The sequence below is a fragment of the Streptomyces sp. NPDC028308 genome (assembly GCF_055565855.1).
This window is the reverse complement of sequence record NZ_JBVHTO010000002.1, coordinates 610085-665108: the sequence shown is the minus strand read 5'-3', so window position 1 is coordinate 665108 and position 55024 is coordinate 610085. Positions and strand designations below refer to the sequence as shown.

Annotated in this window: 56 protein-coding genes and 1 pseudogene (2 of these 57 cut by a window edge); 37 read left to right on the top strand and 20 right to left on the bottom strand. The window is 73.0% G+C overall.

Features of this window, described 5'->3' with window-relative positions:
• From ACZ4VA_RS07425 to ACZ4VA_RS07415, 3 genes are all read left to right on the top strand, one after another.
• Positions 1-902, top strand: the 3' portion of a protein-coding gene (locus ACZ4VA_RS07425) for an alpha/beta fold hydrolase (protein ID WP_355782806.1). It extends 4 nt beyond the left edge of the window; 902 of the gene's 906 nt are visible here — the last part of the coding sequence; its start codon lies beyond the left edge, outside the window; its stop codon occupies positions 900-902.
• A gap of 128 nt (positions 903-1030) precedes the next feature.
• On the top strand, positions 1031-1417 hold the full coding sequence (locus ACZ4VA_RS07420; protein ID WP_355782803.1) for an ANTAR domain-containing protein: 387 nt from the start codon (positions 1031-1033) through the stop codon (positions 1415-1417).
• A 164-nt stretch (positions 1418-1581) separates the two neighbouring features.
• Entirely contained in the window at positions 1582-1755 is a 174-nt protein-coding gene (locus tag ACZ4VA_RS07415; protein ID WP_355782801.1) for a CsbD family protein, read from the top strand.
• Positions 1756-1916: 161 nt separating this feature from the next.
• Here the strand turns inward: ACZ4VA_RS07415 and ACZ4VA_RS07410 are convergent, their stop codons facing one another.
• A complete protein-coding gene (locus ACZ4VA_RS07410; protein ID WP_452922081.1) occupies positions 1917-2312 on the bottom strand; it encodes an SsgA family sporulation/cell division regulator in 396 nt (131 codons plus the stop codon).
• Between the two features lie 293 nt (positions 2313-2605).
• Between ACZ4VA_RS07410 and ACZ4VA_RS07405 the strand changes: the two genes are divergently transcribed.
• On the top strand, positions 2606-3037 hold the full coding sequence (locus ACZ4VA_RS07405) for a hypothetical protein (protein WP_355782795.1): 432 nt from the start codon (positions 2606-2608) through the stop codon (positions 3035-3037).
• A 206-nt stretch (positions 3038-3243) separates the two neighbouring features.
• Here ACZ4VA_RS07405 and ACZ4VA_RS07400 read toward each other — a convergent pair whose 3' ends face one another.
• The 6 genes from ACZ4VA_RS07400 to ACZ4VA_RS07375 all read right to left on the bottom strand — a co-directional run bounded on the left by ACZ4VA_RS07400 (position 3244) and on the right by ACZ4VA_RS07375 (position 7092).
• Positions 3244-3678, bottom strand: coding sequence for an ATP-binding protein (locus ACZ4VA_RS07400; protein WP_355794841.1), 435 nt, complete (start codon positions 3676-3678; stop codon positions 3244-3246).
• A gap of 106 nt (positions 3679-3784) precedes the next feature.
• On the bottom strand, positions 3785-4045 hold the full coding sequence (locus ACZ4VA_RS07395; protein ID WP_355794839.1) for a WhiB family transcriptional regulator: 261 nt from the start codon (positions 4043-4045) through the stop codon (positions 3785-3787).
• Positions 4046-4162: 117 nt separating this feature from the next.
• Positions 4163-4846 carry a hypothetical protein gene (locus ACZ4VA_RS07390; protein WP_356239812.1) on the bottom strand — a complete coding sequence of 228 codons (684 nt, stop codon included), beginning with the start codon at positions 4844-4846 and terminating at the stop codon, positions 4163-4165.
• Positions 4843-6450 (bottom strand): serine/threonine-protein kinase, encoded by a 1608-nt coding sequence (locus ACZ4VA_RS07385; protein WP_468080247.1) that lies wholly within the window; start codon positions 6448-6450, stop codon positions 4843-4845. The genes ACZ4VA_RS07390 and ACZ4VA_RS07385 overlap by 4 nt, the downstream gene beginning before the upstream one ends.
• 202 nt (positions 6451-6652) lie before the next feature.
• The gene (locus tag ACZ4VA_RS07380; RefSeq protein WP_355792121.1) at positions 6653-6925 is read right to left on the bottom strand and encodes a DUF4190 domain-containing protein; all 273 of its coding nucleotides are present in this window, start codon (positions 6923-6925) and stop codon (positions 6653-6655) included.
• A 2-nt stretch (positions 6926-6927) separates the two neighbouring features.
• On the bottom strand, positions 6928-7092 hold the full coding sequence (locus ACZ4VA_RS07375; RefSeq protein WP_355792118.1) for a hypothetical protein: 165 nt from the start codon (positions 7090-7092) through the stop codon (positions 6928-6930).
• 289 nt (positions 7093-7381) lie between these two features.
• On the opposite strand from ACZ4VA_RS07375, the gene ACZ4VA_RS07370 reads away from it, so the two are divergent.
• The 5 genes from ACZ4VA_RS07370 to ACZ4VA_RS07350 all read left to right on the top strand — a co-directional run bounded on the left by ACZ4VA_RS07370 (position 7382) and on the right by ACZ4VA_RS07350 (position 12487).
• Positions 7382-8716 (top strand): ATP-grasp domain-containing protein, encoded by a 1335-nt coding sequence (locus ACZ4VA_RS07370; protein WP_356168073.1) that lies wholly within the window; start codon positions 7382-7384, stop codon positions 8714-8716.
• A 49-nt stretch (positions 8717-8765) separates the two neighbouring features.
• The gene (locus ACZ4VA_RS07365; RefSeq protein WP_468080244.1) at positions 8766-10799 is read left to right on the top strand and encodes a CocE/NonD family hydrolase; all 2034 of its coding nucleotides are present in this window, start codon (positions 8766-8768) and stop codon (positions 10797-10799) included.
• Positions 10800-10903: 104 nt separating this feature from the next.
• Positions 10904-11068 carry a hypothetical protein gene (locus tag ACZ4VA_RS07360; RefSeq protein ID WP_355784083.1) on the top strand — a complete coding sequence of 55 codons (165 nt, stop codon included), beginning with the start codon at positions 10904-10906 and terminating at the stop codon, positions 11066-11068.
• A gap of 3 nt (positions 11069-11071) precedes the next feature.
• Entirely contained in the window at positions 11072-11530 is a 459-nt protein-coding gene (locus ACZ4VA_RS07355; RefSeq protein WP_355784085.1) for a DUF3662 domain-containing protein, read from the top strand.
• A gap of 141 nt (positions 11531-11671) precedes the next feature.
• Positions 11672-12487, top strand: coding sequence for an RNA polymerase sigma factor (locus tag ACZ4VA_RS07350; RefSeq protein ID WP_468080241.1), 816 nt, complete (start codon positions 11672-11674; stop codon positions 12485-12487).
• 66 nt (positions 12488-12553) lie between these two features.
• Here ACZ4VA_RS07350 and ACZ4VA_RS07345 read toward each other — a convergent pair whose 3' ends face one another.
• The gene (locus ACZ4VA_RS07345) at positions 12554-12799 is read right to left on the bottom strand and encodes an acyl carrier protein (RefSeq protein ID WP_355784097.1); all 246 of its coding nucleotides are present in this window, start codon (positions 12797-12799) and stop codon (positions 12554-12556) included.
• A gap of 616 nt (positions 12800-13415) precedes the next feature.
• Between ACZ4VA_RS07345 and ACZ4VA_RS07340 the strand changes: the two genes are divergently transcribed.
• Both ACZ4VA_RS07340 and ACZ4VA_RS07335 read left to right on the top strand, forming a co-directional pair.
• Positions 13416-13640, top strand: a complete 225-nt coding sequence (locus tag ACZ4VA_RS07340; RefSeq protein WP_356168060.1) for a hypothetical protein — start codon at positions 13416-13418, stop codon at positions 13638-13640.
• Positions 13641-13728: 88 nt separating this feature from the next.
• The gene (locus tag ACZ4VA_RS07335; protein WP_355784103.1) at positions 13729-14352 is read left to right on the top strand and encodes a class I SAM-dependent methyltransferase; all 624 of its coding nucleotides are present in this window, start codon (positions 13729-13731) and stop codon (positions 14350-14352) included.
• 20 nt (positions 14353-14372) lie between these two features.
• On the opposite strand, the gene ACZ4VA_RS07330 is transcribed toward ACZ4VA_RS07335, so the two are convergent.
• Both ACZ4VA_RS07330 and ligA read right to left on the bottom strand, forming a co-directional pair.
• On the bottom strand, positions 14373-15047 hold the full coding sequence (locus ACZ4VA_RS07330) for a LysE family translocator (protein ID WP_468080238.1): 675 nt from the start codon (positions 15045-15047) through the stop codon (positions 14373-14375).
• 448 nt (positions 15048-15495) lie between these two features.
• Positions 15496-17580: an NAD-dependent DNA ligase LigA gene (gene ligA, locus ACZ4VA_RS07325; RefSeq protein WP_468080236.1), complete on the bottom strand. Its 2085-nt coding sequence runs from the start codon at positions 17578-17580 to the stop codon at positions 15496-15498.
• Positions 17581-17784: 204 nt separating this feature from the next.
• On the opposite strand from ligA, the gene ACZ4VA_RS07320 reads away from it, so the two are divergent.
• Both ACZ4VA_RS07320 and ACZ4VA_RS07315 read left to right on the top strand, forming a co-directional pair.
• The gene (locus ACZ4VA_RS07320; protein ID WP_356168048.1) at positions 17785-18693 is read left to right on the top strand and encodes a PRC and DUF2382 domain-containing protein; all 909 of its coding nucleotides are present in this window, start codon (positions 17785-17787) and stop codon (positions 18691-18693) included.
• Positions 18694-18969: 276 nt separating this feature from the next.
• Entirely contained in the window at positions 18970-19170 is a 201-nt protein-coding gene (locus ACZ4VA_RS07315; protein ID WP_468080234.1) for a hypothetical protein, read from the top strand.
• Between the two features lie 37 nt (positions 19171-19207).
• On the opposite strand, the pseudogene ACZ4VA_RS07310 reads toward ACZ4VA_RS07315, so the two are convergent.
• Positions 19208-19491: pseudogene (locus tag ACZ4VA_RS07310) on the bottom strand (regulator); the annotation flags it as partial.
• Positions 19492-19619: 128 nt separating this feature from the next.
• Between ACZ4VA_RS07310 and ACZ4VA_RS07305 the strand changes: the two are divergent.
• From ACZ4VA_RS07305 to ACZ4VA_RS07290, 4 genes are all read left to right on the top strand, one after another.
• On the top strand, positions 19620-20516 hold the full coding sequence (locus ACZ4VA_RS07305; protein ID WP_356168042.1) for a universal stress protein: 897 nt from the start codon (positions 19620-19622) through the stop codon (positions 20514-20516).
• Positions 20517-20744: 228 nt separating this feature from the next.
• On the top strand, positions 20745-21626 hold the full coding sequence (locus tag ACZ4VA_RS07300; RefSeq protein ID WP_468080232.1) for a universal stress protein: 882 nt from the start codon (positions 20745-20747) through the stop codon (positions 21624-21626).
• A 243-nt stretch (positions 21627-21869) separates the two neighbouring features.
• Positions 21870-24254: a phosphoketolase family protein gene (locus ACZ4VA_RS07295; protein WP_356168196.1), complete on the top strand. Its 2385-nt coding sequence runs from the start codon at positions 21870-21872 to the stop codon at positions 24252-24254.
• Positions 24255-24298: 44 nt separating this feature from the next.
• Positions 24299-26743, top strand: coding sequence for a glycoside hydrolase family 65 protein (locus tag ACZ4VA_RS07290; RefSeq protein WP_468080230.1), 2445 nt, complete (start codon positions 24299-24301; stop codon positions 26741-26743).
• A 4-nt stretch (positions 26744-26747) separates the two neighbouring features.
• Here the strand turns inward: ACZ4VA_RS07290 and ACZ4VA_RS07285 are convergent, their stop codons facing one another.
• Positions 26748-27584, bottom strand: coding sequence for a universal stress protein (locus ACZ4VA_RS07285; RefSeq protein WP_356168033.1), 837 nt, complete (start codon positions 27582-27584; stop codon positions 26748-26750).
• A 228-nt stretch (positions 27585-27812) separates the two neighbouring features.
• Here ACZ4VA_RS07285 and ACZ4VA_RS07280 point away from each other — a divergent pair, with 228 nt between their 5' ends.
• Both ACZ4VA_RS07280 and ACZ4VA_RS07275 read left to right on the top strand, forming a co-directional pair.
• Positions 27813-28160: a VOC family protein gene (locus tag ACZ4VA_RS07280; RefSeq protein ID WP_356168031.1), complete on the top strand. Its 348-nt coding sequence runs from the start codon at positions 27813-27815 to the stop codon at positions 28158-28160.
• A gap of 79 nt (positions 28161-28239) precedes the next feature.
• A complete protein-coding gene (locus ACZ4VA_RS07275; protein ID WP_468080228.1) occupies positions 28240-29058 on the top strand; it encodes a methyltransferase domain-containing protein in 819 nt (272 codons plus the stop codon).
• A 27-nt stretch (positions 29059-29085) separates the two neighbouring features.
• Here the strand turns inward: ACZ4VA_RS07275 and ACZ4VA_RS07270 are convergent, their stop codons facing one another.
• Both ACZ4VA_RS07270 and ACZ4VA_RS07265 read right to left on the bottom strand, forming a co-directional pair.
• On the bottom strand, positions 29086-29370 hold the full coding sequence (locus ACZ4VA_RS07270) for a hypothetical protein (protein ID WP_356168026.1): 285 nt from the start codon (positions 29368-29370) through the stop codon (positions 29086-29088).
• Between the two features lie 209 nt (positions 29371-29579).
• Positions 29580-30143 (bottom strand): hemerythrin domain-containing protein, encoded by a 564-nt coding sequence (locus ACZ4VA_RS07265; RefSeq protein WP_356168023.1) that lies wholly within the window; start codon positions 30141-30143, stop codon positions 29580-29582.
• A 229-nt stretch (positions 30144-30372) separates the two neighbouring features.
• Between ACZ4VA_RS07265 and ACZ4VA_RS07260 the strand changes: the two genes are divergently transcribed.
• Complete coding sequence (locus ACZ4VA_RS07260) at positions 30373-30921, top strand: hypothetical protein (RefSeq protein WP_355795339.1); 549 nt, start codon at positions 30373-30375, stop codon at positions 30919-30921.
• A 276-nt stretch (positions 30922-31197) separates the two neighbouring features.
• Here ACZ4VA_RS07260 and ACZ4VA_RS07255 read toward each other — a convergent pair whose 3' ends face one another.
• On the bottom strand, positions 31198-32121 hold the full coding sequence (locus tag ACZ4VA_RS07255; protein WP_356239840.1) for a carbohydrate kinase family protein: 924 nt from the start codon (positions 32119-32121) through the stop codon (positions 31198-31200).
• A gap of 152 nt (positions 32122-32273) precedes the next feature.
• On the opposite strand from ACZ4VA_RS07255, the gene ACZ4VA_RS07250 reads away from it, so the two are divergent.
• Positions 32274-33809 (top strand): AMP-binding protein, encoded by a 1536-nt coding sequence (locus ACZ4VA_RS07250; RefSeq protein ID WP_356239843.1) that lies wholly within the window; start codon positions 32274-32276, stop codon positions 33807-33809.
• A 324-nt stretch (positions 33810-34133) separates the two neighbouring features.
• Complete coding sequence (locus ACZ4VA_RS07245; RefSeq protein WP_356239845.1) at positions 34134-35432, top strand: phytase; 1299 nt, start codon at positions 34134-34136, stop codon at positions 35430-35432.
• Between the two features lie 178 nt (positions 35433-35610).
• Here ACZ4VA_RS07245 and ACZ4VA_RS07240 read toward each other — a convergent pair whose 3' ends face one another.
• The gene (locus ACZ4VA_RS07240) at positions 35611-36396 is read right to left on the bottom strand and encodes an ABC transporter ATP-binding protein (RefSeq protein ID WP_388905298.1); all 786 of its coding nucleotides are present in this window, start codon (positions 36394-36396) and stop codon (positions 35611-35613) included.
• A 293-nt stretch (positions 36397-36689) separates the two neighbouring features.
• Here ACZ4VA_RS07240 and ACZ4VA_RS07235 point away from each other — a divergent pair, with 293 nt between their 5' ends.
• Positions 36690-37559: an alpha/beta fold hydrolase gene (locus ACZ4VA_RS07235; protein WP_355793649.1), complete on the top strand. Its 870-nt coding sequence runs from the start codon at positions 36690-36692 to the stop codon at positions 37557-37559.
• Positions 37560-37619: 60 nt separating this feature from the next.
• Complete coding sequence (locus ACZ4VA_RS07230) at positions 37620-39854, top strand: MMPL family transporter (RefSeq protein ID WP_468080224.1); 2235 nt, start codon at positions 37620-37622, stop codon at positions 39852-39854.
• Between the two features lie 103 nt (positions 39855-39957).
• On the opposite strand, the gene ACZ4VA_RS07225 is transcribed toward ACZ4VA_RS07230, so the two are convergent.
• The gene (locus tag ACZ4VA_RS07225; protein WP_356168008.1) at positions 39958-40128 is read right to left on the bottom strand and encodes a hydrophobic protein; all 171 of its coding nucleotides are present in this window, start codon (positions 40126-40128) and stop codon (positions 39958-39960) included.
• 249 nt (positions 40129-40377) lie between these two features.
• On the opposite strand from ACZ4VA_RS07225, the gene ACZ4VA_RS07220 reads away from it, so the two are divergent.
• The 12 genes from ACZ4VA_RS07220 to ACZ4VA_RS07165 all read left to right on the top strand — a co-directional run bounded on the left by ACZ4VA_RS07220 (position 40378) and on the right by ACZ4VA_RS07165 (position 51968).
• A complete protein-coding gene (locus ACZ4VA_RS07220) occupies positions 40378-41589 on the top strand; it encodes a cysteine desulfurase-like protein (protein ID WP_468080222.1) in 1212 nt (403 codons plus the stop codon).
• 78 nt (positions 41590-41667) lie between these two features.
• Entirely contained in the window at positions 41668-42531 is an 864-nt protein-coding gene (locus ACZ4VA_RS07215) for a YihY/virulence factor BrkB family protein (RefSeq protein ID WP_468080342.1), read from the top strand.
• Between the two features lie 118 nt (positions 42532-42649).
• Positions 42650-43177 (top strand): GNAT family N-acetyltransferase, encoded by a 528-nt coding sequence (locus ACZ4VA_RS07210; RefSeq protein WP_468080220.1) that lies wholly within the window; start codon positions 42650-42652, stop codon positions 43175-43177.
• 63 nt (positions 43178-43240) lie between these two features.
• On the top strand, positions 43241-44746 hold the full coding sequence (locus ACZ4VA_RS07205) for an ABC transporter substrate-binding protein (RefSeq protein ID WP_356167999.1): 1506 nt from the start codon (positions 43241-43243) through the stop codon (positions 44744-44746).
• Positions 44747-45076: 330 nt separating this feature from the next.
• A complete protein-coding gene (locus tag ACZ4VA_RS07200) occupies positions 45077-46579 on the top strand; it encodes an ABC transporter permease subunit (protein ID WP_468080340.1) in 1503 nt (500 codons plus the stop codon).
• Between the two features lie 177 nt (positions 46580-46756).
• Positions 46757-46927, top strand: coding sequence for a hypothetical protein (locus ACZ4VA_RS07195; protein ID WP_356167993.1), 171 nt, complete (start codon positions 46757-46759; stop codon positions 46925-46927).
• A gap of 354 nt (positions 46928-47281) precedes the next feature.
• A complete protein-coding gene (locus tag ACZ4VA_RS07190; RefSeq protein WP_468080217.1) occupies positions 47282-48865 on the top strand; it encodes a PP2C family protein-serine/threonine phosphatase in 1584 nt (527 codons plus the stop codon).
• The gene (locus ACZ4VA_RS07185) at positions 48862-49980 is read left to right on the top strand and encodes a cobalamin B12-binding domain-containing protein (protein WP_356167987.1); all 1119 of its coding nucleotides are present in this window, start codon (positions 48862-48864) and stop codon (positions 49978-49980) included. Before ACZ4VA_RS07190 ends, ACZ4VA_RS07185 begins: the two co-directional genes overlap by 4 nt.
• Positions 49977-50372 (top strand): STAS domain-containing protein, encoded by a 396-nt coding sequence (locus ACZ4VA_RS07180; protein ID WP_356239856.1) that lies wholly within the window; start codon positions 49977-49979, stop codon positions 50370-50372. Before ACZ4VA_RS07185 ends, ACZ4VA_RS07180 begins: the two co-directional genes overlap by 4 nt.
• A 174-nt stretch (positions 50373-50546) precedes the next feature.
• Complete coding sequence (locus tag ACZ4VA_RS07175) at positions 50547-50912, top strand: PRC-barrel domain containing protein (protein ID WP_468080214.1); 366 nt, start codon at positions 50547-50549, stop codon at positions 50910-50912.
• A gap of 130 nt (positions 50913-51042) precedes the next feature.
• The gene (locus tag ACZ4VA_RS07170) at positions 51043-51414 is read left to right on the top strand and encodes an STAS domain-containing protein (protein ID WP_355794210.1); all 372 of its coding nucleotides are present in this window, start codon (positions 51043-51045) and stop codon (positions 51412-51414) included.
• Positions 51411-51968 (top strand): ATP-binding protein, encoded by a 558-nt coding sequence (locus tag ACZ4VA_RS07165; protein ID WP_468080211.1) that lies wholly within the window; start codon positions 51411-51413, stop codon positions 51966-51968. Before ACZ4VA_RS07170 ends, ACZ4VA_RS07165 begins: the two co-directional genes overlap by 4 nt.
• Positions 51969-51992: 24 nt before the next feature.
• On the opposite strand, the gene ACZ4VA_RS07160 is transcribed toward ACZ4VA_RS07165, so the two are convergent.
• Entirely contained in the window at positions 51993-52580 is a 588-nt protein-coding gene (locus tag ACZ4VA_RS07160) for a DUF6328 family protein (RefSeq protein ID WP_356239861.1), read from the bottom strand.
• Positions 52581-52887: 307 nt separating this feature from the next.
• On the opposite strand from ACZ4VA_RS07160, the gene ACZ4VA_RS07155 reads away from it, so the two are divergent.
• Positions 52888-53346 carry an ATP-binding protein gene (locus ACZ4VA_RS07155; protein WP_355793775.1) on the top strand — a complete coding sequence of 153 codons (459 nt, stop codon included), beginning with the start codon at positions 52888-52890 and terminating at the stop codon, positions 53344-53346.
• Between the two features lie 47 nt (positions 53347-53393).
• On the opposite strand, the gene ACZ4VA_RS07150 is transcribed toward ACZ4VA_RS07155, so the two are convergent.
• Positions 53394-54041 carry an ANTAR domain-containing protein gene (locus tag ACZ4VA_RS07150; protein WP_468080209.1) on the bottom strand — a complete coding sequence of 216 codons (648 nt, stop codon included), beginning with the start codon at positions 54039-54041 and terminating at the stop codon, positions 53394-53396.
• A 685-nt stretch (positions 54042-54726) separates the two neighbouring features.
• Positions 54727-55024, bottom strand: the end of a protein-coding gene (locus ACZ4VA_RS07145) for a BlaI/MecI/CopY family transcriptional regulator (protein WP_468080207.1). It continues 470 nt past the right edge of the window; only the last 298 of its 768 coding nucleotides appear in the window; the start codon falls outside the window, past its right edge — the gene reads right to left on this strand; the stop codon is at positions 54727-54729.

Below are 55024 nucleotides of genomic sequence, written 5' to 3'. Positions count from 1 at the left end.
TCGAAGGCTTCGAGACCCACACCGTCCGCACGGCGGAGGCGTCCGTCTTCGTGCGCCGGGGTGGGAACGGTCCGCCGGTCCTGCTGCTGCACGGCCATCCCAGGACCTCGGCGACCTGGCACCGGGTCGCTCCCCGGCTGGTCGAGCGGGGGTTCACCGTCGTCTGCCCGGACCTGCGGGGCTACGGGCGCTCCCGGGGGCCCGCCCCGACTCCCGACCACACCGGGTACTCCAAGCGGGCGGTCGCAGAGGACCTGTCGGCCGTCATGCGCGAGCTCGGCCACACCCGGTTCGCGCTGGCCGGGCACGACCGGGGAGGCGCCGTCGCGCTGCGGCTCGCCCTCGACCACCCCGACGCGGTGTCCCGCGTGGCGCTGCTCGACTGCCTGCCGATCACGGAGCACCTCTCCCGCGCCGACACAGAATTCGCCACGCAGTGGTGGCACTGGTTCTTCTTCGCCCAGCCGGACATCCCCGAGCGGGTCATCAACGCCGACCCCGACGGCTGGTACCGGGGCGACCCCGAGAGCATGGGCCGGGAGAACTACGAGGAGTGGCGCGCGGCCACCCGGAATCCGGACGTGGTGCGCGCGATGCTGGAGGACTACCGGGCCGGCCTCACCGTCGACCGGCGTCACGAGGAGGCCGACCGCGCCGCCGGGGTACGCATCCGGTGCCCCGCGCTGGTGCTCTGGTCGCTCCGCGACGACCTGGAGGACCTCTACGGGGATCCGCTGAAGATCTGGCGGGACTGGGCGCCCGACGTGCGGGGCCACGGGATCGACTCCGGGCACCATGTCGCGGAGGAGGCCCCGGACGAACTCGCCGCGGCACTGGCCGGATTCTTCGACGGCGTCCGCGCGGACGACGCGGCGGGCCAAGGCGACGGCCGGCCGGCGTGAGCGGCGGACCTGGCCGCACGGATGGCGGTCGGCACGGCGGGCCCCCGCCCGTGACGCCCCGCGGCTCGGGCACCCGGTTCCCGAACTGCGCTCGCACGTGCATACGAGGCAGACTGGACAGTGATCTTATGACGCCGGACTCCCGGACCCCGGAGGCGACGTTGATGTCGGACACGCGGACAGGGCGGCTCGTTCCCGACGGCCGGGAGTGGGACGCGGCCAGGCTCGTACGGCTGGAGGACGAGAACGCTCAGCTCAGGCAGGCGGTCTCCTCGCACGCCGTGATCGACCAGGCGATCGGTGTGGTCCTGGCCTTGGGGGAGTTGACCCCCGAGGAGGGCTGGGAGGTGCTGCGGCGGACGTCCCAGCGCACGAACGTGAAACTGCGGCGCGTGGCGGAGGCGGTCGTCGAGTGGGCCCGCACGGGAGAGCTGCCCGAGGCCGTCAAGACAGAACTGGAGCGCGAGATCCAGCTGAGCAAGGCGCGGACGCGGGCGGTGGACCGCCTGTCCTGAGGGGCGCGCGTGGGGAGTGCCCCCGGTGCCTGAAACAGGCCCTGCCGCGCCCCCGCTCACCTGTCGAGCCCGGAGCGTCGCCGTTCCGCACCGAAGGGGTCGTTTCAGACATTCGGTCGTAAAATAGACGGCGCATTGCTGAAGCGGTAAGGATGTGAGCGCCAGTGGCCAAGAACCAGAAGGCGAAGGCCAAGACCGAGCAGGTCAAGGGCAAGGCGAAGGAAGCCGCCGGACGCGCCGTGGGCAACGAGCGCATGACCGCCAAGGGAGCGACCGAACAGTCCAAGGGCGATGCCCGGCAGGCCAAGGAGAAGGCGAAGGACGCGCTACGTCACTGACATCGACACCAGCGCCGCAACCGGGCCCGCGCACCCCTGTGCGGCGGACCCGGCTGCGTGACGGGCGTGCGGCGGACCCGGTGTCCGGGCCGTTCCGGCTGAGGCTCCGTGCCGCGGTCCCGCCCGGTGTCCGCGCCTGTTCCCTCCGGCGCGCGCGATGGTCAGCCCCCGGCGATGACCTCGGCCAGGAAACCGTCGACGCACACATTCTCCTGCCCGGGCTGGACGACCTCGTAGGTCTCGTCCAGGAACGACATGACGGCCGGGGCCCAGGCCAGGATCACGGCGCGGTGCCGCCCCCCGTCGGTGTGCGGCTCGCCGAGGAACTCCATCCGCAGCTCCCGCCACAGCCCCGTGGACTGCGGCTCCATCCGTACGTCCCCTTCACCGACCGGGCGCTCCATCCCGTCGGCCAGCATCTGGCGGTCGAGTCTCCACCGGGCCAGGACGCGGCCGTCGTGGCTGAACACGATGGTGACGGCGAACGGATCGTCGGCCTCGTACGTCATGTGGGCCAGCACGGAGAAGCGGCCGGTGCCGCCCGCTTCGAGCTGCATGACGAGCGTCCTGTGCACGATCGGGATCAAGAGGAGCCTCCGGAGGGAACGGACCTAGAGACCCCTAGTACCCCGGCTGCGCGCATGATGCTCACGCAAATGGGGGATTCACACGGAAGTGACGGGACCGCCGTTCTCCGGCCGCGACGGCAAGGGCCCGGCACGGCAGCCGGGCGGGTCCCGGGCCACCCGCACGCCGTACCGGCGGACCTCTCGAGCGGCGCCCGGCGCGCGGGCCCACCATTCTGGATGCAGATGCGATCACGCCGCCTACATCGGGGAAGTCGAGTGCCATGAGCGAATCAGAGCTTCCGCCGGAAGGCCGGCCCGTGGACCTGTACCTCGACCTGCTCCGCCTCCGCATGACCCCCTCGGACTACGCGCTGCTGCTGCGCATGGTCGAACCGGTGCTGGAGGCGATCCAGGAACAGCGGGCCGGACCGATCGAACTGAGCCTGGAGGGCGCCGAGGGCGAGCACGTCTCGCAGGAGGTACGCGACGAGGCCTCCCTCGTCGTCGCGGTCGCCGTCACGGGCCGTCTGGACAACCAGATCGTCGAGATCGAGACGGAGGAGGCCGGCCCCGTCCGGGTCGTCACCGACTCGGGCACCGCGGCCGACCCGGCCAAGTGCCAGGAGATCGCCGAGTTCATCGGCGAGCGCCACCGTCAGGACGAGGAACTGCGCGGTATCGCGGAGGTGAGCGGTCTGCCCACGGATGTCTGAGCCCGGCCCGAGGTCCGGGCCGAGCCCCGACGCCCACCCGTTCCCGACGCCCGCCGGTTCCCCGGCGGGCCGCGACGGGTCGACCGGACGCCCGATCGCGCGACGGCTGACCGGACGCCGGCTTGTCGACCGCGCCCGGCGCCGCGCGCGCCGGGACCCTCCCGGGTCCGCACCGGCCGACGCCGTTCCCGGCGTCCACCGCGGTGTCACCAGGGCAGGAACACGTGCACGTCCTTGCCGTCGGGCCGTTCCACCACGCTGACCTGGTCACTCAGCGCCTGGATCAAATGCCAGCCCACTCCTCCGCCGCCTCCGTCGGGGCTGAACGACCGCGGTGTCGGCCGGACCGTGCTCGTGTCGTGCATGAGCACGTGCACGCCGTCGAAGGTGCGGCGCAGCTCCAGCCGGAAGGGGCCGGGAGCGTACTGCACCGCGTTGGCGGCCAGTTCCGTCACCACCAGCAGGACGTCGTCCAGGTGTTCGGCCGCCCGGGGCGGGGACACCCGCGCGAGAGCACGCAGGTAGTCCTCCGCGACGAGGCGGGCGTCGGTCACGTTGCACAGCTCACCGGCGAACGTGCTGGTGAGACTCGCTGTGTTGTCGGGAGCCAGGTCGTTGTCCCAGTGCGGCTCGGTCGTCATCTCGCCTTCCCGGTTTCGTGCGGACCGGGCACGTACGGTGCTCCGGTCTCCCCCGTCTGCCTTCTGTGGCCGGGCATGGATTCAGGCGTTGCCCGCGCCGTGCCGCCTACGCCGCCGATTCGCCGCCGCGGCGACTGGGCATCCGGCGCTTGAGCGCGCGGCGTTCGTTCTCGCTGGTGCCACCCCAGACGCCCAGGGTCTGCCCCGTGTCCAGTGCCCACTGCAGACAGGCCTCGCGGACCGGACAGCTCCTGCACACCGCCTTTGCCTCCCGGATCTGCAGAAGCGCGGGCCCGGTGCTGCCGACGGGGAAGAAGAGGTCGGGGTCGACGCTCCGGCATGCCGCAGCGTCCCGCCAGCTCTCCATGACAGTCTCCTTCGATCGAGTCGTTCCGGTCGGTGGGACTTCGTTCGTTGTCCGGGTCACCTTCAGACGCAGGAGTGAAACAGCCAACTGGGATCTGATGTGCTGAGCCGGACGCCGTCAAGGGCAGCGGTATGTGAGATGTGTCGCAATCGTGCGGTGTTCGGGCGAGAGCAGCCGCAGCTCCGCCCGGCCCGTGTAGCGGCCCGAACCGCGAAAGGTCCACAGCAGGTGCAGGCGCGCCGTCTTCTGCCCGCTCGTCACGGTCTCGCGCAGGACCGGGGAGGAGGTGCCGTCGCTGCGTATCCAGCGGTACGTCAGCGTGCCGGGTCTCCCGTCGGTGGTGACAGTGGCGACGATGTCGGCCGTGCCGTCGCAGCCGGGGGAGGGGTCGGCGGCGGTGACGGTGACGTCGCGGACGGCGACGGGCGGGGCGGACCGGTCCCAGGCCAGGAAGGCGAGGACGCCCAGCAGCACCAGCACGGGCAGCGCGTGTCTGCGCCAGGTGCGACGGGGCCGCCCGGGCGCCGCCGACGGGGCGGGGAGGGTGACGTGCGCCCGGCGTACGGTGTCGGCGGTCACGCCGGGTCCGAAGCGCAGCAGGGTGCCATCGACGCGGTCGGGGCGGGTGCCGGGGTCGAGGCGGGTGGCCTCGGTGCCGGACGGCGGCTCCACCAGGGTGTCTCCGCCGGCCGGGACCTCGTCGTGGTCCGGGCGTTGGATCCAGTGGCTGGCCAGGGCGGTGGCGCTGTAGTCGTCGTCCCGGTCGGCGCGGTCGCCGGGGACACCGGTGCGGTCGTTCACCGGATGTCACACGCCCGCGTCAGCAGCTGCTGCCACGCGGTGCCGGACGCCGCGGCGGGGTCGGTCGTGGCCTGCGCCGCCCAGTAGCAGCCCGTCCCCTGGAACGTGTGGTCGACGGACAGGGTGTACGTGGTCGAGCCGCTGCGTTCGTATGTCTGCGCCGCGCCGTCCTGGGTGCCTGACTGGCCGCGGGTGTCCCCGGTGAAGAAGGCGACGGTCAGGCCGACCGGTCCCGTTCCGTCGGTGGTGACGGTGACCGTCGCCGTACCCGTCGACGGCCCGGTCTGCCGGAAGCCGGTGAGCGTGACGTCCTTGACCGCGACGGGAGCGACGGTCGGCGTCGTGCTCGGGTCCGCGGCGGTCGCCGTCGGTGTCGCGGTGCCCGCGGGCACGGACGCGGAGGCCGAGGGCGGCGCGGTGGTCTCGGCGTCCGCTCCGGACGGCGAGGGCGGGGAAGTGCCGTCCGGTGCGGACGCGGTCGGCGAGCCGGACGGCGCGGGACCGGTGGGTCCGGCGGTCACGTCCGGCTGCGTGCTCGTGGTGGCGAGAGCCTGGGCGGCCTGCTGCGCGGTGTCCGGTGCGTCCGGCCCGGTGCCGTAGGCCAGCAGGAGGCCCACGACGAGCGCGACGGCCGAGGCGAGCAGGGCTCCTCGGCCGGGCAGCCAGGAACGCAGGCCGCGGGGGTCCTGGGCGAGGACCGTGCGGGCGGTGTCCGTGGTGCCGTGCGCGGTGCGGGGCGCGGAGGGGAGCAGCAGCAGCGAGAGGGCCACGAGCGCCGCGAGCCGGCCGCGTCCGCGCTCCTCCCAGTCGGCCCCGTAGGCGCCGTGCGCGGCGGCCTCCAGCTCCGCCACGAAGCCCTCGGCGTCCGAGGGCCGTTCACCGGGGGACTTCGCCAGACCGCGCAGGACGAGCGGGCGCAGCGCCTCGGGGACCTCCTCGGCGGGGATCTCCCCGTCCACGTGCTTGAGGGCGAGTTCGGCCATGTTGTCGCCGCTGTAGGGCTTGCGGCCGGTCAGGCACTCGAAGAACGTGGCGGTGGCCGCGTAGACGTCGGCGGCGGGGGAGGCGGGAGCGCCGGTCCACTGCTCCGGGGCCATGTACGAGGGCGTGCCCGCGATGCCGGCCGTGGTGCCGTCGGTGGCCGCGATGCCGAAGTCGACCAGTTTGGAGGTGCCTTCGGCGGTGACGAGGACGTTCTCCGGTTTGTAGTCGCGGTGCACCACGCCGAGGCGATGGGCGTCGGCGAGGCCGAGCAGCGACCCCTTGAGCAGGGTGAGCGCCGCCTCCGGGACGAGCGGCGCCTCCTGGGTGAGCAGCCTGCGCAGGGAGAGGCCGTCGACGAGTTCCATCACGATGGCCGCGCCGTCCGGGCCCTCGACGTACTCGTACAGGCCGGCCACGTGCGGGCTTTCGAGGCCGCCCAGCAGTCGGGCCTCGGCGCGGAACTCGGCGACGAAACCGGGACGCGTGCGCAGGGACTCGCTGAGGTACTTCACCGCGACGGGTAGCCCGGTCTCCTCGTGGACGGCGAGGGCGACCCGCCCGCTCGCTCCGGAGCCGAGCTCACGCGCTTCCGTGTAGCCCGGCACTGCCCAAGTGTTCATGCCCCATCCCCCCGAGACGCGGTGCGCGCGGGGCGCCCGCGGGCCCACGCGCTTCCAGTCGTGTGCTCGAAGACACGTTTTCGGCCAGTTCGGTTGCACCCTACGCCGTGGCGCACGGCGGAACGGCCCGCCGCGGTGCGCGACGGGCCGTTCCGACCTGATGTCCGAAATGCCCGAGAACGGGGCGGATTTCGGGAGGGAGTCAGCCGATGATGCTCCACGACGTGGTGCCGTTCGCCGCCATCAGCACGGCGAGCAGCACGATGTCCGCGATGCCGAGCGCGAGTCCGAGCCGCGCCCGGAAGCGGCGCGGGGTGTCACGGCGCAGCGCCATCACGGCCAGCACGATGGCGATCGGGCCGAGGACGAAGTTCAGGACGAGGAGCCCGACCAGGCCGAGCACGAAGGAGGCGACGGCCATTCCCTCGGTGTCCCGCCTGCCGGTCTCGCGCCGTGGGGGTGCGGTCAGCTTCATGGTCACGCCTTTCGGATTCGGCCGCGCCGACGGCGCTCACGGACGGCGAACACCGCGAGCCACGTGGCGATGGCCACACCGGCCACCAGGGTCACGGGCCACGGCAGGTACGCGGCCGATCCGACCACGACGGCCAGGACGACGAGGGCCACGACAAGGAAGAGCACGTCTACCTCCGTTCGTGTGCGGGCACGGGCGTCAGCGCTGATCGCCTCGGTAGCAACATGCGGTTACGGGTTTCCCGTGGCCCCGCCGCCACACCTGGGCGTGTCGGCGCTCACGTGCCGACCGTCGCCCACCCGTCGCAGACCGGCCGTCGGGAGACCCGTGTTCGCGATCGCGTTCAACCGGCGTTTGCGCAGATGGAGGTTGGCGCCGTCGTCGAGGGGTACTCCGACGATCTTCCGGGAGCGATCACTTCCGGACAGAGCCGCGAAACGAACAGGAAGGTGACCGGTGTCTGACGAGAACACCAAGAACGTCTTCGTGATCGGCCTTGACGAGGCCAACCTCCCGACGCTGAACGCCGTACCGGGTGCCAAGTCGCTGAACCTGCACCCCTTGTTGTCGGTCGAGGAACTCCAGGACGGCGAGGTGTCGGTGCCGGAGATCCTCGACAAGGCGCAGGCCGTGCTGGACGCCTTCGACGGGTCCGTCGACGCGATCGTGGGCTACTGGGACTTCCCGGTCAGCACCCTCATACCGATCCTCGCCGAGCGCTACGGGACCCGCAGCACCAGCCTGGAGTCGGTCGTCAAGTGCGAGCACAAGTACTGGAGCCGGCTGGAGCAGCAGAAGGTCACCGACCGGCATCCCCGATTCGGCAGGGTCGATCTGGACACCGACGACCCCAAGCCCCCCGAAGGCGTGCGCTTCCCGATGTGGGTCAAGCCCGCCCTCTCGTATTCCTCCGAACTCGCTTTCGGCGTCAAGGACATGGACGAGTTCCGGGACGCCGTCGCGCAGATCCGCGAGGGCATCTCCAGGATCGGCCGCCCCTTCGAGTACATCCTCGGCCAGGTCGAGCTGCCGCCCGAGATGGACGGCGTCGGCGGCGAGGTGTGTCTGGCCGAGGAGGCCATGACGGGCATCCAGGTCGCCGTCGAGGGCTACGTCCACAAGGGCGAGGTGACCGTCTACGGCGCGCTGGACTCCATCCAGTACCCGGACTCCCCGTGCTTCCTGCGCCACCAGTACCCCTCGACGCTGCCGCCGCCGGTGATCCGGGAACTCCACGACGTCACCGAGCGCGTCATGCGCCAGATCGGCTTCGAGTCGGCCACGTTCAGCGTGGAGTACTTCTACGACCCGAAGACCCAGGAGATCAACCTCCTGGAGATCAACCCCCGGCACTCCCAGTCGCACGCCGAGCTGTTCCAGTTCGTCGACGGAGTGCCCAACCACCACTGCATGTTCAGCCTCGCCCTCGGCGAGGACCCGCGGATGCCCCACGGCGAGGGCTCCTACGCGACCGCCGCGAAGTGGTACCACCGGTGGTTCACCGACGGCGTCGTGACCCGCGTGCCCTCCGCCGAGGACATCGAGCGCATCGAGCGGGAGACCGCGGGCGTCCGCCTGGACGTGGTGCCGAAGCAGGGACAGCGCCTCTCGGAGCTGACTCAACAGGACAGCTACAGCTACGAGTTGGCGCACATCTTCACCGGCGGCAGCAGCGAGGAGAACCTGCGCGAGAAGTACGACCACTGCGTGGCCGCCCTCGGCCTGGCCTTCGACGACGTTCCGCAGCGGGGCGACGGGAGCACGTCCGGCGGCCCGGCGGGCGACCGCTGACCGCCGCAGCCCCAGAACGGCCCCAGCAAGGAAAGGAGCGCGGCGCCTCATGCGTTACGTGAGCGAACTGCCGTACGCGACGAAGGAAGAAGAACACGTCGTCATCCCCATGTCCGACGGCGTCAGGCTGTCGGCGCGGATCTGGCGCCCCACCGCCTCGGACCGGGAGCCGGTGCCCGCGGTGCTGGAGTACATCCCCTACCGCAAGCGTGATCTGACCTCCGTACGCGACTCCGTCCACCACCCGTACATCGCCGGCCACGGCTACGCCTGCGTCCGCGTCGACGTACGCGGCACCGGTGAGTCCGAGGGCGTGCTCAAGGACGAGTACCTGGAACGCGAACAGGCCGACGCCGAGGAGGTCCTCGCCTGGCTGGCCGAGCAGCCCTGGTGCGACGGCGCCACCGGGATGATGGGCCTATCCTGGGGCGCCTTCGCCGCGCTCCAGGTGGCTGCCCGCCGCCCGCCGAGCCTGCGCGCCATCGTCATCGCCTCGTTCACCGACGACCGGCACCACGACGACATGCACTACATGGGCGGGGCCATGCTCTCGGACAACCTCGCCGAGGCGGGCACCATGTTCGCCTACGCCACCTGCCCGCCCGACCCCGCCGTGGTCGGCGACCGCTGGCGCGACATGTGGCGCGAACGCCTTGAGAACACCGACCCGTGGGTGCTGGAGTGGCTGCGCCACCAGCGCCGCGACGACTACTGGCGCCATGCCTCGGTCTCCGAGAACTACGAGGACGTGCGCTGCCCCGTCCTCGCCTCCAGCGGCTGGGCCGACGGCTACTCCAACGCCGTGACCCGGCTGCTCGGCAACCTGGACGTGCCCCGCAAGGGGCTGATCGGACCCTGGTCGCACAAGTTCCCCCACCTCGGCGAGCCGGGCCCCGCCATCGGCTACCTCCAGGAGGTCGTGCGCTGGTGGGACCACTGGCTCAAGGGCGTCGACAACGGCGTCATGGACGGACCCATGCTCCGGACCTGGATGCAGGACAGCGTGCCCCCGTCCACGTCGTACGAGGAGCGCCCTGGCCGCTGGGTCGCCGAACCCACCTGGCCGTCCCCGCACATCCACCCCGTGACGTACCCGCTGACCCGGCACCGGATCGAACCCCCGGGCCCGGACGGGGCGGGCGACGCCGGTGAGGCGATGACGGTGCGCTCACCCCTGTCGGTCGGCCAGTTCGCGGGCAAGTGGGCCTCCTACAACGCACCGCCGGACCTGCCCTACGACCAGCGCGAGGAGGACGGCGGCTCCCTCGTCTTCGAGACCGAGCCACTGACCGAACGGCTGGAGATCCTCGGCTCGCCGACCGTGGACCTCGACCTCTCCGCCGACCGGCCCGTCGCCATGGTGGCCGCCCGGCTGTCCGACGTGAGCCCGGACGGCGCGGCGACCCGGGTGACGTACGGCCTGCTCAACCTCACCCGGCGCGAGGACACCGAGAACCCCGAACCGCTGGAGCCGGGGCGCCGCTACCGGGCCACCGTCCAGCTCAACGGAGTGGCACAGGCGTTCCCGCCCGGCCACCGCGTCCGGCTCTCCCTGTCCACGTCGTACTGGCCGCTCGCCTGGCCGCCCCCGGAGCCCGCGCTGCTCAGCGTCCACGAGCGCTCCAGCACCCTCACGCTGCCCGTCCGGCCGACGGAGGAGCCCGACGAGATCTCCGCGGCGCCGTTCGGCGAACCCGAGGGGACACCGCCGCTCGGCGTGACCAGCCTGGCGCCCCCCGAGTCCCGCTGGGAGGTCAAGCGCGACCTGGTCGACTACCGCTCGGAACTGGAGATCGTGAAGGACCAGGGACTCGTCCGCTTCGACGAGATCGGCCTGGAGGCCGGACGCCGTGCCTACGAGCGCTACACGGCCGTCGCCGACGACTTCACCTCGGCGAGCGGCGAGTCGGCCTGGACCATGCGGTTCCGGCGCGGCGACTGGGACGTGCGGGTGGTGACGCGGACCCGGCTCAGCTGCGACGAGCGGGACTTCTTCGTGGACGCCACCCTCGACGGCTACGAGGGCGAGCGCCGGGTCTTCTCCCGCACCTGGAACGAGACCGTGCCGCGCGACCTGCTGTAGGTCCGGCACCGGAGGCGTCGACCTCCGCTGTCCGGGAACCCGCGGGTGAGAAGCACGACGAAAACCGGCCGAACCGATCGAACCGACCCCAGGAGTCTTCAGTCATGACTGTCCCCGAGGAGAACCGAGGCAAGACCCACACGACCGACCAGGTGCCGGCCGGCGCCGCACAGCCGCAGGAGCAGGGCGGCACCGGGCGGACGCTGCGCGAGGCGCTGGAGGAGGCGCAGGTCAGCCCGGACGACTTCGCGGAGCGGGAGGAGAAGTAGAGCGTGAGCACACTCACCGGTCTGGAACGAGCGCTGGAGCGCTTCGGAGGAACGCTGCTCGCGCACATCCGCCACAAGGAACCGGTCGAGCTGCTCGGCGCCCTGCACCGCGAATGCGACGACAACGCCGTCGTGTGCAGTGAGAGCCGCGTGGTCGTGCCGAACGCCTACGACGTCGAACTCGCCGAGTTCGCCGTGGAGGAACTCGAACGCAACGGCGACCGGGTCGACCAGTTGCTCACCGACAGCCTGGCCCGCCACGGCGAGCGCAAGGGCTACGAATGGGCCGGCCCGCTCGCGGTGCATGTCACCAAGTCCCGCCACCTGCCCAACGGGCGCTACCGGGTGGCGAGCCGTGTCATGCACCACGTGCGCGCCGACGCCTTCCAGGCGCACGCGGCGCCGGCGGACCCGCCCCTGACGGCACCCGGCCGCGGCCTGGTGCCGGAACCGGGGATGTGAGCCGCGGGCCGGACGCGGCCCGGCATTCAGCCGCCGCGTCCGGCCCGCCCCCTTCTCCCTTCCTCCGACCCCTCGGATCTTCTTTCTCCGACTCCTCCGACTCCGAGGTGTCCAAAACGCCTCCCCGCGTGCGTCGGTCCAGTGGACCGCGCGTTCCTGGTGGCCGAGCCGACGATGGGCAAGCGGATCGTGCGCGCCAAACGCAAGATCGCGGCGGCCGGCATCGCGTACCGGGTGCCCAGGGCGGAGGAGCTGCCCGAGCGGCTGGAGGCGGTCCTGCGCGTCGCCTACCTGATCTTCAACGAGGGGTACAGCGCGAGCGCCGGCACGGTCCTGGTCCGCGGTGAGCTGTGCGCCGAGGCGATCCGGCTCCAGCGGCTCCTGGCGGAACTGCTCCCGGAGGAGGCCGAGGTGTGGGGGCTGCTGGCGCTGATGCTGCTGCACGACGCCCGGAGCGCGTCCCGGGTGAGCGACGGCGGTGACTGGGTGGCCCTCACCGAGCAGGACCCCGCGACATGGGACCGGGACCGGACGGCGGAGGGAGTCGGGGCACTGACCCGCGCGCTGCGGCTCGGAGCGCCGGGCCCCTACCAGCTCCAGGCGGCCGTCACGGCCCTGCACATGAAGGGCGTCGAGGAGGGCGCCACCGACTGGCCCCGGATGGCTCACCTCTACGGTGTGCTCGCCGGCCTCGACCCCTCGCCGGTCGTCGCGCTGAACCGTGCCGCCGCCGTCGGTTTCGCCGAGGGGCCCGAACGGGGGCTGGCGCTGCTCGGGCCGCTGCTCCGGCACCCCGCGCTGTCCGGTTACCCGCCGCTGCACGCGACCCACGCCGACCTGCTCGGGCGGAGCGGCGACCCGGCCGGCGCCGCCGAGGCGTACCGGCGGGCGATCGCGCTCAGCTCCAACGACGTCGAACGCGCCGAACTCCGGCGCAGGCTCGGCCGGTCGGCCTGAGGCGGTCGCCCGCCCGGCGGGCGCGGGGCCCGGTCTCCCGTCGTGCTCGCGATCCGCTGTGCCGTGTCAGCCGGATGCGGCCGGTCCGGCGTCCTCGGTGCCGGACAGCTCGGCCAGGAACCGGTGGCACTGGGCGGCCCGCTCGGAGTCCTGCTCCATGACGGAGCGGAAGAACTCCGCGATCTCCTTCTTGCCGGCGTTCTCCGCGTCGCGCACGTACTGGCCGTAGTCGTGCCCCGCCTTGAGCGAGTGGTACTGCACGGAGATGAGGTCGAACGTCACATCGCTGAACCCGGTCTCTCCCGTAGCCATGGTCATCTCCCAGTGGAGGTGGGAACTGGTGGACGCGATCCGGGTTTCTCGGTCCCGGCGGGCGAAACGAAGAGTGTCGGCCGTCTCCGCCCCTGCGGACCGCGTCCGGGAAACCGTCCGGCGCGTCCACCCGTCCGCCGCGGCTACTCGCCGCGATGGCGCCAGAACCACACGACGCCGATCACGAGGGCGACGAGGAAGGCGACCGGCAGGATCAGGCCGGGTACCCGGGCGGCGCTCACCGGCCGGCCGCGGTGCTGGACGTGCCGTGTGCGTGAGGGGTGTCGGGCACGGCGGACCTCGGTCCGGTGGATCGGCCGCCCCGCCGACCGGGACGCCGGGGCGTGTCCGGCCCGTACTCCCGGCGGGCGCCGTGCGACACGTGGTGCACGCTCGACGGCGGGCGCAGATGCGGGGTCATGGCCGGCCTCCGGGTAATCGCAGGTACGTACGGCGTCCGCCGGACCGTCGCCCGGCGGACGAGGCCGGCTGGATGGTGAGCCCCGAAAACGGCCTTGTAAACCTCCTCGGCCGGGACATTGCCCGGATGTATGAAGGTCTGCCGAATTGGTTGACCGGGGCGTGGCGGCCGGGAGGGCGACTCGTTCACCCCGTCATGACCGAAGCCTCGTCGCCGCACCGCCACGCCCGCCTCCTGGGCGCCTACTGGCTCGACTCGCCCGTCCTGCTGCACGACCACTGCGTCTGCTGCGAGAGCCCGGCGCACCCGGTGGGCCGAAGCCGCTGGGCCCGGGGTGTCGGCGGGCGCGGTCTCGGGCTGGGCGTCTTCGTGGCCGTCCTCGTGATCGCCGCCGCCCTCACCGCCGTGGCCCCCCTGTAGAGCCGTCCCCGCGTGCCGTGCTCCCCTTCGAACGGGCATGCACGGGCCTGTTCGCGGTGCCATCCTGGGAGAGGACACGGAGGCTGCCATGGGGTGCTATGCCGACCGAGTGCTGCCGCGGATCATCGACGTGGCGTGCGGGGTCAAGACGGCCGGGCCGCTGCGCCGCCGTGCCTGCGAGGGCCTGACCGGCGAGGTCCTGGAGATCGGTTTCGGCACGGGCCACAACGTGCCCTACTACCCGCCGACGGTCACCGGTGTCACCGCGATCGAGCCGTCCGACCTCGGCTGGCGTCTCGCCGGGAAGCGGGTGCGCGCGTCGAGCATCCCGGTACGCCGTGCGGGTCTGGACGGCCAGTCCCTCCCCTTCGTGGACGACAGTTTCGACGCCGCCCTGTCCACCTGGACCCTGTGCACCATCCCCGACGCCGAGGCAGCCCTGCGGGAGGTGCGGCGGGTCCTCCGGCCCGGAGGGACCCTGCACTTCCTGGAGCACGGTCTCGCGCCGGAGGAGGATCCGGGCGTACGGCGCTGGCAGCATCGTCTGGAGCCGGTCAACAAGCGGCTCTTCGGCGGCTGCCACCTCACGCGCCCGACCGCCGACCTGGTCACGGCGGCAGGGTTCACGATCACGGACATGGACGTCTTCTACGAGAAGGGCGCCCCGAAGCCCATGGGTGCCGACTCGCTCGGCGTGGCCCTCTCCCCGTAGGGCCGGGCGTCTCGCGAGGCTCACTCGGCGGCCGCGACCCCGATGCCGATGGCGATGAAGAGCCAGCCGGTCGTCATGTCCCAGCGGTCGCGGAAGGCGGGCCGGTTCAGCAGCGTCCGCAGCCGGGCCGCGGCGCTCACCAGGACCAGCCAGTAGAGGACGCCGATCGCGACGTCCAGGAGGCCGAGCAGGAGGATCTGCCCGGTCATCGAGCCCCGGCCGTCGACGAACTGCGGCACGATGCTCAGGAAGAACAGCGCCGCCTTCGGGTTGAGCACGTTGGTGAGGAAGCCCTGCGTGAAACCCTCGCGCCGGCTCGGCACGGGCCGCTTCTCCAGCGGACGGGAGGCGTCCTGGGCGGGATCGATGCCGTCCTGACCCCGGGCGGTCCGTTCCCGGCGCTCGGCTGAGGCGCGGCGGGCGGAGACGACCGCCCGCGCGCCCAGGTAGACGAGGTAGGCGGCGCCGGCCAGTCTCACGGCGGTGAAGACGGCGGGCGAGCGGGCGGCGACGACGGACAGTCCGAGAGCCGCCGCCAGCATGTGGACGCACAGTCCGGTCTGCGCGCCGAGGGCCGCCATCCGCCCCAGCGAGGGGCGGAGCGCGGAGGCTCTGACGATCACGAAGAAGTCCGGGCCCGGGATCAGATAGGCGAGCATGACGACGCCGAGGAATCCCATGAGGTCGATCGACATGCCCTGCTCCGCTTCTCCCGGCCGGCTGTCCTCGCGGTACCGCGGCGGGCGGAATCGGCGGCCCCCGCCCCTGCTGGGTGTCCACGCGGACGGGGTTCACGCCTCCCGCGCCGGGACGCGGACAGCAAAGACCCCGACTGGACGGGGGAGACCAGCCGGGGCCGTAGGTGGTGACGTGCGGAGGGTGGTCGCCTCGCGGCGAAAGGCTCCATGGGGCTTCAGCCGAACGATCTTCCCCATGGGCTATAGGTGAGGCCCGGGGACACTGTCCCCTCCGCAGCCACGTATAGATGAACGATAAACCGTCTGCCGGTGTTCCTGCGCCGTCCCCGGATCGATGTGACGTGTGCCACTGCATGATCGCGCCGGATCGGCCGCACCGGAGCAGTCCCCCCGGCCCGACCGAACCGGACGATCCGAGCCGGACCGTCGCGCCGGACCAGTCGGGTCAGTCGAGGTGGTCGGCGACGAGCAGGGCGAACTCGGCCGGGGTGATCAGGCGTACGCCGAGTGCTTCGGCCTTGTCGCGCTTGGACCCGGCGCCGTCACCCGCGACGACGAGCGCGGTCTTCTTGGAGACGCTGGAGGAGGAGCGGCCGCCGGCGCGCTCGATCAGTTCGTTCATCTGGTTGCGGCTGAGCTTCTCCAGCGCGCCCGTCATCGCGCCGGTGACGACGACGGTCATCCCGGCCAGCGGACCCGCCGCCTCCTCGGCCGCCTGCCCGCCCTCGGTGTCACCGTTCGCGGCGACGGGCGGGGTGGCCCCCGGCTCGGTCATGTTGACCCCCGCGGCGGCGAGCTTGTCGATGAGCGGTGCCAGTTCGGCGAGTTCGGCCACGATGGACGGGGCCTTCTCGGTGCCGATCCCCTCGACCCGCTGCATCGCTTCCGCGTCGGCGGCGCGCAGCGCGTCCATCGTGGCGAAGTGCCGGGCTATGCGCCGGGACATGGACCGGCCGGTGCCCCGTACACCCAGGGCGCACAGCACCCGGGCCAGCGGGCGGTCCTTGGCGGTGGCGAGGGCGGCGAGGAGGTTGTCGGTACTGGTCTCGCCCATGCGGTCCAGGCTGAGCAACTGCTCGCGGGTGAGCGTGAACAGGTCGGCCAGATCGGCCACCAGGCCCGCCTCGACCAGCTGGACGACACGCGTGGCGCCGAGCCCCTCGATGTCGAGCTGGTCACGTCCGGCGGCGTACGAGAGCGAGGCCACCAGATGGCAGTTGCGGCCGTTCTCGCACCGCCAGCGCTGCTCGCCGGTGTCGATGGCGGAGCCGCAGCGCGGGCAGGCCGAGGGGAAGACGATCGACTGCTCCTCGCCGGTGCGCAGATGCGCGACGGGGGCCTCGACGCGCGGGATGACATCGCCGGCGCGGTGGACCATCACGTGGTCGCCGAGGCGCAGGTCGCGGCGCGTGATGTCGGCCGGGTTGTGCAGGGTGGCGTACGTGATGACGGAGCCGTCGATCTCGACCGGCTCCAGGACCGCACGCGGGGCGATGATGCCGGTGCGGCCCACGTTCCACTCGACGTCCAGCAGGCGGGTGATCTTCTCCACGGCGGGCAGCTTGTAGGCGATCGCCCAGCGGGGAGCGCGCGAGCCCGACCCCGCCGCCCGCTGGTCCGCGGCGAGGTCGGCCTTGACCACGATCCCGTCGATCCCGAACGGCAACTCCGCCCGCAGCGCGGCGATCTCGCGGACGCGTGCCAGGACCTCCTCGGGCGTCTCGGCGGTGAGGGCCGAAACCGCCGTGCCGGCCGGGGTGTTCACGCCGAGGCGGACGGCCTCCGCCATCAGGTCGCTGTGGGCGAGCTCGCCGAGGCGTGCCGCGAGCTCGGAGTCGGTGTCCGCCACCGGCAGCAGTCCGTAGCCGAAGAACGTCATCGGCACGGTGTAGGCGCGGTCCCTGGCCCGCAGGGTGCCCGCGGCGGCGTTGCGCGGGTTCGCGAACGGCTGCCCGCCGTGCGCGGTGCGCACCTCGTTGGCGTGCTCGAACTGGGCGTTCGTCATGAGGACTTCGCCCCGCAGCTCCACCGTCACGGGCTCGGTCAGCCGGACCGGCAGTCCCTCGACGGTGCCGATCGCGTGCGACACGTCCTCGCCGGCCGTGCCGTCGCCGCGCGTGATCAGCCGCGTCAGGCGGCCGTGGCGGTAACGGGCCGCCATCGCCAGTCCGTCGAGCTTGGGCTCCACGCTGAACCGGGTCACCTCATGGCCGATCCGGCGGGCCACCGAGGCGGTCCACGCGGTGAACTCCTCGGCGGAGAACACGTTGTCCAGGCTCAGCATCGGCACGGTGTGCGGGACGTCGCCCTCGACCGCGCCGCCGGCGACCTTCCCGGTGGGGGAGTTGGGCAGCACCAGCTCCGGATTCTCCGCCTCCCACGCCGCGATGCCGCGCACCAGACGGTCGTACGCGTCGTCGTCCAGCGCGGACGTACCGCCCGTGTAATAGGCCGCCGAGGCCTTGACGGCTTCCTCGACCGCCTGGGCGTAGGCGGCGGCGTCGACGATCACTGCTGCAGGTGTGGTCATGTCCGCCATCCTGCCTCCCACCACTGACAATGCCGCCCTGTCGACCTCTCGTCACGCGCTGCGAAGCTATAAGGCTCAACAGAGCGCACGGGGCGATATCTTCCGATTCGATCGCATTCGATGCTTTCAACGTGTTTCGCACTATTTCTCACGGTGACTCGGACGGCAGCCGAACGCAGGAGCACACAGGGAAGGTGCTGAGGAATGATCACTCAGGAGCAGATCCCGGCGGTACTGGAACATCCCGTCTACGACGCCGACGGCAACAAGATCGGCGAGGCGAAGCACGTCTTCTACGACGACGTCACCGGCCGGCCGGAATGGGTCAGTGTCAAGACGGGCCTGTTCGGCACCAGTGAGTCCTTCGTGCCGATCCGCGAGGCGGTGGTGGTCGAGGAACACCTCGAGGTGCCGTACGACAAGAGCAAGGTGAAGGACGCGCCCAACGTCGACGTGGACAGCGGGGGACACCTCTCCGAAGCGGAGGAGCACCGGCTGTACGAGCACTACGGCATCGCGTGGGACGACGCCTGGGAGCAGGCCAACCAGCCCGGCGGTGAGGGCTGGGCCCACTCCGGCACGGCCGACGCCACGGACACCGGCATGACCGACACCACCGGAATGGCCGGCACCACGGGCACGGCGGGCACCGGGCGCATGGAGGGCGAGGGGTTCATCGCCACGGACAGCGGCATGGACGAGCGCGCCGGCATGCGCGACGACGACGCGATGACCCGCTCCGAGGAGCGCATGCACGTCGGTGCGGAGCGGTACGAGACCGGACGCGCCCGCCTGCGCAAGTACGTGGTGACGGAGGAGGTCCAGCGCACCGTTCCGCTGCGTCACGAGGAGGTCCGCGTCGTGCGCGAGCCCATCACGGACGCCAACCTCGACGACTCCCTCTCGGGCCCGGAGATCACGGAGTCCGAGCACGAGGTCACCCTGCACGCCGAGCGGCCCGTGGTCGAGACCGAGGCGGTCCCGGTGGAACGCGTACGCCTCACCACCGAGGAGCAGACCGAGAACGAGACCGTCACCGGTCAGGTCCGCCACGAGGAGATCGCCACCGAGGGCGTCATGGACGAGGACGAGGAGGGCGGCCCGCGCAGGTAGGGCACCCGCCGTCGCGCCCGTCCGGTGCTCCCGAGGCGCCGGACGGGCGCAACCGCCCCCGGACGCACGCCGATTCGGCTCACGCCTGCCGCCGGACCCGTCCGGCGGCAGGCGTGAGCCCGTCTCCCGTCGCCGAGTTGATCACGCGTCAGGTCCCGGGCCCGCCCTCGGACACCGCCGCCTCCACGAGATGGTCACGCGTCCTCCACCGTTCACGGCTTTCCGTCGGCGCGAGGCGGGCTACCCGGACCGGAGGGCGTCCGAAGGGGACTTGTCGTGGTTTTCATCGCTGTCGGTGTACCGCCGTTGCTGCTGGGCCTGTTGCTTCTCCTCGACCGGTACGAGGAGAAGATGTTCGCCCCCGTGCAGGTCGCGCGGCACGCGCGACCTGCACGGGGGCATCTGTCGCTCGTGACGCACACCGGATCCGGGCGCTCGACCACCCGGAGGGAGCGGCCGGGCACGGAGGCCGCCTGACCTTCAGGACCCGGACCGCCCGGCGGCAGTGCCGGGATCACCGCGGACTGCCGCTGCCGCACGGCGCGTTCAGGTCCGGCAGGCGGGTCCTGGCCGACCTCGGACGGTGGGTGAGCACGTCACCGAGCCACTGGGTCATCGTCCCTCCCGGCTCGGGATCGTCCCCGCACATCGCCCGCACCGCGGTCGCGTCGAACGCGTAGGCGTCTACGGGGGTGTCGTCCGCCCGCCCGGAGGCAGGCGTGCGGCGTGAACAGCCAGGACCAGCCGACCAGTTCGTCGTGGCCCCAGTGTCCCGATGGCGGCGGCCCGGCGGCCGGGACACGGCCCCCGGCGCAGGGCCGACCGGCCCGGGAGAGGGACCTGTGGCCCCTGCACCCGGTCCCGCCGCCGCCGCGAAGCTGGACCCGCGTCCATCGACGCGTCGGCCCGCCCTTAGGAGGCACACCATGTCCCGCACCGTCACCGCCGGCCTGGACGGCTCGCCGGAGAGCCGGGCCGCCGCCGAGTGGGCGGCCCGGGAGGCGCGGCTCCGCCGCCTGCCCGTGCGCCTGGTCCATGTCCGGCAGCCCGAGCCCCGGCCCGCCGCGCTGCCCGGCCCGGAGTCCGAGCGGCACTGGAGCGAGCGCGTCTCCCGCGAGGCCACGGAGGGCATCCGGCTGCGTCACCCCGGGGTCGAGGTGACCGCCGAGCTGCTCACCGGCCGTCCCGCAGACCTGCTCGTCGACGCGGCCCGCGACGCGGAGCTGCTGGTCCTGGGATCCCGGGGTCTGGGCGGCATCGCAGGCTTCCTGGTCGGCTCCGTCGGCCTGGCCGTCGTCGCCCGCGCCGAACGCCCCGTCGTCCTCGTACGCGCCGGGGAACAGGCCGCCGACGAGCACGCGGCCGACCCCGCGGGGATCCCGTCCACCGCGACCGCGTACCGGCCCGTCGTCCTCGGCCTGGACACCGACGGTCCCGACGACTCGCTCATCGGCTTCGCCTTCGACGCCGCCGCGCGCCGCGACACGGCGCTGACGGTCGTGCACGGCTGGAGCCCGCCGCCCTACTACGCCTACGGGCTGTCCCTGGACGCCGGCCTGCACGCGGCGCTCAGCGAGCAGCGGAGCGCCGCGCTGACCGAGGCCCTGCGTCCCTGGCGGCGGAAGTTCCCGGCGGTCGACGTCGTGGCGCGGTCGCTGTACGGACCGGCGGCAGGCCACCTGGTGGACGCGTCCCGCGAGGCGTCCCTGGTGGTCGTCGGCCGCCGCGCCCGGCGCTCCCCGTCCGGCGCCCGCATCGGGTCCGTCACGCACGCCGTGCTGCACCACTGCGCGGGGCCCGTCGCCGTCGTCCCGCACGACTGACCCGGTGAGGAGAGAGAACATGGAAGCGGCGGTAGCGGCGGTCCCCACGGCCGGGCAGGGCGTCCGGCTCCGCCGTGCGACCGGCTGCCGGCCCGCCCCGGCCGGCGCACCCGGCGCGGGCACCCGGGTGGTCTCCGTTTCACGCCCCCCGGCCCCGGTCAACCCATGTCCCCAGGACGTGCGGCGGGCCCGGACCGTCTCCGTACGCCCGGAAGGAGGGTGAGGGTCATGGAGCTGCCCCTGGTCGTGGGCGTGGACGGGTCCGAGCCCAGCCTGCGCGCCGTGGACTGGGCGACGCAGGAGGCCGCACTGCACGGGGTCCCGCTGCGGCTCGTGTACGCCTCGCTCTGGGAGCGCTACGAGGGGCCCGCCCTGGCCCCCGGCCTCGCCGGGTCCGCGGAACAGGTGGGGGCCGACGACATCGTCCACGCCGCCGCCCGGCGCGCCCGCCGGCGCGACACGGACGTCAAGATCTCCACCGAGGTGCTGCCCGAGGAGCCCGTGGTCGCCCTGCTGCGCGAGGGCCGCAACGCCTCCGCCCTGGTGCTCGGCTCCCGCGGCCGCGGCGGCATGGCCGAGCTGTTGCTCGGCTCCGTCGCCCTCGCGGCCGCCGCCCGCGCCGACTGCCCGGTGATCGTGCTGCGCGACGACCACGACGTCCGGGCCGTCACCGGACGCGGACGGCGGGTCGTGCTGGGCGTCGGCGCGGAACCCCGCGAGTCGGCCGTCGTGCGCTTCGCCTTCCAGGAGGCGAGGGAGCGGCGCGTCCCGCTGGAGGCCGTACGGGCCTGGCGGCGCCCCGCCCACGAGAGCCCCGGACACCCGCTCCTGACCGGAGACCCGGCCCACAGCCAGGAACGAGCGGCGTCGCAGACCCTGGACGCCGCCTTGCGCGACACGGCGGCGGACCACCCGGGCGTGCAGCTGCACCGGCGCACCGCAGAGGGGTCCGCCCGCCAGGTGCTGCTCGACGCCTCCGCCACGGCCGACCTGCTGGTCGTCGGCGCGGAGCGGCGTCACGGGCACACCGGGCTGCAGCTCGGCCGGGTCACGCACGCGGTGCTGCACCACAGCCGGTGTCCCGTCGCCGTCGTACCCCACCAGGCGTGACGACGTGTCAGGGACGCTGACCCGACGCCGCCCCGGGGACGAGAACCGCCCCGCGCACCCGGCACGCCCGCCGGTCCGGATCCGTGCCGCCGCGCGAAGCCGTGGCACGGTCCGTTCCGGTCACGAAGCACGGTCTCGCCGTCAGCGGGCAGGCGCCCGACTGATGCCGGACACACCACGGGGCGGCACCGTCGCCGTCCCGCCGGCCACGCCGCTCGTCCGCCCATGACCTACGGAGTCACGATGACCAAGGCCGAACGCCCGGAGAGCACCGTACTGACCGACGAGGAGGTGCGCAGGCTGGACGCCCACTGGCGGGCGGCCAACTACCTCGCCGTGGGCCAGATCTATCTGCTCGCCAACCCGCTGCTGACCGAACCCCTCACCGTCGAGCACATCAAGCCGCGGCTGCTCGGCCACTGGGGTACCTCGCCCGGCCTCAACCTCGTGTACACCCACCTCAACCGGGTGATCAGGACGCGGGGGATCGACGCGCTGTGCGTGTGGGGTCCGGGCCACGGCGGCCCCGCGGTGCTCGCCAACTCCTGGCTGGAGGGCAGTTACAGCGAGACCTATCCGGACGTCTCGCGGGACGCGGCCGGCATGGACCGGCTCTTCCGCCAGTTCTCCTTCCCCGGCGGGGTGCCCAGCCACGTGGCGCCGGAGACCCCGGGGTCGATCCACGAGGGCGGTGAGCTGGGCTACTCGCTCGCGCACGCCTACGGAGCCGCCCTGGACAACCCCGATCTGCTGGTCGCCTGCGTCATCGGCGACGGTGAGGCGGAGACCGGTCCGCTCGCCGCCTCCTGGCACTCCAACAAGTTCCTCGACCCGGTCCACGACGGCGCGGTCCTGCCGATCCTGCACCTCAACGGCTACAAGATCGCCAACCCGACCGTGCTGTCCCGCATCCCGGAGTCCGAACTCGACGAACTTCTGCGGGGATACGGCCACGAACCGATCCACGTCACCAGCGACGACCCCCGCCAGGTCCACCGGGCCATGGCCGACGCCTTCGACCAGGCACTCGACCGCATCGCGCTGCTCCAGCGCACCGCCCGCGAGGACGGGGTGGGCGAACGGGCGCGCTGGCCCATGATCGTGCTGCGCACCCCGAAGGGCTGGACCGGTCCCGGCGAGGTGGACGGCCTGCCCGTGGAAGGCACCTGGCGCGCCCACCAGGTCCCGCTGTCCGGCGTACGCGAGAACCCGGACCACCTGCGGCAGTTGGAGACCTGGCTGCGCTCGTACCGCCCCGAGGAGCTCTTCGACGCCGAGGGGCGGCCCGTCCCCGACGTCGTCGCCTGCATCCCCGAGGGGACCCGCCGCCTCGGTGCCACCCCGCACGCCAACGGCGGCCTCCTCGTACGCGATCTGCCGATCGCCTCGCTCGACCGCTTCGCGGTGCCGGTCGACAAGCCCGGCGCCTCCCTGCACGAGCCCACCCGGGTCCTCGGCGACCTGCTCGAACAGGTCATGCGGGACACCGGCGCCCGCCGCGACTTCCGCCTCGTGGGCCCCGACGAGACCGCGTCCAACCGGCTGGAGGCCGTCTTCGACGCCAGCGGCAAGGCGTGGCAGGCGCAGACCCTCCAGGTCGACGAACACCTCGACCACCACGGGCGGGTGATGGAGATCCTCTCCGAACACCTCTGCCAGGGCTGGCTGGAGGGATACCTGCTGACCGGTCGGCACGGTCTGTTCTCCTGCTACGAGGCGTTCGTGCACATCGTGGACTCCATGGTCAACCAGCACATCAAGTGGCTGAAGACCTCGCGGGAACTGCCGTGGCGCGCGCCGATCGCCTCCCTCAACTACCTGCTGACGTCGCACGTGTGGCGCCAGGACCACAACGGGTTCTCGCACCAGGACCCGGGGTTCGTGGACCACGTGCTGAACAAGAGCCCCGAAGTGGTCCGCGTCTACCTGCCGCCGGACGCCAACACCCTCTTGTCGGTGGCGGATCACGCCCTGCGCAGCCGGGACTACGTCAACGTCATCGTGGCGGGCAAGCAGCCCTGCTTCGACTGGCTGTCCATGGACCAGGCCCGCGCCCACTGCGCACGCGGCGCCGGGACCTGGGAGTGGGCCGGTTCCGCGGGCGGGGACCGCGAGCCGGACGTCGTCCTCGCCTGCGCGGGCGACGTGCCGACCCAGGAGATCCTCGCCGCGTCGGACCTGTTGCGCCGGCACCTGCCCGACCTCGCCGTCCGCGTGGTCAACGTCGTCGACATGACCCGGCTGATGCCGCGGGAGGAACACCCGCACGGCATGAGCGACTTCGAGTACGACGGCCTGTTCACCAAGGACAAGCCGGTCATCTTCGCCTACCACGGCTATCCGTGGCTGATCCACCGCCTCGCCTACCGCCGCACCGGCCACGCCAACCTGCATGTGCGCGGCTACAAGGAGATGGGCACCACGACGACACCGTTCGACATGGTCGTCCGCAACGACCTCGACCGCTACCGGCTCGTCATGGACGTCATCGACCGCGTCCCCGGGCTCGCAGGGCGCGCGGCCGGTGTGCGCCAGCGGATGGTCGACGTCCGTACCCGGCACCACGCCTGGATCCGCGAGCACGGCACCGACCTGCCCGAGGTCGCCGACTGGACCTGGAACGCCTGACGCGCGAGCGTCCCGTTCCCCGGTGAAGGAGAGACCGACGACCGATGACTGAGGAACGGCGTGAGACGCCTGCCGCACCCCCGGGGCTCGGGGATGCGGCAGGCGTACGGGCCAGGCACTGGACCTGGGAGTACGAGGGGTACGACCCCGCGGACGAGCGGCTGCGCGAGTCGCTGTGCACACTCGGCAACGGCTACTTCGCCACCCGGGGAGCGGCCCCCGAGTGCGCGGCGGACGCCGTCCACTACCCGGGCACGTACGCGGCGGGCTGCTACAACCGGCTCACCTCGGACGTCGCGGGACACCGGGTCGAGAACGAGGACATGGTCAACCTGCCCAACTGGCTCCCGCTGCACGTCCGTACGGGCACCGGGACCTGGCTGACCCCGGACACCCACACGGTCCTCGCCCACCGTCAGAGCCTCGACCTGCGCTCCGGCACCCTGGAGCGCGTCGTGCGCTACGAGGACGAGGATGGCCGCCGCCTCGACGTGCGGCAGGTACGCCTTGTCCACATGGCCGACCCCCATGTGGCCGCGCTGCGCACCGAGTTGACGGCGCACGGCTGGTCCGGGGAGGTCGAGGTCGAGTCGGCGCTGGACGGGACGGTCACCAACGCCGGTGTGCGGCGCTACCGTTCACTGGCCTCGCGCCACCTCACCCACCTCCGGACGGGAGAGTCCGTGCCGGGCACGGTGTGGCTGTCCTGCCGCACCAGCACCTCGGAGGTACGGATCGGCCTGGCCGCCCGTACCGTCACCGACACGACCGCCGGGACGGGTTTCGCGCACGACGAGGCGCGGGCGGCGCAGTTCCTCCGGTTCTCCCTGACCGACGGGCGGACCGTGACCGTGGACAAGACGGCCGCCCTGCACACCTCCCGGGACCCGGCGATCAGCGACCCGCTGCACGCCGCGCTCGACCGGGTCGGCCGCGCCCCCGCCTTCGAGGCGCTGCTCGCCTCGCACCGCACGGCCTGGGAGCAGCTGTGGCGCAACGCCGAGCTGGACGTGCCGAACAGCGCGGGTCCCGTACTGCGGCTGCACCTCTTCCACGTGCTCCAGACGCTGTCCCCGCACACCGCGGACCTGGACGTCGGCGTGCCCGCGCGGGGACTGCACGGAGAGGCCTACCGCGGGCACGTGTTCTGGGACGAGCTGTTCGTGCTGCCCTATCTCGACCTGCACTTCCCGGAGGTGTCCAGGGCCCTGCTCGGCTACCGCCACCGCCGCCTCGAACAGGCCTGCCTCGCCGCCCGCGACGCCGGGTACACCGGCGCGATGTACCCCTGGCAGAGCGGCAGCGACGGCCGGGAGGAGACCCAGCAGCTGCACCTCAACCCGCGCTCCGGGCGCTGGCTGCCCGACCACTCCCGGCTCCAGCACCACGTCGGCTCGGCCGTCGCCTACAACACGTGGCAGTACTGCGAGGCCACCGGCGACACCGAGTTCCTGCACACCAAGGGCGCGGAGATGCTGACGCAGATCGCCCGCTTCTGGGCCGCCTTCGCGACGTACGACAGCACGCTGGGCCGGTACCGCATCCGCGGCGTCGTCGGCCCCGACGAGTACCACGACGGCTACCCCGGTGCCCTGCGGCCCGGCCTCGACGACAACACCTACACCAACGTCACCGCCGCCTGGGTGCTCGCCCGGGCGCTGGACGTCCTTCGCGGGCTGCCCGAGCCCCGCCGCCGCGACCTCTACGAGCGGATCGCCTTCGACCCCGGCGAGTTCGACCACTGGGAGGACATCTCCCGGAAGCTGCACATCCCCTTCCACGCCGGTGTCATCAGCCAGTTCGAGGGCTACGGCGGACTCCGGGAGCTCGACTGGGACGCGTACCGGGCCCGGTACGGCGACATCAGGCGCCTCGACCGGATCCTGGAGGCCGAGGGCGACACCGTCAACCGCTACCAGGCGTCCAAGCAGGCCGACGTCCTGATGCTCGGCTACCTCTTCTCGCCCGGGGAACTGCGCGGGCTGTTCCGGCGGCTCGGACACGACCTGGACGACACGCTGTGGCAGCGCACCGTCGACCACTACCTGCGCCGTACCAGCCACGGATCGACGCTCAGCAGCCTCGTGCACGGCTGGGTGCTGGCCCGGGCCCGGCGTGCCGACGCGTGGACGTACGTGCACGAGGCGCTGGCCGGTGACATCGCCGACATCCAGGGCGGCACCACCGGCGAGGGCATCCACCTGGGGGCGATGGCAGGCACCCTCGACCTGGTGCAGCGCGGCCTGACCGGTCTGGAGACCCGCGGCGGCGCCCTGCGACTCGACCCCGTGCCGCTGCCCGAGCTGTCCGAGTACGGCTTCTCCCTCCGCTACCGGGGCCACTGGGGCGTACGCCTGCTGCTCGGCGCGGGCCGGCTGGAGATCTCCGTACCGGATTCCGACGAGGAGCCCATCGAGGTGGCCCTGGCGGACCGCACGGTCTCCGTGGCGCCGGGGGAGTCCTGCACGCTCCTCCTGCCGGAGGGCTGACTCCTCACCCCGGGACCACGGCCACCGGGCACGCGGCCTGCTCCAGAACGGCGTGCGCCACCGCCCCCAGGGAGCCGCGCCCGCGGCCCACGACCAGGAGTCGCGCGGTGGCCGACGCGTGTGTGAGGGCCGCCGCCGGGCTCTTCAGCACGACGTCCGGCTGCACGGCCACGCGCGGATGGCGCTCCCGCCACGGCACCAGCGCGTCCGACAGCACCTGGACCTCCTGGTCCTCCCAGGCGCCGCGGTCCTCCTCCGGGACGGCGTACGGCATCCAGCGCGCGGCGGGCGAGGGCAGCCGCCACGCGTGGACCGCCCGCAGGCGGACCCCGTGACGCTCCGCCGCCAGGAACGCGAACTCCGCCGCCGCACCCGCCGGGTCCCGGGCGTCGAACCCGCACACCACCTGGTCACGGCGATGTGCGCCATGGGCCCGGCCGGTGCCGTCCGGAACGAGGACGACCGGCCCGGGCGCCGACACGGCGACATCGTGCGCCACCGAGCCCACGGCCGGCCCGCCGGGACCGCCCTCGCCCCGCGTCCCGAGCACCAGCAGACCCGCCCCGGCGGCGAGCGACAGCAGCGTCGGGACGACCTCACCGGTGTGGTCCACGCCCTCGACGCGCAGCCCCGGATGCAGCTCCGCGAGCAGCTTCGCCCACGGGGCCGCGCTGGGTTCGAGCCGGTAGGGCCAGGCCGTCAGCTGCTCCCGGTCCGGCACCGGTGAGACGTGCGCGACCCGGAGGGGCACCCCGTCGCGCAGCGCTTCGACGGCCGCCCAGTCGGCCGCGACACGGCTGCCCGCGGAGCCGTCGACACCTACAACGATCGCTTCCCCCATGGCAGTTCACCCTCCGGCCGCTCGAACGTCCCGGTTTCCCAGGGTCCTCCGAGGGGCCGCCGGTATCCATGGGCCGGTCGGACCCGGTACCGGCCGGACGGACCCCGGCAGGACCCCGTGGCGAGGCGGGGGCGGGCACAGGCGGGCGCGAGCGATGACTTCCCGCGCGCCGGGGAGTCGTATGAAAGGACGCAGTCGCACGAGAAGTCGCTACGGAAGGGGTCCCTCATGGCCTTCACACGCGTTCTCGCGGTCGCCCCGGTGCGGGACATCGAGGCCGCGGTGGCCTGGTACGAGCGGCTCCTGGGCCGCCCGGCCGACACCCGGCCGATGGAGGGGCTCGCCGACTGGCACATCTCCGCGTCGGGCTGGATCCAGGTCTTCCGGTCACCCGAGCACGCCGGCGGCGCACTGGTCAACCTCGTCGTCGACGACCTCGACAAGGCCCTGGCGGACCTCGCCGGACGGGGGATCACGGCCGGCGACGTCCAGCCGGGCGCGCAGCGGGTACGGTTCGCCGCCGTCCACGACCCCGACGGCAACCGCGTCACGCTGATCGAGAACCCGGTGGCGTAGGGGCTGCCGCCGGATCAGGCCGACAGACCCTGCCCCGGAAGCCAGGTGGGGACGCTCGGCGGCCCGTAAAGTGCCTCGCATGGGCGACATCCGACCTACCTCGCACTTCCACGCCGGGAACATCGACAGCGCCGCGGTCGCCCGGCTGGTCGCCGCACTGGACAGCCAGGACGCCGCCGACGGGGTACGCCGGCTGCGCGCGTGGGCGCACGAGGCCGTGGCGGCACGGCCCGGCGAGCGGGCCCTGGACGTCGGCTGCGGCACCGGATCGCAGACCCAGGCACTGGCCGCGGCGGTCACCCCGGACGGCGACGCGCTCGGCATCGAGCCCAACCCCGGGCTGCGCACGGTCGCCGAACAGCGGGCGGCGGCCGCCGGGAGCACGGCCCGTTTCGCCGACGGCGACGCGTCCGCCCTCCCCCTGGCCGACGCGTCGGTGGACGTCGTCTGGTGCGAGCGCGTGCTCCAGCACCTCACGGAGCCCCAGCGGGCCGTCGACGAGTTCGCCCGCGTCCTGCGGCCCGGAGGCCGGGTCGTACTGCTGGACACCGACTGTGCCACCACGATCCTGCACCCCGGTGACCCCGCGACCGTCGCCGCGCTGACCTCCGGAGCGCTCGCGGCGGCGGCCAGTCCCTACGCCGGACGGCTGCTCCTCGGCCAGCTCACGGCCGCCGGTCTGGTGATCGACGACCGGGGTTCGCAGGCCCTGCTCCAGGACCACACGACCGTGATGTGGCCGCTGATCCGCATGCTGGCCGAGTCGGCCGTACGCCGCGAGCTGATCACGGGCGACCAGCGGGACCGGCTCTACGCCGACCTCACCGAGGCCGCCGAGCGGGGCGCCCTGCACATGTCCGTCACGATGTTCGCGGTCGCCGCCCACCGCCCCCGGTGACCAGGAGGCGCAGCACGTCGCCCGTCGTCACTGGTCGGTGGCCTCGGGCGAGCCGGCGCGCCACCGTACCTGCGCCTCGACCTCCGTGCGCTCCTGGCCGGTGGTCTTCGCGTAGTCGGCTGCCGCTGCCTGCACGTCGCGGGTGAGGTCGCGCCACGCACGCCAGGCCGTCTCGTACGTCTCGGTCTGCAGAGGCGTCCAGCCTCCCTGCTGGGTCGGCGGCCCGAACCTGTCCCGCAGCTCCAGGACTTTCGCGTGCGCCTCGTCGGCTACCTGCTGCTTGACGACCAGTTCGTCGAAGGTGTCTGCCACAGCGACGGATCTTAGGCGTGCGATCGCGAAGGCCTGCCGCGACACGTGGTGCGTTCGCGGGGTGTCACCACGGTGCGGGCGCGGCGCGTCACGAGGAACCCCGAAGCCGGCGGGCCGGCGCGGCCAGCCGCGCGGGAACCCGGGCTGGTGCGCCCGGCACCGGCCCCGGGGTCGTCCGCCCGTCGGCGTCCACCGGCTCGCGGCGCCGGTCAGGAGTCCTTGCCGCGTCCGGAGAGGGCGTCGCGCATCCGGTCGACGAGGCCGACGCCCGGGCCGAGGAGCTTGTTGGCCGGCGGCGCGTCGGGGGCGGAGGGGTGCGGGCGGGTCGGCGCGGTCTTCTTGGCCTGCCGGACCTTGTCGCCCAGCTCCTCCAGGTCCTGCTGCGAACACGCCTCACGCAAACGGGGGAACAGGTTGTTCTCCTCGTCCGCGACATGCGTCCTGATCTCCGTCATCAGCCGGCTCATCAGGGGGTCGAACTCCGGGTCGTCCGCCCGGCAGCGCTCCAGGTCCTTCATGGTGCGCTCCGCGGCGGCGTGGTCCTGGAGCTCCTGGTCGGCGAGCGCGTCACCGCCCGGGACGTGCCGGCGGACCGCCGGGTAGAGGTAGGCCTCCTCCGCCACCGAGTGCCGGACCAGCTCCATGGTGGCCTGGTCCGCGTACTGCTTCCGCTGCGGGTCGCCGGAAGGCAGTTCCTCGAATTTCGTGAACAGCTCCTCGACCTCCTCGTGGTCCGTGGTCAGTTCCCTGATGACGTCTCCGCCGTGCCCCATCGCGTCTCTCCCTCGTGCGGCTGAGTGGCCCTCCGGTGTCCCGGGGCCCGTCCGGACGCAAGTGAAGCCCCACCGCCGAGCGGGTCCGGCGTATTGCCGCACCCGAGGGCGTGGCGGCCCGCCGGTGTGGCCGAGGCCACCTTCCGCACGTGGCCTGGGTCATGTGCCGTGGCGCGGGCCGGGGCTAGCGTTTCCGGTCACGCTTCCCAGGACGTCGGACGGAATCGCAGTGCCCGCAGACCTCTCCCCGCTCATAGCGGCGACCGCCCAGTGGCTGACGCGTGCCTACCCGGCGGGCGGCGGCGCCCTCGACTCCGCGCTGGGCGAGGCGCAGGCCCGGCAGGCCGTGACGGTCGCGGCATGGCTGCGCTATCCGACGGCGACGGACGCCGCGCTGGTGGGCATGGCGGGCCCCGGCGGCTCGGACCGGCTCGACGGCGTCACGGGTACCGAGATGGCCGTGTACGAGACCGGGGACGACGGGGACGGGACGGACGCCCACGCGTGGCGCACCTGGGTGGACGAGGTGGTCGCGAGCTGGGCGGCGAGCCTGCTTGGCGACCCGGACCTCGCCGCACTCGCCGTGGCGGCGCTGGCCGACGGCGAGCACCTGGGCGGGGCGCCGGTCGAGTTCCGGCGCCTGGTCGCGCCGGACGAACGGGACGTCCGGGCGGCGCCCCTGCTGAGGCACCCGGACCTGCTCGCCCCCGTGGCGGAGCTGCACCGCGCCGGACTCTTCGACCGGCTCCGCCATGACCGGGCCGTGACCGCCTCCTGACGGCGGACCGGCGCCCACAGTCCCTCGGAGACTCCCGGCTCGGCCGGTTCGCCCGCATCACCTGGAGCGACACCAGCCCCGAGTCCGGCTGCGCCGCGGACCGGGTCGAGCGGCCGTGCCCGTGCTGCGCGTCCGTGGCCGGGCGCCGGGGCGGCCTCGCACGGCGGCGCCGGCAGCGCGTGAATCCCCGGCCCCGACGAAGCCGGGGCAGCCCGGCGGCGGCGCGCCCGGCCCCGCGCCGGGGGTCCGTGTGGGCCGGCGCGCCGCCGCCGCGCCTCAGACGCCCGCCGCCGTCCCGTCCGCAGCGAGGAGGGCCTGCTCGGTGATCAGGGCGGTGGACCCGGGCGCGGTGCACGCGTGGGCGCCGGCCACCGCGCCGAGCCGCGCGCAGTCGAGCGCGTCCCGGCCGCCGAGCCGGCCGTAGAGGAACCCGCTGACGTAGGCGTCGCCCGCGCCGTTGGAGTCCACGACCGGCGCGGGCGGGGTGACCGCCGCGACGTGGTGCGGGGTGGGACCGCCGTCCCGCGTCAGGACGTAGGAGCCGTCCGCCCCGGCGGTCGCGACGACGGTGTGGGCGCGGCCCGAGCGGAGGATCTCCCGCATGAGGGCCGGGGTGCCCTCTCCCGCTCCCGCCGCGCTGAGGAAGACCAGGTCGGAGCGGAGCGCGAAGTCCCGGTGGTGCTCGGCCAGCCCGTCCCAGTCGTGCAGGTCGGTGGAGACGGGAACGCCCAGGTCCTCGATGTCGTCGTACAGGAAGCGCGTGAAGTTCGTGATCGACAGGTGGACGTGCCGGGTCCCGCGCAGCCGGGGGAGGTACAGATCCCGGGGCATCCGCAGATCGTCCGGGTCGCGGGAGTCGTAGAACGACATGCGCCTGCCGGTGGCGTCGACCAGGTTCACCGCGCGGCGCGTGCCGGCGGGTGAGATCAGCGGGACGAATTCCACGTCGCCCTCCGCCAGCCGCTCGCGCACGCGTGCTCCGATCCAGTCGTCGCCGACGCAGTCCAGGAGCGCCACCTTCAGGCCGAGCGCCCGGGTGCCCAGGGCGACATTGCCGCCCGTGTGGCCCGGCCACTCCTCGATCGGGCCGACGTGGACCGAGTCGGCGAGCGGCACGGGCAGGGAGTCGACGCGGACGACGGTGTCCACCCCGCTGCCGCCGACCACCAACACGTCGTATTCCGCCTGCTGTTGTGTCACCGTTCCGCCTCTCCGCTCCCGCCGGTCCCAGTATGGCGGGGCCGGGGTGCCGAGGTGAGCGGTCCTGTCGGCCGGGGCACTGCGGGGTTGTCGGGATGCCCGAGCCGTGGCCGGATGGAGGCCGTACACCGTCCGAGCCACGGGAGGCCACGATGATCGTCCCCTTCGGAGTCCGCGATTTCCTGGATCGCGCCACCACCGTGTACGCCGACCGGACCGGCGTCGTCGACGAACCGGAACAGCCCGCCGAGCCGTGGGAGGGGCTCACGTACCGGCGCGTGGGAGAGCTGGCGCGGGCCCAGGCCGCCGGGCTCGACGCGCTGGGCGTGCCGCACGGCGCCCGGGTCGCGGTGGTCTCGCCCAACAGCGCGCGGCTGCTCACCTCCTTCTTCGGGGTCAGCGGCCACGGGCGGGTCCTGGTACCCGTCAACTTCCGGCTGACGGCCGAGGAGGTGGGCTACATCGTCGGCCATTCGGGTGCGAGCGTGCTCCTCGTCGACCCGGAACTGTCGGACCGCCTCGCCGCGGTCAACTGCGAGCACCGCTTCGTCCTCGGGGCCGCCTCGGACGCCGAGCTGTACCGGTTCGGCACCGAGCCGAGACCGTGGCAGGCGGACGAGAACGCCACCGCCACCATCAACTACACGAGCGGCACGACGGCCCGTCCCAAGGGCGTACAGATCACGCACCGCAACATCTGGGTCAACGCCGTAACCTTCGCGCTGCACGCCGGCATCACGGACCGGGACGTGTACCTGCACACGCTGCCGATGTTCCACGCCAACGGCTGGGGCATGCCCTTCGCGATGTCGGGGCTGGGCGTGCGGCAGATCGTGCTGCGCAAGGTCGACGGCGCCGAGATCCTGCGGCGGGTCGCCGAGCACGGCGTGACGGTGATGTGCGCGGCCCCCGCGGTCGTCAACGCGGTGCTGGCCGCCGCCCGCTCCTGGGACGGTGAGATCCCCGGCCGCGACCGGGTGCGGATCGTGGTCGCCGGGGCGCCGCCGCCCACGGAGACCGTCGAGCGGGTCGAGACCGAGCTGGGCTGGGAGTTCCTCCAGATCTACGGGCTCACCGAGACCTCACCGCTGCTCACCGTCAACCGCTCCCGTGCCGAATGGGACGACCTCGATCCCCGGGCGCGTGCCGAGAAGCTGGTGCGGGCCGGGGTTCCCGCGCTGGGCGTCACCCTGCGCACGGACGACGAGGGCGAGATCCTGGCGCGCTCGAACGTGGTCCTGGAGGGCTACTGGGAGCAGCCCGAGGAGACCGCGCGGGCGCTGTCGGGCGGCTGGTTCCACACCGGGGACGGCGGTTCGCTCGGTGCGGACGGCCATCTGACGATCCGGGACCGCAAGAAGGACGTGATCATCACCGGCGGGGAGAACGTGTCCTCGATCGAGGTGGAGGACGTCCTCTTCGGTCACCCCGCCGTCGCCGAGGTCGCGGTCATCGGGGTGCCGCACGAGAAATGGGGCGAGACCGTCAAGGCCCTGGTGGTGCTCGCGCCCGGCGCCGGGGCCACGGAGGAGGAGCTGATCGGCCACTGCAAGGAGCGCCTCGCGGGGTACAAGGCACCGACCTCGGTGGAGTTCCGCGACGAGCTGGCACGCACGGCGACCGGCAAGCTGCAGAAGTACAAGCTGCGGGCGCCCTACTGGGAGGGGCACCAGCGCGGGGTCAACTGACTTGCCCGGCCGAGGCGTTGCCGTCGGGACGGTGGTGACGGGAGACCGGCGGGCCCGGCCGTCGTGGGGTGGCACCGGTGGGCCGGTTCACCTCGGCCCGGGTGTCCGGCCACGCCCACGAAGGCGCCCGCGCGCGCCGGCCCCACCGCCCACGCCCACGCGAAGGCGCAGGCGCGCGTGCCGGCCCCGCCGCGCCCGTACGGGCCTTCACGTTGTGTACATGCCCGGTTCGTCCGTGTGACACCCGGGGGTCGCCGCCCGCTCCCAAGATCGCGAAGTCGAGTGTCCTCGGCTGTCATGCTCTTGACGATAGGGAGTTGTCGCGTGACCAGGTCCCGGTCCATCCGTCCGGTCTTCCTCGCCCTGTCCACCGTGTTCGTCGCCCTCGGCGCGACGCTGCCCGCGCAGGCGGACGACGAGCCGCTGCCCGCGATCACGCCCCGGGCGGAGACGGCCGCGCTGTACGACGACGAGGCGGGCGGCGACGCCAACGCGGACGACCCCGCCATCTGGCGCGACAACGCCCAGCCGGGCCGCAGCCTGGTGATCGCGACCGCCAAGCAGGGCGGCCTGCGCGTCTACGACCTCGACGCCCGCACCCTGCAGTCCGTCCCCGCGCCGCCGGCCCAGTCGCCCGACGACGCCCCCGGCCGCTTCAACAACGTCGATCTCGTCAGCGGCCTGAAGCTCTCCTCCGGGCGCGCCGACCTCGCGGTGACCAGCGACCGCGGACACGACCGGCTGCGCTTCTACCGCATCGACCGCGACGCCCCCGGCGGCCCGCTCAAGGACGTCACCGACCCCGCCGCCCCGCCCGTCTTCTCCGCGGACCAGACGGAGATCAACGACCAGCGCACGGCCTACGGCCTCGCCACCTGGACCGACCGCGCGACGGGGCGGTCCTACGCCCTCGTCAGCCGCCGCGAGCGCACCACCGTCGCCCTGCTCGAACTCCTCCCGAAGAGCGGCGGCACGGTCGGCTACCGCACGGTGCGCACCCTCGACCTCCCCTCGTCCTTCCGGCTGCCCGACGGCACGTCCTGGTCGCCCTGCGCGGAACCGGGTGAACTGCCCCAGGTCGAGGGCATGGTCGTCGACCCGGCCGACGGCGTGCTGTACGCGGGGCAGGAGGACGTGGGCATCTGGCGCCTGCCCGCCGACCTCACCGGCACCCCGGTCCTCGTGGAGAAGGTCCGCGAGTACGGCGTCCCGGGCACCTACGACGAGGCCACCGAGGAGTGCGCCGCGGGCGCCGACCCCGGTTACGGCGGCACGCGGCTGACCGCCGACGTCGAGGGCCTGACGCTCCTGGCCGAGTCCGACGGCGACGGCTACCTCCTCGCGTCCAGCCAGGGCGACGACACGTTCGCCGCCTACGACCGCGAGGTGGGGGACGACAACGAGTACGAGGGCGGCTTCCGGGTCACCGCGGCCTCGACGCGGCTCGACGGCTCCGAGCAGTGCGACGGCGCCGCCGTTCTCAACGCCTCGCTGGGCTCGAAGTACCCGAACGGCCTGCTGGTCGTCCAGGACGGCGAGGAGACCCCTGCCGACGGCGAGCGCGAGGCGACCGGCTTCAAGTTCGTCGACCTGGCGAAGGTCAAGGACGCCCTCGACGACTGAGCCCGCGGCCGGGACCCGCCGGGACGCGCATCCGCGGCGTCGGCGTAGGTTCCAGGCGCTCCGGTCGGCCCCTGATCCGCCGTAGGGCCGCATGCGCCCGACCCGGCTCGGACCGGCCGCGACGAACCACTGTCGACGGCCGGCCCGAGCCACGCTGGGGGCCCCGGGACCGTCGGGGTCAGACCGCCCGGCCGGAGCGCGCCGTCCAGCGCCCGCCGTGGCGGCCGACGTCGATCGGCCGGCCGAAGCAGGCCGTCAGCCGCTCGCCGGTCAGCACCTCCTCGGCCGGCCCCACGGCCTGGACCCGTCCCTCGCGGAGCAGCAGGGCGTGCCCGATCGCGGGGGAGAGTTCCTCCAGATGGTGGGTGACGGTGATCGTGGCCAACTCCGGCCGCCCGTCGGCCAGTCGGTGCATCGAGTCGATCAGGTCCTCGCGCGAGGGCAGGTCGAGGGCGTTGAACGGCTCGTCGAGCAGCAGCAGTGCCGGGTCGGCCATGAGCGCGCGGGCGAGGAGGATCCGGGCCCGCTGCCCGCCCGAACACACGCCGTACGGCCGGTCGTTGAGCTCCTTGATCTCCAGTTCGGCGAGCAGCGCGTGCGCCCGGTCCCGTACCTCGGCGTCGTAGGTCCGCCACAGCGGCTGCACCGTGCCGCTGTGCCCCGTGAGCACGACGGTCAGCCCGGTGGCGTCCTGCGGCACGCGCTGCGCCGAGGACACCAGGCCGATACGAGCCCGCAGTTCACGCACGTCGACCCGGCCGAGCCGGTGGCCCAGCACCTCGACCGTGCCGGTGGTGGGGTGGGCGAGGGCGCCGATCAGGCGCAGCAACGTGGTCTTGCCGGCGCCGTTGCCGCCGAGCAGCGCCCAGTGCTCCCCGGAGCGCACCCGCCAGTCGACGCCGTCGAGGATCACCTGGTCCGTGGTGAGCCTGCGTACGCTCACGCCGTCGAGGGCGGCGACGATCCGCCCGCTGTCCGTCGCCCGCGCACTCACCCGTCCGGCCTCCCGCGTCGTGACCCGTGTGACGGCCTTCCGCTCGCCGCGAGCGGAAGCCGTACGGGTTGAGGCCCGCGCGCCACAGGGTAGCTGCGCTCTGCACGCACTTGTCGGAGCGTCCGTACCTCGGGACGTGGGCCGGGGTCGTGGCGACGGCGGCACGGCGGGCGCGCTCCGCCGCCCGTCGTTACGATGGACGTGATCTTCGCGCGCCTTCCCGGCCTGCGGACGAGGGGGGCCACCAAACTCAGGAGGCCGCCGTGAGCACGGTCGCGGTGAAGTCCGCGCAACTGGCGGGAGGGCCGCTGCTGCCGTACGCGGAGGTGGGCGGCCCCAAGGGAGTTCCCGTCGTCCTGGTGCACGGCATCGGGGACTCGTGGTGGACGTTCGAGCCACTGCTCAGGCAGCTGCCGGCCACCCTGCACGCCTTCGCGCCCACCCAGCGGGGGCACGGCGACGCCGAGCGGCCCGAGGACGGCTACCGCCCGGAGGACTTCGCCCGCGACCTCGTGGGCTTCCTGGACGCCGTGGGCATCGGGCGGGCCGTCCTCGTCGGGGCGTCGAGCGGCGGCGTGGCGGCGCGGATCGTCGCGGGCAGCCACCCGGACCGGGTCGCGGGGCTGGTCCTGATGGGCGTACCCGCCACCCTCGACGACAAGCCGGCCGCCGCGGCGCTCTGGGAGACCGTCAGGGACCTGCGCGATCCGGTACCGCGCGGCTTCGCGGAGGACCTGCTCGACGGCCTCGTCGACGGCCCCGTCGGACGCGGGCTGCGGGCGACGATGACCGAGGAGAGCCTCAAACCGTCCGCCCGCGTCTGGCGCGAGACGCTGCGGGGCCTGATGGAGACGGACCTGGCGGCGACCCTGCGCGGCATCCTCGTACCGACCCTGCTGATCTGGGGCGAGCGGGACGCCGTGCTGCCGCGCGCCGACCAGCAGTTGATCCTGGACACGATCCCCGGCTCGACCCTGACCGTCCACGAGGACGCCGGCCACCTCCTGTACTGGGAGCGGCCCGAGCGGGTCGCCCGGGACCTCGCCGCCTTCGCCGTACGGGTCCTGCCACCGGACCCGGAGAGCTCCCCGGAGGGCGGAACGACGACCGGTGGCGCCGGGACCTCCGGATGACGCCGTGATCACTGCGACGTTTAATGGGCGAGTCCGACATGTCGCCCAGGGGAGCAGCCCATGCCGTCCAGCCGTACAACTCCCGGTGACGGGCAGGCACGGGCCGGGAGACTGCGCCGGCTGGGGGAGTGGTGCGCCCGGCACTTCGCCGTCGTCATTGCCGCCTGGCTGGTCGCCGTCGTCGCCCTCCAGATCGTGGACCGCTCGGTCGGCAGTGACTACTCGGACAACTTCTCGCTGTCCGGCGTCCAGTCGCAGGAGGGTCTCGACGTACTCCAGAAGCACGATCCGGCGGCCGGGGGCTACAGCAGCCAGATCGTGCTGCACGACGCCAAGTCGCCGCTGACGTCGTTCGGTTCGCAGATGAGCCAGACCGTCACGGACCTGGGGAAGCTGCCGCACGTGCTGTCGGCGCAGAACCCGCTGCCGCCGCCCGGCTCCACGCCGCCCACCTCCCAGCAGAACGTCGGGCCGCTGTCCGGCGACGCGAAGACGGCCTACATCACCGTCCGCTTCGACGTGCAGCCGTCCACGCTCGGGGACTCCTACCTCGACGGCGTCGCCAGCGCCGTGCAGCCCCTGCGCACGGCGGGCGTCACCGTGGACTACGGCGGCCCGCTCGGAGAACTGGCCAGACCGGCCGCGGACGACCGTGTCAGCGAGCTGATCGGCTTCGCGGTGGCCATCGTCGTCCTGCTGGTCGGCTTCGGCAGCGTACTGGCCGCGGGCATCCCGCTGCTGACGGCCCTGATCAGCGTCGTCGGCGGCCTGGCCTGCCTGGGACTGCTGGCCGCCGCCTTCACCTTCGCCACCGTGTCGCCGACGCTGGCCACCATGATCGGACTGGGTGTCGGCATCGACTACGCCCTGTTCCTGATCACCCGTCACCGGCAGAACCTCATCGACGGCGCCGACCCCGTGCGGGCGGCCGGACGCGCCACCGCCACCAGCGGGCGGGCCGTGCTCGTCTCCGGCTGCACCGTGATCATCGCCCTCGCCGGGCTGTCCGTCTCCGGGGTCGGCTTCATCGCCAAACTCGGCGTGGCCGCGGCCGTCACCGTCGTCTCCGCGGTCATCGGCGCCCTGACCCTCGTGCCGGCCCTGCTGGGACTCATCGGCCGGCGCATCGACCGCTACCGGGTGCGCCGTCCCGTCGCGGAGACCGACGCGGCCGAGGGCGAACCGGCCCACGGCACCTGGCACCGCTACGCCCAGCGGGTGCAGCGGCGCCCCTGGTGGTTCCTCGCGGGTGGAACCATCGTGGTCCTGGTGCTCGCCATCCCGGTGCTGTCGATCCAGCTCGGACACATCGGCGACGGCGCGGACCCGAAGTCGTTCACCGACCGGCGCGCCTTCGACACGATGTCGCAGGCCTTCGGCCCCGGGTCGAACGGGCCGCTCACCATCGTCATCGACCAGACCGACGTGCCCTCCGACGAGCGGTCCGCTCTGGCCTCACAGGCGCAGAAGTCGCTCACCGGCGTACCCGGAGCGGCCACCACCACCTCGCTGACCGCCACCCAGGACGGGGACGTGCTGGTGGGCACCGTCTACTCCAAGGAGGCCCCGCAGAGCTCGGTGACCACCGACCTGACGAACCGCCTGGTCGACGACACCCTTCCGCAGGCCGTCTCCGGCACCGCCGCCAAGGGCTACGTCACCGGCACCACGGCCGCCCAGGTGGACTTCCGCGACATCGTCTCCAGCCGTCTGCCGCTGATCATCGCGGTGGTCGTCGCGCTGGCCTTCCTCGTCATCCTCATCGTCTTCCGAGGGCTGCTGGTCGCGCTCAAGGCGGCCGTCCTGAACGTGCTGTCCATCGCCGCCTCCTACGGCGTGGTCGTCGCCGTCTTCCAGTGGGGCTGGGGCGGGCCCGCGCTGGGCGTGTCGGGCAAGGTGCCGATCGAGAGCTACGTGCCGATGATGATGTTCGCGATCATCTTCGGGCTGAGCATGGACTACGAGATCTTCCTGCTGTCGCGTGTCCACGAGGCCTGGCTGCGCACCGGCGACGCGGGGGCGAGCGTGGCACACGCCCTCGAGATCACCGCCCGCGTCATCACGTGCGCGGCCCTGATCATGGTGAGCGTGTTCGCCGCGTTCATCGTGAGCGACAACATCGTGGTGAAGATGCTCGGTCTCGGCCTCGCCGTGAGCGTGCTGATCGACGCGACCGTCGTACGGCTGCTCCTGGTGCCCGCCGTGATGACACTCCTGGGCCCGCACGCCTGGTGGACACCGCGCTGGCTCGACCGGGCGCTGCCGCACATCGACCCCGAGGGCGAGCACGCCTGACCCGAGGGCACGGCCCCGCCGGACGCCCCGCGGACCGGGTGCGATCACCACAAGGAAAGAGGCCCCACCGTCGGACGGTGGGGCCTCTTCAAGCGGACGGATGTCACCAGCGGTACCAGCGGCCGCGTCGGCCGCCGCTCGCCCCCGGCCGGATCACGAAGCCAAGCAGCCAGACCACGAGCACGATGATCGCGATCCACCACAGCGCCTTCAGGGCGAAGCCCGCGCCGAACAGCAGCAGGGCCAGAAGCAGAACGAGAAGCAGGGGAACCATATCTATCGACCTCCGCCACTCCTGGTGCCCCGCGATCACCCGCACATGCCTTTGACGTGCGTGTTTGTCTTCCGTGATGGCGGGCAGACGACCCGGTTCCCGCGGTGCGGGGCCTCGGTCCCGGCCCCGGGCACGATCCCTGCGATGATCGACCGCGGTTCATGTCCGCAGCCGTTCGCGACCGTCGGACGAGGCCCGCCCGCAGCGCCCCGCGGCGCGAACCCGGCCCCGTCCCGTGAGGAGATCCTGGTGACCTACGACGTCGGCGCACTGCGCGCTCGATTCCCCGCCCTGCGCGCCGGAACCGCGCACTTCGACGGGCCGGGCGGCACACAGACACCGGAACCGGTGATCGCCGCCATCACGGACGCGCTCGCCGGCCCCCTGTCGATCCGCGGGGCGACCGTGCCCGGCGAGGTGAACGCGGAGACCGCCGTCCGGGAGTTCCGGCGGGTCATGGCGGACCTGCTGGGCACCGAGGCGTCGGGGATCGTCTTCGGGCGCAGCGCCACCCAGCTGACGTACGACTTCGCCCGGACGCTGGCCGCGACGTGGGAGCCGGGCGACGAGGTCGTGGTCAGCCGTCTGGACCACGACGCCAACATCCGCCCGTGGGTCCAGGCCGCCGAACGCGCCGGCGTCGTGGTGCGCTGGGCGGACTTCGACCCCGCCACCGGTGAACTGCCGGCCTCCGCCGTCGGCGAGCTGCTCGGAGAGCGGACCCGGCTGGTGGCGGTCACCGCCGCGTCCAACCTGATCGGCACGCGTCCGCCCGTCGCGGAGATCGCCCGCCTGGTCCATCGGGCCGGCGCGCTCCTCTACGTCGACGGAGTCCACCACGCGGCCCACGACTTCGTCGACGTCACGGAACTCGGCGCGGACTTCTACGTCTGCTCGCCCTACAAGTTCTTCGGCCCCCACCACGGCGTGCTGGCGGCGCGGGCGGACCTGCTGGAGACCCTGCGTCCGGACAAGCTGCTGCCGTCCACGGACGCGGTCCCCGAGCGCTTCGAGCTCGGCACCCTGCCCTACGAGGTCCTGGCCGGTACCCGGGCCGCCGTCGACTTCCTCGCGGACCTCGCCCCGGGGGCCTGGGAGGCGGTGGCCCGACGGGAGCGTCTGCGCGCCGCCTTCACCGCCGTCGGCCATCACGAGACGGGGCTGCGCGAGCGGCTGGAGAGCGGACTCGCCGACCTGGACGGCGTCACCCTGCACTCCCGGGCCGCCGACCGTACGCCCACCCTGCTCGTCACCTTCGACGACCGCCGCCCCGTGGACGCCTACCACTTCCTCGGCACCCTGGGTGTGCACGCGCCCGCCGGTTCCTTCTACGCGCTGGAGGCGTCCCGTCATCTGGGCCTGGGGGAGACCGGCGGCCTGCGCCTGGGCCTCTCGCCGTACAACGACACGAGTGACGTCGACCGGCTGCTGGAGGGTCTGGCGGACTTCCTGAAGTCGTGAGCGCCCCGGACGCCCCCAGCCGGTAATCGGGGGTACTAGCCCTGCAGCGGTGTGCACCCCCCAGGAGGACGCGTGACCCTGCGCACGAGCGCGACACACATTCCGGCACGGACGCGAGCCAGAGCGGTCTGGCCCGCGGCCATGCGCCGGGTCCCGGCGGCGATGTGGAACGACAACGTCTCGGACTGGGCCGCGGCCCTGACGTACTACGCCGTCCTCGCGCTCGTGCCCGCCCTCCTGGTGACCGTCTCGCTCATCGGACTGGTCAGCCCGGACCTCACCGACCGGCTCATCGAGCACGTCACGACCTGGGCGCCCGGGGAGTCCGGCGCCCAACTCCACAGCGCGCTGCGGGACATGGCGGACGAGCGTTCCGCCGCCCTGACGGTGGCGGTGGCCGGGGGCATCGCCTCGCTCTGGTCGGCGTCCAGCTACCTCGCCGTGTTCCGGCGCGCCCTGCACACGATGCACGGGATCCCCGACCAGCGTCCGCTCTGGCGCAGGGTGCCCCGGATCGTGCTGACCGCCCTGTCCCTGCTCGCCCTGCTGGTCGCGAGCGCGTTCGCCCTGGTGCTCACCGGACCGCTGGCCGAGGGCCTGGGGGAGCGCAGCGGTACGGGCCGGACCGGGGAGGCCACCTGGTACCTGCTGCGGTGGCCCGCGCTGATGTGTCTGGTGGCGCTGCTGGTCGTCGTGCTGTTCCGCAGCGGGCCGCCGGTGGCGCGGCAGCGCCGGCACGCGCTGCCCGGCGGTGTCGTGGCGGCGGTGCTGTGGCTGGTCGCCTCGGCCGGTTTCTCCCTCTACGCCTCCGGCATCGGGGACTACGGGCGCCTCTACGGCTCCCTGGCGGGCGTCGTCGTCTTCCTCATCTGGCTGTGGGTGTCCCACCTGGCTCTGCTGGCGGGGGCGCAGTTCGCGGTGGAGGTCAGCCGGATGCCCTAGTGCGGCGACCTGCCAGGCGGCAGCGCCGTGATCCGGCGCTCCGTCAGCTGCGCGGCCGGGGTTGAGCACTTCCGCCCGCGGTGAGCTGCGCGTCCTTCTTAATGCATATGATGTGCAAGTGCGTGACTATTGCATTAGAGCGGCGACCTCCGGTGACCTCGACGCGGCGCGCGGGGTGATGCTCGACACCGTCTACCGCGACTTCGGCAGCGGGTACGTGCCGCGCTGGCACGGCGACATCATCGACCTCGACGGCGCCTACGTCGCACCGGCCCGGCACACCCTCCTGGTCGCCGTCCACGAGCGCGACGGCGTCGTCGCCACCGCCGCGCTCGACGCGCGTGGCCCCGTCCATCCGCCCAACCCCCTTTCGCTCGCGGAGCGTTACCTCTCGGGGGAGACGGCACAGCTGCGCCGGGTGTACGTCCGTCCCGGGCACCGCAGGCGTGGGCTGGCCCGGCGACTCGTCGCCGGACTGCTCGACTTCGCCGCGGCGGAGGGGGGTTACCGCGCCGTGTACCTGCACACGGATCCGGCCGTGCCGGGCGCCGAACGGTTCTGGCGCTCACTGGGACAGGTCGTGTGCGACGAGCGGGACCTGCCGGACGGTCAGGGGATCGTCCATTTCGAGATCCCGACTAACTGAAAACGATTGTCATGTAGCCTGGCGTCGTGATCGCCCTTCCACCCCCTGCGAAGAACGAGGAACATGCGCTCCGTTGCCCGCCGTCGACTCTGCGCCGGCCTGCTGCTCGCCCCCTTTCTCTCCGGCTGCTTCGCCTCCGGCGGCGGTTCGTCGGCGCACTCGCCGCGCGACTCCTCGGCCGACGCCCGGCTGCGGGTCGCCCTCGCCTTCCCGCCCGCGGAGAACCTCTCGCCGTACGGCGCCGACGCCACCCTGCTCAGCCGGCTCGGCGTGACGGAGGGACTGACGGAACTGGACGCCAACGGCGCGGCGGCACCCGCGCTCGCCGAGTCCTGGAAGCGGGAGGGGCCGCGGAGTTGGACCTTCACGCTGCGCGAGGCGACGTTCCAGGACGGCGGTGACGTGACCGCGTCCGCCGTCGCCGACGCGCTCGACCGGGCCACGCGGGCCAGACCCGAACCCGCCGCGCTCACCGGCGTCGACCTGCGGGCGACGGCGAAGGGCGACCGGCGGGTGGGCATCGTGACCGCGGAGCCCGACTCCGTCCTGCCGCTACGGCTGTCGAGCCCGTCCCTGGCGGTGTTCTCGGCCGGGGCCTACCGCGAGCCCGGCAGGGTCGACCCGGTCGGTACCGCGACGGGCCCCTTCGCGCTCACCCGCGTCACCGGCTCCACGGCGGCGTCCCTCGACCGGTTCGACGACTACTGGGGAGGCCGGGCCCAGGCCGCCGGCATCGACGCGCGGTTCATACCCGACGGAACGGCCCGGACCAACGCCCTGCGCACCGGTGATGTCGACATCGCCGAGGCGCTCCCCGTCTCCCAGGCCGCCGCACTCGACGAGCGCGAACGCCGCGAGACCGCTACCACGCGCACCACGAGCCTGTCGCTCAACACCGCCTCCGGTCCCTTCGCCGACCCGGCGCTACGGGCCGCCGCACGGCGCGCGATCGACACCTCCGTACTCGCCGACGACGTGTACGAGGGGCACGGCGACCCCGGCGCCGGCATCTTCGGGCCCGCGCTGACCTGGGCGGCCGACAAACGCGTGAAGCCGACCGGCCGCAGCGTGCCGACCCGCCCCGCCGGAACCGCGATCACCCTCGCCACCTACGACAACCGTCCCGAACTCCCGGAAGTCGCCCAGGTGTTGAAGCAGCAACTGGAGAAGGCCGGGTTCGAGGTGGAATTGGAGGTCCGCGAGTACTCACGTCTCGAACGCGACGTGCTGGCCGGGAAGTTCGACGCGTTCGTCTCCGCCCGCAACACCATGCTCGACACCGGCGACCCCGTCTCGGTCCTGGCCGCCGACCACACCTGTGACGGGGGCTACAACCTCGCGCTGCTGTGCGACGCGAAGGTGGACCGGGCCGTCGCACGCGCCGAGGGCCTCGCCGACACCACGCGGCGGCAGCACGCCGCCATGAGCGCGGAGGCGGCGATCCTCGGCACCGACGCGGTCGTGCCGCTGGTGCACCAAAGGATCGTCACCGGCGTGGCGGCCCGGGTGCGCGGCGTCCTCCTCGACCCGTACGAGCGCGCCCTGGTGGGCACCGGGACGCGGCGCTGACCCGTGCGGACGTTCCTCCGGGGCCGGGCCCCGGTCCTGCTCTGGCGCGCCGCCCTGGCCGCCCTCCTGCTGTGCGGCGTCGGCCTGCTGCCCTGGCTCTCCCGCACCGACCCCGCCCGGACCGTGCTCGAGGCGCGGTCCGGGGAGCGCACTCCCTCACCCGAGGCGATCGCCGCCGTCCGGGAGCAACTCGGCCTCGACGCCGGGCCCTTGCACCTCCTCGCGCAGTGGCTCGGCGGCCTGGCACACGGCGACGCGGGCCGTTCCTGGATCTCCGGCACCGAGGTCGCCCCCTCCGTCGCCCAGGCGCTCGGGGTGTCGTTGCTCCTGATGGCCTGCGCGCTGACGGCCGCCGCCCTCACGGCCGGGGCCGTCTGCGCGCGCACCCTGCGGCTCGGGGCGCGACGCGGGCTCGCCGGCCGCCGCCCCAAGGGTGCGGGGGCGGCCGTCGTGGCCGCGCTGCCCGAGTTCCTGATCGCGTCGGTGCTGGCCACCGTCGTCGGTGTCCAGCTCGGCTGGCTGCCCGCACTCGGCTGGTACGGGCCGCGGTGGACGGTACTGCCCGCCCTCGCCCTCGGGCTCCCCGCCGGAGCGCTGCTCGGACGGCTCCTCGACGACATGCTGCTCGGCGCCTTCGCCGAACCCTGGGCCCGCGCGGCCGCCGCCCGCGGCATCCCGGGCCGACGCGTCGCCCGGCAGGCGCTGCGCCGCTGCGCTCCCGGACTGCTGCCCAACGCGGGGCTGTTCGCGGTCGGCCTGACCGGGGGCTCGGTGGCCGTGGAGCAGATCTTCGACATCCCCGGACTCGGCCGCGGCACGCTCCTGGCGGCGGTGGCGCAGGACCTTCCCGTGCTCCAGGCCGGCACCCTCGCCCTCGTCCTGCTCGCCGCGACCACCGCCGCCCTCGTCCGTCCTGCGGTCGGCCTGCTGACCGGTCCCGCCCTGCGCGACGGCGCGCTGCCGCCACCGCCGACCCCGCGGCCCGCCACCCCACGGGCGGTGCCCCTGCCGTACGCGGCCGTCCTGCTCGGCGTCATCGCACTCGCCGTCCCCCGCGACCCCCTCGCCCTCGACACGGCGGCCCGACTCCAACGCCCTTCCCGGGCCCATCCGTTCGGCACCGACGCACTGGGCCGCGACGTCCTGGCCCGGGTCGGGCACGGCGCCGCCGGCACGCTCACCCAGGCCCTCCTCATCAGTGCCGCCGCCCTGCTCGCCGGAGTACTGCTCGGGCTGCTGCCCCGGCTGTCCGGACCCCTCGTCGACACCGTCAACGCCGTGCCGCCCGTCCTCGCCGGGCTCCTCGTCGCCGGTGCGGCGGGCGCCGGACGCGCGACGCCGGCCCTCGCCGTGGCCGCGGTCGCCTGGGCCCCGCTGGCCGCGCACACCTCCGCCCTGGTGCGCCAGGAGCGAGCCACGCCGCATCTGCTGGCGACCCGCAGCCTGGGCGCGGGACCCCTCTTCGTGCTGCGCCGCGGTCTGCTGCCCGCAGTCCTGCCGCCCGTCACCCGCCACGCCCTGCTGCGGCTGCCCGGCGTCGCCCTCGCCCTGGCCGCCCTGGGCTTCCTGGGCCTGGGCGCCCAGCCGCCCGCCCCCGAATGGGGACTGCTGCTCGCCGAGAACCAGCCGTACGCCGAGCGGGCACCCTGGGCCGTCCTCACCCCGGCCGCCGTCCTCGCCCTCTTCGGGGCGCTGGCGGTGACGGCGGCGGACGGCGTGCGGTGGCCGTGGCGGACCGGGCGCGGGCGACGGCGGGTGACCGGGCCGCTTCCCGGCGAGCCGGGGCCGCGTCGGCACGCACCCGTCGGCGCCACGGGGACGGGCGTCCGGTGACCGGTGCCCGCCGCTCGCGCACACCCGCCACCGCCCGCCTCCCGCACACCTGGTGACCCCCTCCGCCGGAGGCCAGGCCGAGCGATGTCCGGGTCCGGCGACACGGTGTCCGAACGGGCAGTGTCGGGCGCCGACTTGGGGGCATCCGGAGTTCACCACTTCGAAAAGGAGATCCCCATGCTGGGCATCGTGGCAGCGGTCCTGTTCTTCATCGCGTTCCTGATCAACGCGGCCGACATCTCGACGAACGACGTGTTCACCTCGACCAACTTCATGCTGATCGGGCTCGCTCTGCTGGCCCTGCACGTCGCGGGGATCGGCAGCGGCTGGGCGAGCCGCAGACGGTGACCCGGCGCGGCGGCGGGGTGCGGCGGTAGTGCCGTGCCCCGCCGCTTCGCTGTGTGCGGCCGGCCGCTCCGAGCCCCGGGCGGGGGACGCCCGGCGGACCGTCCCGGGATGCCGTGGCCGTGACCGTACGTCCGGTGGCCGTCCACTTCCCGTCGCGACCGGTCCGCGGATGCGACTTGCAGTTGCGCTGTCCGGCAGGAGATGGTTGTCGGACGGAAACAGTCGTCGTCGCCGGAAGGGCGGTGGGCTCGCGGACGCGCGCCCTAACTTGTGGACATTCCCCAGCAGACACCTGTCAGCTCGCGTGGCGCACACCTCGGTGCCACGTGGGGCGCGGCCCCCTATCCCGTCGTCGTGGCGGATCCAGCGGGTGGTGTCCTCGGGGTGAACGCCGCCGCCGCGGCCCTGTTCCCGGACGCCGTGAGCGGGGCCTGGCTGCAGGACGTGGTCCCGGCCTGGATGGCTGACGCCCACGTCCGCGTCGGAACCGGACCCGAGGGTACGGACGCGTCCCGGGAGCGGCCGCCCGCCCACGGCAGGGTCGGTGACCGCTCGTTCGAGGCCCACCCCACCCGCACCGCCGACGGCGACGTGATGTGGTGGCTGGTCGACGACACGGACCGGCGGCTCGCCGAGGAGGCACTCGCGACCGAACGCCGCCGCACCGCCGTGCTGGCCGGCGCGTCCAGCACGCTGCTGTCCTCGCTGAACGTCGAGCGCTGCATGGAGGCCACGGCGCGGATGGCCGCCGAGCACCTGGCGGACGCCGCCGTCATCGTCGGCCCCGTGCGCGGCCACCGGCTGCCGCTGACGTACTGCGTCACCAGTGGTGAGATCGAGCACAGGGTGGTCCAGGCGGACCCCGACGAGGTCCCCGGCCTGAGCGACGCCCTGCGGGGCTTCCCGCCCGTGCCGTCCCGGTGGATCGACCCCGCCGCCGTGCCCGACTGGGCCGTCCCCGCCGACTTCACCGGCCCGGTCGGCTCCGCCGTGGTCACCCCGCTGCCCGGCCACGGAGTACCGGCGGGCGCGCTCGTCCTGCTCCGCTCCAGCGCGCAGAGGGCCTTCACGGACAGCGAGGAGATCTTCGCCCGCCTCTTCGCGGCCCGGGCGGGCGCGGCCATCTCGGCCGCCCGCATGTACGCGGAGCAGGCGGCCATCACCGACACCCTGATGCGCGAGCTGCTGCCGCCGCGGCTGCGGAGCGTGCACGGGGTGGAGTTCGCCGGCGCGTACCGCCCCTCCGGGCAGACCGAGCGGGTGGGCGGGGACTTCTACGACGTCCACCCGGGCGCCGACGCGGACCAGGAGTCCCTCGTGGTCCTCGGGGACGTGTGCGGCAAGGGCCTGGAGGCCGCGGTGCTCACGGGGAAGATCCGTAACACCGTGCAGGCGCTGCTGCCCCTCGCCGGTGACCATCAGCGGCTCCTGGGGCTGCTCAACGGCGCTCTGATCAGCTCGCACCACACCCGCTTCGCCACCCTGGCCCTGGCCTCGGTGGCCCGCCGGGGCGGCTCGGTCCACCTGAGGGTCACCAGCGCCGGACATCCTCCGCCGTTGATCGTCCGGGCCGACGGCCGGGTCGAGACGGTCCAGACCCGCGGGACGCTCGTCGGAGCCTTCCCGGACATCAGCTCCACCACCGCCGACGTGGAGCTGGCCCCCGGCGAGACGTGTCTGTTCTTCACCGACGGCATCACCGAGGCCAGGGGCGGACCGCTGGGGGACGAGCTGTTCGGCGTCCAGCGGCTCGTGACCGCGCTCACCCGGTGCGCGGCGATGCCCGCCGAGGCGTTGGTGGAGCACGTCCAGATGCTGGCCTCGCAGTGGGTCGGCCGCGGCGCCCACGACGACATGGCCGTGGTCGCGGTCACCGCGCCGCACCACGCGCACCTCAGCGCGGTGAACGGCCACACCAGGGGCAGGTACACCGCATGACTGTCTCCTCCGCCCCCGCCACCGGCGACGCGGTCCTCGAGTCCGCCCGCGAACGCCTGTGGGCGGCGGTCGGCGACGGCGACGAGTTCGGTGCCTCCGCCGTGGTCTTCGACACCCTCGACGCGACGGCGGATGCCGAATCGGTCCTGCTGGACCTGATCGCCCCGGTTCAGGCGAAGGTGGGTGCCGAATGGGCCGCCAACCGGCTCACCGTCGCCCAGGAACACGCGGCGACCGCGATACACGACCGGGTCATCGCCGCGCTCGCCCATCACACCGGCCCCCGCCCCCAGACACCCGGCGCCCCGCCCCGGTCCCGCGTCACCGTGGCCTGCGTGGACGGGGAATGGCACGCGCTGCCCGCCAGGCTCCTCTCGGAGGTGCTGCGGCTACGCGGATGGCAGGTGGACTTCCTCGGCGCCCAGGTGCCCACCCCGCACCTCATAGCGCACCTCCACCGGACCGGTCCCCACGCGGTCGCCCTGTCCTCCTCGATCCCCACGCACCTGCCGACGGCGCACACCGCCGTCACCGCGTGCCAGGCCGCCGGCGTCCCCGTCATGGTGGGCGGCGCCGCCTTCGGCCCCGACGGCCGCTACGCCCGTGCGGTGGGAGCCGACGCCTGGGCCCCGGACGCGCGGGAGGCCGCCGCGGCGCTCGAACGCGGTCTCGCCCGGCCGGATCCGCTCGCCCTCCACCAGCCGGTGGACGCCCTGCCGCACCTGGCCGACCAGGAATACACCATGGTCGTACGGACCCGCCGGCAGCTCGTCAGGCAGACGCTGACGCAGCTGGAGGACCGTTTCAGCCCGATGCGCGGCTACACCGACCAGCAGCGTGAGCACACGGCCGAGGACCTCGCCCACATCGTCGACTACCTCGCCACCGCCCTGTACGTCGCCGACCCGCGGCTGTTCACGACGTTCATCGTCTGGACCGCCGACATCCTCGCCGCCCGCCACGTCCCCGTACGAAGCCTCGACCCGGCACTAGACCTGCTCGCCGGGCAGCTCAAGGACTTCCCGCGAGCCTGCCGCACCCTGGCCCTGGCGCGGGAGGCGCTCGGCACGCGCACACCAGCATCGAAGAACCCCGGCACCGGAAAGCCCGCATGACCACCCTGCAGCCACCGCCCTTCTCGGTCACCGTCGACGTCGACGCCACCGAGGCCGTCGTCCGCGTCGCCGGAGACCTCGACCACGAGACCTGCGACGAGTTGACGGCCGCCGTCGACTCCGTCCTCGGCACGCCCCCGTGCGTCCCGGCACAACTGGCCTCACTGCGCCTGGACTTCACGGACCTGCACGGCATCGACTCCATGGGACTGTCCGCCCTGCTGATGATCCGCAGGCGTACGGACGCGGCCCGTACCCGGCTCCACCTGGACGAGTTGCCCGCCGTCCTGGAGCGGCTCCTCGACGTGACGGGGACCCGCGGCCACCTCACCGCGCCGCCCGGCGAGCGGGGCCAGGGCTTCGGTGAGGTCGCGGGACGCCCCGCCACCTGACGGGAAGTCGCACACGCCGGGAATCCCCGCCGAATGCGGCTCCGTTCGGGGGGTATTGGCTGCTGTGGAGCGCGGCGGAGCAGTCTCTCCGCCTCTCGCGCTCCACCTGGCAGTTCCCCACCGCGGGACGGTCGTCGGCGCACCGGACCGGTGGTGGAGGAGGAGAGGAGCATCGTGATCACCGAAAGAATCTGGTCGTACCCTCCGCAGTGCGCCTACTCGGAGGGGCAGGACCTCACCGGCTACGCCGTCGAGGCGACCGACGGGACGATAGGGCACGTCGACCGGCAGGCCGACGACTCCGGCATGCGCCACCTGATCGTGGACACCGGGGTCTGGGTCTTCGGCAAGAGCGTCCTGGTGCCCGCCGGCGTCGTCACCGGCGTCGACACGCAGGCACAGAAGATCACCGTGGTGTGCACCCGGGACGAGGTCAAGTCGGCGCCCGTGTTCAAGACGGACCGGGAGACACAGGATCCCGCCTACCTGGAGCGGGTGGGCAGCTACTACCAGGGCCTGCCGCCGAGGCAGCCCGCCTGACCCGCACCGGGCGGTCTCCGCGGTGCTGCATCCGAAAGCCCCGCGCACCCGGAAGGAACACCGGACGCCCGAAGTCTCCGGGACCCGTCCACGAGAGTGCCCGAGCGTCGTGCGAACGGAAAGAGCGGCCATGTCCGACGAGTTGGAGGCCACCGTCACGCACGGGTCGGCTCAGGACTCCTTCGTGGTGCGGGTCGGGGGCGACATCGACTACGCGAGCGCGTCCAAGCTGGAGGAGGCGCTGGACCTCGCACACCGGGTGAACGCCCCCCGAGCGATCGTCGATCTCTCCGGCACGGATTTCGCCGACTCCTCGATCCTGCACGTACTGCTCGCGGCGCAGCGCGCCCACCGGGCCCGCGGACGGCTCCTGATCGTGTCCGGGCCCTTCAGCGACACCGTCAGAAGGCTCTTCGACGTGACGGGGACCGCCGGGTTCTTCGTGCTTGCCGACGACGTGCAGACGGCCATGGCCCTTCCGTTCGAGGGAGACGCCCGGTGACGCCCGTCCGTCCCGCCATCGCGGGCACCCCGGCACCCGGAGGTACGGGTGCCGGGCAAGTGGTCTCGGGCGACATGGCGACGGACCGTGTGGACGGGGTACGCGGGGGCCCGGTCCCCGGCGGTCGCGGAAGCACCCTCACGCCGGAACACACGGTCACCACCGCTACGGCGGCCCGCGAGCAGGTCCGTGCGGTGGTGCGCGAGCGGTGGGACTCCGGGGCCCGCAGGGCGAGCGCGCAAGCCGTCGTCGACCTGCTGCTGGTGACCTCGGAACTGGTCACCAACGCCGTACGGCACGGGCGGGGCGTCGCCGGGTTCGAGGTCACCGACACGGCGGACGGGCTCAGGCTGACCGTCCGCGACAACAGCGACGTCGTTCCCCTCGGCGCCCTCGGACCGAGCGCCATGCCCGGACACCATCTCGGACACGGCTACGGCTGGCCTCTGATCATCCGCCTGGCCCGGGACATCACCGTCGAGCGGTGTCCCGGGGGAGGCAAGGCGATCAGCGTCGTGGTCCCGCTGACCGGAGACGGCGAGGCCATCCGATGACGGTACCGGCGCGCACGCGCCGGCTCACCGCGCGCCCTCGTCCTTCTTGTCGGCCTTGTCGGCGCGCCGCCTGAGGATCAACGGCAGGAGGTACCAGCAGAAGGCGAACCACAGCATGACCACGCCGGCCAGGATCTCCGCCAGCAGGCTGGGCAGCACCACGTGCAGGATGATGAGAACCGTGCAGCCGATGGTGAGCGCCAGCAGGACGATGCCGCACATCATCAACCGACCTGCGGCGGCGACGAGTTCGTCCTTCATCCGCTGGCCCGAGAGGAAGCGGTGGATCGAGACGGGCGCGATGAGGGCGCCGGTCGCCGCCGCGCCCAGGACGACGGTGAGGACGTACACCGTCCGGTCGAAGGTCCCCAACTCCCGGAACAGGGGCGTGAAGGCGACGCTCAGCAGGAAGCCGAACAGGATCTGCACACCGGTCTGCGCGACCCGCGTCTCCTGGAGTATCTCGTTCCAGCGCCGGTTGACGCGCTCGACTTCCGACTCCTCGCCCTGACCGCCGCTCGAGCCCTTGGTGGCGTGCTCCCCGTCCTCGACCCGCTCGGCCGACGCACTCGCCTCGTGCGCCCCCTGAGATCTCTCGTCCGTCAGACTCAAGGCACTGCTCCTCTCCCCTGGAACCCTCGGTGGTCTGGTCCTAGTACCCGGCAAACGCCTGATCACGACCTGACCAGGCGAGTTGCCCGCGCACAAGCGAAGCGGGGGGCGCACTGGGGCCCGGCGGACGCACCTCGGCCGTAGAGGTCGCGCCGGCAGCGCTGCCGGGCGACCAGGGCGCCGCGGGGCGGGCGAGTTCTTTGGCCGGACCGGGTGACGGTCCGGGTGCCGCAGGGTGTTCGGCGGGGTATCGGGGGTAGGCGCCCGGAGTCGGACCGAGCGTGCCGGTCCGGGCAAGGGGACCAGGATGGTGGAAGCTGTTGCCGGCGACGGCGGCGCAGACATGGTTCTACCGGGGCCGTTGCCCTGGGCGGGGGCCGTCTACGACGGCGCCTCCGACTCGATCAGGGCGGCGCGGAACCTGGCCGCCGACTTCATGGAGCGTCTCCAGCGGGCGTATCGCATCGCGCTGTCCACCCGGGTGGTGGGAGCGGTGCAGCTGGTCGTCAGTGAACTCGTCACGAACGTCTGCAAACACGCGCCGGGGCCCTGCGCCCTCGACCTGGTGCTGGTCGGCCGGTCGCTGGAGATCAGGGTGTGGGACAGCAGCTTCAGGGTGCCGGTCCCGGACGTGCCCGATCCAGGCCGGGTCGGACGGCACGGCCTGGAGATCGTCACGGCGCTGTGCGGGGAGATAGACGTCCGGCGTGAGCCCGTCGGCAAGCGTGTCAGGGTGCGCATCGCCTTGGAGTCGGCGCCCGCCTGACCCGCGCCGGCGACGCCCAACTTCCGTGCCTCGACGGCGTTCTGAGCTTACGGCGTCCGCGGAGGCCCACTCTTTCGCACTCTCATGCCGTGCTCCTCACACGCGTTGTTCCGCGTTCGGTGGCCGGCCCTCTCGGCGGCCTGGGCGCAGGACGTCGTGGGCCCTTCGACGAACGCGAAGAAGCCGGTGAAGTCGCGGCTCAGGCCGACATGTTTCTCCATCCGCAGCCGGCCGCCCTCGGCGAGTTGTACGTTCCCCATGCCGGCCCGGGTGATGTCCAGGACCCGGCGCAGCGCGGCCGACAGGACCGCGCCCTGGTTGCGGTGTCCGGCCGGGTCCAGTTGCAGACCCGGCAGCGGCGGTGGCTCCTGTGCTGAGCGGCTGCCGGACGGGGGCCGCGCGGCGTCCGGTTCGGGCGTGCGGACGACCGCGTCGGCGAGCGTGTGCAGCTTGATGTTGAACCGCTGGGAGCTCTCACGCATCAACGTGAACGCGGCCTCGGGCCCGGGTAGCCGGTAGCGCTCCATGAGCACACCCTGCGCCAGGGAGATCGGCGGATGGGCGTGCAGACGCCCCCGCAGCTCGGCGCTCCCCTGGCGGAGCCGGTCGATCTCCTCGCGCAGCACGGTGGGATCGGTGACGGGCTCGATGCCACCGAAGAGGGTGGCGGGAGGAAGCTCGGCCCCCTGACTCATGGTGAAGTGCGTCCTTACTGACGGCGTCTGTCTCTCGGCAGGCAGCCGCATACCTCTACCCTCAGGACGGCATCACAGGCCGCCACCCCGGAAGAAAGTCGGGTGGCGATGGATCGCGCGGTGCGCGACCGGACCGCGGGGCATGCCCGCCCACCAGGCACTCTCGTCGCACCTGCCCCAAGGGCACCTGCGTCGGGGGCCGGTTCGACGAGCGGCCGCGAAGGTCGGCCCGGCACATGTCGCGGTGAACTCACGTCAGGCGAGCCCGAGGAGTCAGGTGTCCGACGGCCCGACATGTCTCGGGCTGATTCGCCGCGGAGTCCGAGCGAGGGGCATCAGGACGGGACGATGTGGTCATGGCCGACGGGCCGAGTCATCAGAAGGTGGCAGTGAACTGGGTGAAATGCCCTGAAGGACAGGGCAGTTGAGCGGGCACGGCTTGGCGGGCCCGGGACGGCATGCGCGGGCCGACTCACTCCGAGGCACCGGGGGCTCCAAGCATTCAGGCCGGACCGGTGTCACCGGACGGAGTCGGGCGTCCTCGTCGAAGACGCCCCGACGCGCGCCCGACCCGTGCGCTCTCGCTGCCGCACCGCACCGGCATGACCGAGGCGGTGCCGCCTCTCGCGTGCTCCGCCTCCTGGCCGGCCACTTCTTCGCCGGGGCGATGAGCGGTAGGCGCTGCTCAGCCGGCTGCGGCCTCCGTCTGCGGGGCGTCGGAAGCCGAAGCCTGCTCCGGGGAGGTGGCGGCCGTGTAGAAGACGGACGAACCCTGCTTGCTGCGGTGGGCGTGGCTCTTGGCGACGAGACCTTCGAGCGTGGTGCGCACGACCGTGGTCTTGATGCTGCGGTCGGGGTGGGCCTGGGTGAGCGCGGTGGCGATCTCGGCGGCCGAGCGGGGCTCGCTCTGCTGCTCCAGGTGGCCGCGGATCAGCTCGACGAGGGTCGGCTTCGCGGCAGCCTTGTCCGCCTTCTCCGCTGCG

Bases quoted from the DNA above. Each gene is read 5' to 3' on its own strand.
- ACZ4VA_RS07420 (WP_355782803.1), top strand. From the start codon at position 1,031: ATGACGCCGGACTCCCGGACCCCGGAGGCGACGTTGATGTCGGACACG.
- ACZ4VA_RS07410 (WP_452922081.1), bottom strand. From the start codon at position 2,312: ATGCAGCTCGAAGCGGGCGGCACCGGCCGCTTCTCCGTGCTGGCCCAC.
- ACZ4VA_RS07405 (WP_355782795.1), top strand. From the start codon at position 2,606: ATGAGCGAATCAGAGCTTCCGCCGGAAGGCCGGCCCGTGGACCTGTAC.
- ACZ4VA_RS07400 (WP_355794841.1), bottom strand. From the start codon at position 3,678: ATGACGACCGAGCCGCACTGGGACAACGACCTGGCTCCCGACAACACA.
- ACZ4VA_RS07395 (WP_355794839.1), bottom strand. From the start codon at position 4,045: ATGGAGAGCTGGCGGGACGCTGCGGCATGCCGGAGCGTCGACCCCGAC.
- ACZ4VA_RS07385 (WP_468080247.1), bottom strand. From the start codon at position 6,450: ATGAACACTTGGGCAGTGCCGGGCTACACGGAAGCGCGTGAGCTCGGC.
- ACZ4VA_RS07380 (WP_355792121.1), bottom strand. From the start codon at position 6,925: ATGAAGCTGACCGCACCCCCACGGCGCGAGACCGGCAGGCGGGACACC.
- ACZ4VA_RS07365 (WP_468080244.1), top strand. From the start codon at position 8,766: ATGCGTTACGTGAGCGAACTGCCGTACGCGACGAAGGAAGAAGAACAC.
- ACZ4VA_RS07360 (WP_355784083.1), top strand. From the start codon at position 10,904: ATGACTGTCCCCGAGGAGAACCGAGGCAAGACCCACACGACCGACCAG.
- ACZ4VA_RS07345 (WP_355784097.1), bottom strand. From the start codon at position 12,799: ATGGCTACGGGAGAGACCGGGTTCAGCGATGTGACGTTCGACCTCATC.
- ACZ4VA_RS07340 (WP_356168060.1), top strand. From the start codon at position 13,416: ATGACCGAAGCCTCGTCGCCGCACCGCCACGCCCGCCTCCTGGGCGCC.
- ACZ4VA_RS07335 (WP_355784103.1), top strand. From the start codon at position 13,729: ATGGGGTGCTATGCCGACCGAGTGCTGCCGCGGATCATCGACGTGGCG.
- ACZ4VA_RS07330 (WP_468080238.1), bottom strand. From the start codon at position 15,047: ATGTCGATCGACCTCATGGGATTCCTCGGCGTCGTCATGCTCGCCTAT.
- ligA (WP_468080236.1), bottom strand. From the start codon at position 17,580: ATGACCACACCTGCAGCAGTGATCGTCGACGCCGCCGCCTACGCCCAG.
- ACZ4VA_RS07320 (WP_356168048.1), top strand. From the start codon at position 17,785: ATGATCACTCAGGAGCAGATCCCGGCGGTACTGGAACATCCCGTCTAC.
- ACZ4VA_RS07305 (WP_356168042.1), top strand. From the start codon at position 19,620: ATGTCCCGCACCGTCACCGCCGGCCTGGACGGCTCGCCGGAGAGCCGG.
- ACZ4VA_RS07300 (WP_468080232.1), top strand. From the start codon at position 20,745: ATGGAGCTGCCCCTGGTCGTGGGCGTGGACGGGTCCGAGCCCAGCCTG.
- ACZ4VA_RS07295 (WP_356168196.1), top strand. From the start codon at position 21,870: ATGACCAAGGCCGAACGCCCGGAGAGCACCGTACTGACCGACGAGGAG.
- ACZ4VA_RS07290 (WP_468080230.1), top strand. From the start codon at position 24,299: ATGACTGAGGAACGGCGTGAGACGCCTGCCGCACCCCCGGGGCTCGGG.
- ACZ4VA_RS07285 (WP_356168033.1), bottom strand. From the start codon at position 27,584: ATGGGGGAAGCGATCGTTGTAGGTGTCGACGGCTCCGCGGGCAGCCGT.
- ACZ4VA_RS07280 (WP_356168031.1), top strand. From the start codon at position 27,813: ATGGCCTTCACACGCGTTCTCGCGGTCGCCCCGGTGCGGGACATCGAG.
- ACZ4VA_RS07275 (WP_468080228.1), top strand. From the start codon at position 28,240: ATGGGCGACATCCGACCTACCTCGCACTTCCACGCCGGGAACATCGAC.
- ACZ4VA_RS07265 (WP_356168023.1), bottom strand. From the start codon at position 30,143: ATGGGGCACGGCGGAGACGTCATCAGGGAACTGACCACGGACCACGAG.
- ACZ4VA_RS07250 (WP_356239843.1), top strand. From the start codon at position 32,274: ATGATCGTCCCCTTCGGAGTCCGCGATTTCCTGGATCGCGCCACCACC.
- ACZ4VA_RS07230 (WP_468080224.1), top strand. From the start codon at position 37,620: ATGCCGTCCAGCCGTACAACTCCCGGTGACGGGCAGGCACGGGCCGGG.
- ACZ4VA_RS07225 (WP_356168008.1), bottom strand. From the start codon at position 40,128: ATGGTTCCCCTGCTTCTCGTTCTGCTTCTGGCCCTGCTGCTGTTCGGC.
- ACZ4VA_RS07205 (WP_356167999.1), top strand. From the start codon at position 43,241: ATGCGCTCCGTTGCCCGCCGTCGACTCTGCGCCGGCCTGCTGCTCGCC.
- ACZ4VA_RS07200 (WP_468080340.1), top strand. From the start codon at position 45,077: ATGGCCTGCGCGCTGACGGCCGCCGCCCTCACGGCCGGGGCCGTCTGC.
- ACZ4VA_RS07195 (WP_356167993.1), top strand. From the start codon at position 46,757: ATGCTGGGCATCGTGGCAGCGGTCCTGTTCTTCATCGCGTTCCTGATC.
- ACZ4VA_RS07185 (WP_356167987.1), top strand. From the start codon at position 48,862: ATGACTGTCTCCTCCGCCCCCGCCACCGGCGACGCGGTCCTCGAGTCC.
- ACZ4VA_RS07180 (WP_356239856.1), top strand. From the start codon at position 49,977: ATGACCACCCTGCAGCCACCGCCCTTCTCGGTCACCGTCGACGTCGAC.
- ACZ4VA_RS07170 (WP_355794210.1), top strand. From the start codon at position 51,043: ATGTCCGACGAGTTGGAGGCCACCGTCACGCACGGGTCGGCTCAGGAC.
- ACZ4VA_RS07155 (WP_355793775.1), top strand. From the start codon at position 52,888: ATGGTGGAAGCTGTTGCCGGCGACGGCGGCGCAGACATGGTTCTACCG.
- ACZ4VA_RS07150 (WP_468080209.1), bottom strand. From the start codon at position 54,041: ATGAGTCAGGGGGCCGAGCTTCCTCCCGCCACCCTCTTCGGTGGCATC.